The organism is Flavobacteriales bacterium (genome assembly GCA_016124845.1).
Taxonomy (GTDB): Bacteria; Bacteroidota; Bacteroidia; order UBA10329; family UBA10329; genus UBA10329.
This window is the reverse complement of sequence record WGMW01000001.1, coordinates 1-57,671: the sequence shown is the minus strand read 5'-3', so window position 1 is coordinate 57,671 and position 57,671 is coordinate 1. Positions and strand designations below refer to the sequence as shown.

At 47.9% G+C, this 57,671-nt stretch carries 52 protein-coding genes; 40 read left to right on the top strand and 12 right to left on the bottom strand.

Annotated elements, in window-relative coordinates; genetic code table 11:
- Window positions 1-1,159: 1,159 nt before the first annotated feature.
- On the bottom strand, window positions 1,160-2,698 hold the full coding sequence (locus GC178_00260; protein ID MBI1285994.1) for a solute:sodium symporter family transporter: 1,539 nt from the start codon (window positions 2,696-2,698) through the stop codon (window positions 1,160-1,162).
- Between the two features lie 419 nt (window positions 2,699-3,117).
- Here GC178_00260 and GC178_00255 point away from each other — a divergent pair, with 419 nt between their 5' ends.
- Window positions 3,118-3,339 (top strand): hypothetical protein, encoded by a 222-nt coding sequence (locus tag GC178_00255; protein ID MBI1285993.1) that lies wholly within the window; start codon window positions 3,118-3,120, stop codon window positions 3,337-3,339.
- Between the two features lie 18 nt (window positions 3,340-3,357).
- Here the strand turns inward: GC178_00255 and GC178_00250 are convergent, their stop codons facing one another.
- Complete coding sequence (locus tag GC178_00250) at window positions 3,358-4,125, bottom strand: hypothetical protein (protein MBI1285992.1); 768 nt, start codon at window positions 4,123-4,125, stop codon at window positions 3,358-3,360.
- On the opposite strand from GC178_00250, the gene GC178_00245 reads away from it, so the two are divergent.
- The 17 genes from GC178_00245 (at window position 3,966) to GC178_00165 (ending at window position 28,960) form a co-directional block, all read left to right on the top strand.
- Complete coding sequence (locus tag GC178_00245) at window positions 3,966-4,976, top strand: ATP-binding cassette domain-containing protein (GenBank protein MBI1285991.1); 1,011 nt, start codon at window positions 3,966-3,968, stop codon at window positions 4,974-4,976. The two genes, GC178_00250 and GC178_00245, sit on opposite strands and share 160 nt — an antisense overlap.
- Complete coding sequence (locus GC178_00240) at window positions 4,973-5,812, top strand: ABC transporter permease subunit (GenBank protein ID MBI1285990.1); 840 nt, start codon at window positions 4,973-4,975, stop codon at window positions 5,810-5,812. Before GC178_00245 ends, GC178_00240 begins: the two co-directional genes overlap by 4 nt.
- Entirely contained in the window at window positions 5,809-6,498 is a 690-nt protein-coding gene (locus tag GC178_00235; GenBank protein MBI1285989.1) for a hypothetical protein, read from the top strand. The genes GC178_00240 and GC178_00235 overlap by 4 nt, the downstream gene beginning before the upstream one ends.
- A 406-nt stretch (window positions 6,499-6,904) precedes the next feature.
- The gene (locus tag GC178_00230) at window positions 6,905-8,725 is read left to right on the top strand and encodes a T9SS type A sorting domain-containing protein (GenBank protein ID MBI1285988.1); all 1,821 of its coding nucleotides are present in this window, start codon (window positions 6,905-6,907) and stop codon (window positions 8,723-8,725) included.
- 29 nt (window positions 8,726-8,754) lie between these two features.
- Window positions 8,755-9,714 carry a glycosyltransferase gene (locus GC178_00225; GenBank protein MBI1285987.1) on the top strand — a complete coding sequence of 320 codons (960 nt, stop codon included), beginning with the start codon at window positions 8,755-8,757 and terminating at the stop codon, window positions 9,712-9,714.
- 164 nt (window positions 9,715-9,878) lie between these two features.
- On the top strand, window positions 9,879-10,508 hold the full coding sequence (locus GC178_00220; GenBank protein ID MBI1285986.1) for a TetR family transcriptional regulator: 630 nt from the start codon (window positions 9,879-9,881) through the stop codon (window positions 10,506-10,508).
- A 1-nt stretch (window position 10,509) separates the two neighbouring features.
- Window positions 10,510-11,922, top strand: a complete 1,413-nt coding sequence (locus GC178_00215) for a hypothetical protein (protein MBI1285985.1) — start codon at window positions 10,510-10,512, stop codon at window positions 11,920-11,922.
- Between the two features lie 19 nt (window positions 11,923-11,941).
- Entirely contained in the window at window positions 11,942-13,078 is a 1,137-nt protein-coding gene (locus GC178_00210) for an efflux RND transporter periplasmic adaptor subunit (protein ID MBI1285984.1), read from the top strand.
- 134 nt (window positions 13,079-13,212) lie between these two features.
- On the top strand, window positions 13,213-16,683 hold the full coding sequence (locus tag GC178_00205) for an AcrB/AcrD/AcrF family protein (GenBank protein ID MBI1285983.1): 3,471 nt from the start codon (window positions 13,213-13,215) through the stop codon (window positions 16,681-16,683).
- 2 nt (window positions 16,684-16,685) lie between these two features.
- Window positions 16,686-17,135, top strand: a complete 450-nt coding sequence (locus tag GC178_00200) for a hotdog fold thioesterase (protein ID MBI1285982.1) — start codon at window positions 16,686-16,688, stop codon at window positions 17,133-17,135.
- Window positions 17,136-17,187: 52 nt separating this feature from the next.
- Complete coding sequence (locus GC178_00195; GenBank protein ID MBI1285981.1) at window positions 17,188-18,642, top strand: SpoIIE family protein phosphatase; 1,455 nt, start codon at window positions 17,188-17,190, stop codon at window positions 18,640-18,642.
- Window positions 18,643-18,672: 30 nt separating this feature from the next.
- On the top strand, window positions 18,673-19,074 hold the full coding sequence (locus tag GC178_00190; protein MBI1285980.1) for a VOC family protein: 402 nt from the start codon (window positions 18,673-18,675) through the stop codon (window positions 19,072-19,074).
- Between the two features lie 118 nt (window positions 19,075-19,192).
- Entirely contained in the window at window positions 19,193-19,960 is a 768-nt protein-coding gene (locus tag GC178_00185) for a DUF2797 domain-containing protein (GenBank protein ID MBI1285979.1), read from the top strand.
- Window positions 19,961-20,071: 111 nt separating this feature from the next.
- Window positions 20,072-24,904 carry a PKD domain-containing protein gene (locus GC178_00180; protein MBI1285978.1) on the top strand — a complete coding sequence of 1,611 codons (4,833 nt, stop codon included), beginning with the start codon at window positions 20,072-20,074 and terminating at the stop codon, window positions 24,902-24,904.
- A gap of 13 nt (window positions 24,905-24,917) precedes the next feature.
- Window positions 24,918-26,957, top strand: a complete 2,040-nt coding sequence (locus GC178_00175) for a PKD domain-containing protein (GenBank protein ID MBI1285977.1) — start codon at window positions 24,918-24,920, stop codon at window positions 26,955-26,957.
- 27 nt (window positions 26,958-26,984) lie between these two features.
- Window positions 26,985-28,472: a type IX secretion system membrane protein PorP/SprF gene (locus GC178_00170; protein MBI1285976.1), complete on the top strand. Its 1,488-nt coding sequence runs from the start codon at window positions 26,985-26,987 to the stop codon at window positions 28,470-28,472.
- Window positions 28,473-28,477: 5 nt separating this feature from the next.
- Window positions 28,478-28,960 carry a DUF4442 domain-containing protein gene (locus GC178_00165; GenBank protein MBI1285975.1) on the top strand — a complete coding sequence of 161 codons (483 nt, stop codon included), beginning with the start codon at window positions 28,478-28,480 and terminating at the stop codon, window positions 28,958-28,960.
- On the opposite strand, the gene GC178_00160 is transcribed toward GC178_00165, so the two are convergent.
- From GC178_00160 to GC178_00150, 3 genes are read right to left on the bottom strand one after another with little or no spacing between them, the layout of a single operon-like run.
- Window positions 28,961-29,356 (bottom strand): hypothetical protein, encoded by a 396-nt coding sequence (locus tag GC178_00160; protein ID MBI1285974.1) that lies wholly within the window; start codon window positions 29,354-29,356, stop codon window positions 28,961-28,963.
- A gap of 6 nt (window positions 29,357-29,362) precedes the next feature.
- Window positions 29,363-29,866: a tetratricopeptide repeat protein gene (locus GC178_00155; protein ID MBI1285973.1), complete on the bottom strand. Its 504-nt coding sequence runs from the start codon at window positions 29,864-29,866 to the stop codon at window positions 29,363-29,365.
- Between the two features lies 1 nt (window position 29,867).
- A complete protein-coding gene (locus GC178_00150) occupies window positions 29,868-30,290 on the bottom strand; it encodes a hypothetical protein (protein ID MBI1285972.1) in 423 nt (140 codons plus the stop codon).
- Between the two features lie 105 nt (window positions 30,291-30,395).
- Here GC178_00150 and GC178_00145 point away from each other — a divergent pair, with 105 nt between their 5' ends.
- Window positions 30,396-31,901, top strand: coding sequence for a hypothetical protein (locus tag GC178_00145; protein ID MBI1285971.1), 1,506 nt, complete (start codon window positions 30,396-30,398; stop codon window positions 31,899-31,901).
- Window positions 31,898-32,851, top strand: a complete 954-nt coding sequence (locus GC178_00140) for a fatty acid desaturase (protein MBI1285970.1) — start codon at window positions 31,898-31,900, stop codon at window positions 32,849-32,851. The genes GC178_00145 and GC178_00140 overlap by 4 nt, the downstream gene beginning before the upstream one ends.
- A gap of 48 nt (window positions 32,852-32,899) precedes the next feature.
- On the opposite strand, the gene GC178_00135 is transcribed toward GC178_00140, so the two are convergent.
- The 4 genes from GC178_00135 to glmM form a co-directional block, all read right to left on the bottom strand.
- The gene (locus GC178_00135) at window positions 32,900-35,482 is read right to left on the bottom strand and encodes a TonB-dependent receptor (protein ID MBI1285969.1); all 2,583 of its coding nucleotides are present in this window, start codon (window positions 35,480-35,482) and stop codon (window positions 32,900-32,902) included.
- 76 nt (window positions 35,483-35,558) lie between these two features.
- A complete protein-coding gene (locus GC178_00130) occupies window positions 35,559-36,479 on the bottom strand; it encodes a T9SS type A sorting domain-containing protein (protein MBI1285968.1) in 921 nt (306 codons plus the stop codon).
- A 130-nt stretch (window positions 36,480-36,609) separates the two neighbouring features.
- Window positions 36,610-37,752 carry an aminotransferase class V-fold PLP-dependent enzyme gene (locus GC178_00125; GenBank protein ID MBI1285967.1) on the bottom strand — a complete coding sequence of 381 codons (1,143 nt, stop codon included), beginning with the start codon at window positions 37,750-37,752 and terminating at the stop codon, window positions 36,610-36,612.
- A 75-nt stretch (window positions 37,753-37,827) separates the two neighbouring features.
- The gene (glmM, locus tag GC178_00120) at window positions 37,828-39,228 is read right to left on the bottom strand and encodes a phosphoglucosamine mutase (protein ID MBI1285966.1); all 1,401 of its coding nucleotides are present in this window, start codon (window positions 39,226-39,228) and stop codon (window positions 37,828-37,830) included.
- A 173-nt stretch (window positions 39,229-39,401) separates the two neighbouring features.
- Here glmM and GC178_00115 point away from each other — a divergent pair, with 173 nt between their 5' ends.
- The 13 genes from GC178_00115 (at window position 39,402) to GC178_00055 (ending at window position 49,394) form a co-directional block, all read left to right on the top strand.
- The gene (locus GC178_00115) at window positions 39,402-40,808 is read left to right on the top strand and encodes a tetratricopeptide repeat protein (GenBank protein ID MBI1285965.1); all 1,407 of its coding nucleotides are present in this window, start codon (window positions 39,402-39,404) and stop codon (window positions 40,806-40,808) included.
- On the top strand, window positions 40,808-41,617 hold the full coding sequence (locus GC178_00110; GenBank protein MBI1285964.1) for a phosphosulfolactate synthase: 810 nt from the start codon (window positions 40,808-40,810) through the stop codon (window positions 41,615-41,617). The genes GC178_00115 and GC178_00110 overlap by 1 nt, the downstream gene beginning before the upstream one ends.
- Window positions 41,614-41,931, top strand: coding sequence for a rhodanese-like domain-containing protein (locus tag GC178_00105; protein ID MBI1285963.1), 318 nt, complete (start codon window positions 41,614-41,616; stop codon window positions 41,929-41,931). The genes GC178_00110 and GC178_00105 overlap by 4 nt, the downstream gene beginning before the upstream one ends.
- Complete coding sequence (locus tag GC178_00100) at window positions 41,931-42,920, top strand: DUF368 domain-containing protein (protein ID MBI1285962.1); 990 nt, start codon at window positions 41,931-41,933, stop codon at window positions 42,918-42,920. Before GC178_00105 ends, GC178_00100 begins: the two co-directional genes overlap by 1 nt.
- 232 nt (window positions 42,921-43,152) lie before the next feature.
- Entirely contained in the window at window positions 43,153-43,893 is a 741-nt protein-coding gene (gene aroE, locus GC178_00095; protein MBI1285961.1) for a shikimate dehydrogenase, read from the top strand.
- A 131-nt stretch (window positions 43,894-44,024) separates the two neighbouring features.
- A complete protein-coding gene (locus GC178_00090; protein ID MBI1285960.1) occupies window positions 44,025-44,843 on the top strand; it encodes an AAA family ATPase in 819 nt (272 codons plus the stop codon).
- A gap of 38 nt (window positions 44,844-44,881) precedes the next feature.
- Window positions 44,882-45,367, top strand: coding sequence for a DUF695 domain-containing protein (locus tag GC178_00085; protein MBI1285959.1), 486 nt, complete (start codon window positions 44,882-44,884; stop codon window positions 45,365-45,367).
- A gap of 144 nt (window positions 45,368-45,511) precedes the next feature.
- Window positions 45,512-45,961, top strand: coding sequence for a PIN domain protein (locus GC178_00080; GenBank protein MBI1285958.1), 450 nt, complete (start codon window positions 45,512-45,514; stop codon window positions 45,959-45,961).
- Window positions 45,962-46,230: 269 nt separating this feature from the next.
- On the top strand, window positions 46,231-46,581 hold the full coding sequence (locus tag GC178_00075; protein MBI1285957.1) for a hypothetical protein: 351 nt from the start codon (window positions 46,231-46,233) through the stop codon (window positions 46,579-46,581).
- A 70-nt stretch (window positions 46,582-46,651) separates the two neighbouring features.
- Window positions 46,652-46,945, top strand: a complete 294-nt coding sequence (locus GC178_00070) for a nucleotidyltransferase (GenBank protein ID MBI1285956.1) — start codon at window positions 46,652-46,654, stop codon at window positions 46,943-46,945.
- A 38-nt stretch (window positions 46,946-46,983) separates the two neighbouring features.
- Complete coding sequence (locus GC178_00065) at window positions 46,984-47,292, top strand: DUF86 domain-containing protein (GenBank protein MBI1285955.1); 309 nt, start codon at window positions 46,984-46,986, stop codon at window positions 47,290-47,292.
- A gap of 12 nt (window positions 47,293-47,304) precedes the next feature.
- Complete coding sequence (locus tag GC178_00060) at window positions 47,305-48,528, top strand: VWA domain-containing protein (GenBank protein MBI1285954.1); 1,224 nt, start codon at window positions 47,305-47,307, stop codon at window positions 48,526-48,528.
- Window positions 48,529-48,617: 89 nt separating this feature from the next.
- A complete protein-coding gene (locus GC178_00055) occupies window positions 48,618-49,394 on the top strand; it encodes a hypothetical protein (protein ID MBI1285953.1) in 777 nt (258 codons plus the stop codon).
- Here GC178_00055 and GC178_00050 read toward each other — a convergent pair.
- On the bottom strand, window positions 49,391-51,106 hold the full coding sequence (locus GC178_00050) for a DUF349 domain-containing protein (GenBank protein ID MBI1285952.1): 1,716 nt from the start codon (window positions 51,104-51,106) through the stop codon (window positions 49,391-49,393). The two genes, GC178_00055 and GC178_00050, sit on opposite strands and share 4 nt — an antisense overlap.
- A gap of 64 nt (window positions 51,107-51,170) precedes the next feature.
- Between GC178_00050 and GC178_00045 the strand changes: the two genes are divergently transcribed.
- The 3 genes from GC178_00045 to GC178_00035 all read left to right on the top strand — a co-directional run bounded on the left by GC178_00045 (window position 51,171) and on the right by GC178_00035 (window position 52,977).
- Window positions 51,171-51,764 (top strand): hypothetical protein, encoded by a 594-nt coding sequence (locus tag GC178_00045; GenBank protein ID MBI1285951.1) that lies wholly within the window; start codon window positions 51,171-51,173, stop codon window positions 51,762-51,764.
- Between the two features lie 47 nt (window positions 51,765-51,811).
- Complete coding sequence (locus tag GC178_00040) at window positions 51,812-52,318, top strand: hypothetical protein (GenBank protein ID MBI1285950.1); 507 nt, start codon at window positions 51,812-51,814, stop codon at window positions 52,316-52,318.
- A 116-nt stretch (window positions 52,319-52,434) separates the two neighbouring features.
- On the top strand, window positions 52,435-52,977 hold the full coding sequence (locus GC178_00035) for a metal-dependent hydrolase (GenBank protein MBI1285949.1): 543 nt from the start codon (window positions 52,435-52,437) through the stop codon (window positions 52,975-52,977).
- Here GC178_00035 and GC178_00030 read toward each other — a convergent pair whose 3' ends face one another.
- Window positions 52,978-53,628 carry a helix-turn-helix domain-containing protein gene (locus GC178_00030; GenBank protein ID MBI1285948.1) on the bottom strand — a complete coding sequence of 217 codons (651 nt, stop codon included), beginning with the start codon at window positions 53,626-53,628 and terminating at the stop codon, window positions 52,978-52,980.
- A gap of 53 nt (window positions 53,629-53,681) precedes the next feature.
- Here GC178_00030 and GC178_00025 point away from each other — a divergent pair, with 53 nt between their 5' ends.
- From GC178_00025 to GC178_00010, 4 genes are all read left to right on the top strand, one after another.
- A complete protein-coding gene (locus tag GC178_00025; GenBank protein MBI1285947.1) occupies window positions 53,682-54,173 on the top strand; it encodes a peptidylprolyl isomerase in 492 nt (163 codons plus the stop codon).
- A gap of 125 nt (window positions 54,174-54,298) precedes the next feature.
- Window positions 54,299-55,429 (top strand): Re/Si-specific NAD(P)(+) transhydrogenase subunit alpha, encoded by a 1,131-nt coding sequence (locus tag GC178_00020; GenBank protein ID MBI1285946.1) that lies wholly within the window; start codon window positions 54,299-54,301, stop codon window positions 55,427-55,429.
- Window positions 55,430-55,576: 147 nt separating this feature from the next.
- Window positions 55,577-55,897 (top strand): NAD(P) transhydrogenase subunit alpha, encoded by a 321-nt coding sequence (locus GC178_00015; GenBank protein MBI1285945.1) that lies wholly within the window; start codon window positions 55,577-55,579, stop codon window positions 55,895-55,897.
- A gap of 2 nt (window positions 55,898-55,899) precedes the next feature.
- The gene (locus GC178_00010; GenBank protein MBI1285944.1) at window positions 55,900-57,303 is read left to right on the top strand and encodes an NAD(P)(+) transhydrogenase (Re/Si-specific) subunit beta; all 1,404 of its coding nucleotides are present in this window, start codon (window positions 55,900-55,902) and stop codon (window positions 57,301-57,303) included.
- A 286-nt stretch (window positions 57,304-57,589) separates the two neighbouring features.
- Here GC178_00010 and GC178_00005 read toward each other — a convergent pair.
- Window positions 57,590-57,671: IS200/IS605 family transposase (locus GC178_00005; GenBank protein MBI1285943.1), on the bottom strand; the 82-nt coding region annotated here is incomplete at its 5' end.

The following is a 57,671-nucleotide window of genomic DNA, read 5'->3' as shown; positions in this document are numbered from 1 at the left end:
TACGGTAGAGCTACCGGGCTATTTTGAAGCGGCAAACAAAGACTTCAGGTATCAACTGACGGTTATTGGAACATTTGCCCAAGCAATTGTGAAGCAAAAAATCAGCAACAACAGATTTGTAATTCAGACCAATGAACCGAATGTTGAAGTGAGCTGGTCTGTAACGGGTGTGCGGGCAGACAAGTATGCCAATGCAAACAGAGTTGTGCCCGAATTGGAGAAGGAGTTGAAGGGAACGTACCTGCATCCTGAACTGTATGGTGCATCCAAGGATGATCAGGAATTTGTGCGTAAGGCTCAGATCGCTGAACAGGAAGCTGAAAAGCATCCGGTCGGTGCCGATGGTCAGAGATAATATCTGCCATGAATGACAACGGAAGAGGCTGCCTTATCGGGCAGCCTCTTTTTTTATCCGATTCCGTTAACAGTGGTCTGGGCGAGCAGCTTTGTTTCTACGGTGAGAACGCTACGCTTAGTTCCCGATCGTCCTGCTTGGGGGACACTAGAACCGACCGAAGGAAGCTCATGGCCAAAGGACATAATTTACTGACCGGTGGGTTGCTTTGCGCCTTTGCGCCTTTACCGCCTCTGGCAATGAGACCGCTGCGCTTAGTTGCGAGAAATGACCGTGAGCGGAGCGAACACTCTCTGCGGCTCTGTGGCTCTGTGTGAAAAACCGTGAGCGAAGCGAAACTCTGCTCCTCTGCGCCTCTGCGTGAAAATCCTTCGATACAATTTTCCCGAAAAAGGAAAATCACTCAGGATGACCCGCGCACTCCTTTGCGTCTTTGCGGCTTTGCGAGAACCATCCGTGAGCGGAGCGAACCTCTGCTCCTCTGCGCCTCTGCGTGAAAGCAGCTTTTGGCTTATAGCTATTGGCCATTGGCAAAAAAAACACACCCCCTGCCCCCTCTCGAAGAGGGGAAAGCGCTCGATCCGGCCTTTTCTCTTTATCTCTGCGGCTCTGTGTGAAAATAGCTTTTGGCTTTCGGCCATTGGCAGTTGGCGAGAAATGACAGTGAGCGGAGCGAACACTCTCTGCGGCTCTGTGGCTCTGTGTGAAACCAAACTGAGCGAAGCGAACACGCTCTGTGGCTCTCTCCTTCTCTATTCTCCTCTGTGTAATAAAACCCTTTGCGGCTTATCGAGAGACAGACACTTATCTGAAGAACCAATAAAGCGCCACGGTGCTTAGGAAGATCAACGCGCTCCAAACAAGTACGGTACGGCTGGGTTTCATGTCGTAGCCTTCGTTTACGGGATAGGTGATCTCGCGGGTATCCGGTTTGAAAGCGGAAATGACCATCATGATCAAGGAAACGTAGCAGAAGCTGTAAGCCATATGATGTAGGAAGGATGTCTCGGGGAAATAAGTTCGCATGAGAAGATAGATCGGAATGTTGGCGAGCATTCCAACGGTCACGGCCACAGGCGAAATTTTATTGGAAAAAAGTCCGAGGAAAAAAGCCGCAACGATTCCCGGTTGGATACTTCCCCACCACATCTGGATGTACTTGTAAAGACCTTCATCTTGAAAATTGGCTACAAATGGAGCACAAAGACAAGAGATGATCACAAAGACAATGGTCACCACCTGACCGACTCTAATGTAATGCTTGGAATCGCCATCGGACTTGATCAGCGGCTTGTAAAAATCGATGGTGAAGATGGTGGCTGCGGAATTGAGCAGCGAATCCAGCGTGCTCATGGTGGCACCGAACAGGGCCGCGAACATGATTCCGATCAACCCCGTGGGCAACAGGTTCTTGAGCAGTGTTGGGTAGGCAAGGTCTGCGTTCGGGATCTGGTCGGCATAGAGTTCGAAGGCAATGATGCCCGGAAACACCACGATCATAGGCATGATGAGCTTGAGGCTGGCCCCGAAAAGCACGCCCTTCTGCCCTTCTGCCAAACTCTTGGCCGCCAAGGTGCGTTGCGTAATGAACTGATTCAGCCCCCAATAGAAGATGTTGGGCAACCACATGCCACCGACAAACACGGCTGTCCAAGGTAGTTCGGGGTGATCGGCAGGAAGCACGGTATGCAAACGCCCTGACGACATCTGTACGAAGCTGTCCCATCCGCCCACAGCATCCATGGCCAAAAAGGTGACAATGACACCCCCGATGAGCAGAGCCGTTCCCTGCAAAACATCGGACCACACTACGGCCTTCAGTCCGCCATACACGGTATATAACCCCGCAATGGCCCCGATGACCCACACGCCTACGGTCATGTCTATATCGAAGATGGTATTCATGGCCAGCGCACCTGCATACAGCACCGTGGCCATGGTAACGCCCGCGTACATGAACAGCAGTCCGAAGCCCATGATCATGCGCGGCCACTTGTTGTAACGGTACTCCAAAAACTCAGGAATGGTGTAGATGCCCGACCGCAGGAAGCGCGGCAAGAGGAACAGTGCCACAATGATGAGCGACAGGGCCGCGATCCATTCGTAACTGGCGATGGCCAGCCCGATATCGGCCATGTAGCCCTGCCCTGCCATCCCTACAAAATGCTCGGTGGAAATGTTGGAAGCAATGAGCGAAAGCCCGATCATCCACCACGTAAGTCCTCTTCCCGCAAGGAAGTAATCTTCGGAGGTCTCCTCTTTTCGTCCCGCCCAGAGCGAAACACCGATGACCAATAAGATGAAGCCGACAAAGGTGGCGAGGTCGATAATGCTGAAATCCATGGTTCAAAATTGGTTACGCGCTAAACTACGACAAGTTGGGTTAGTTGAGTCAGTTGATACAGTTGATGGAGTTTACAGAGTTTACAGAGTTTATAAAGTTGATAGAGTTGATAGAGTTGACAAGAGATAGAGAGATAAGGAATTAGCGAATGAATCTCGGTGTAGTTTGGCGAAACAACCCACATGAGCGAAGCGAATACTCTGTGCAACTCAGTCTCTCCGTTCTTCTCTGTGTGATCACCTTGATGAGCGGAGCGAATCTCTTTGCGCCTTTGCGCCTTTGCGAGATGTAGACCATGAGCGAAGCGAATAAAACTCTACGCGCTCTTTGCGCAACCTTGGCGTCTTTGCGGTTAAACACCATGAGCGGAGCGAATGATCCGTATTGGAATTCTGCCAGTAAATGCTAACTTAAGGGTATGCCAAACAAACGCAAATACAGTTGGTTGCCCGTGCTTTTCGGGTGCTTGAACGCTTTTTCCGCCTATGCGCAACAGCCATGCAACATCGGTAAACCCAATGGTGACCCGGTGCGGCTGGACAATTGGACCAACATCATCATTTATGTCATTGTTCCGATCGTGGTGATGGTGCTCTATGTCATCTGGAGACGCAGAAAACAGCAAGGCAAAGATCAGTAACAGCGGTTCAGCTGGTTTTCAACATCGGAAGTTGTTCTTTGGGAATCTCCACGGCCACTTCATTCCTTCGGTTGAACAGCTGAAATGGTGGATTGTAACCCATGTACCAAGGGGACGAGATAGGTTCGATGCCCATCTGACTGAGCTTGGCCATGAGTTGGTCGGTATGCTTTCGGATGCTGCGGTCATTGGCCAACCACCGAACCGGAGGGCCATCACATACTTCTCCCCGCTTTCGCGGAATCGGATGCCACGGTCGTTGGGCCTGGGCAGCGTTTCCATCTCCATTCCTTTGGGCATCACAAAACTCATTTCGGAACCTGAGCCATCAAAGGTCATGTGTACGGGCGAGGTCATGGCAATGGACTGCTTCTTCTCATTCCCACCGAAAATGTAGCCTGCAAGCACACGGAAATGCTGATTGGCGCTGCTGCGATATTCGTTGGATGAACCATGCACGGTGGCCATGATGGCCGATGGGTAGTAGCGGGCTTCCACCTGCTGTTGCTTCCAAAGTACTTCGTAGGGTTGTGTCTCTGTCTTTGCCATGTTTGAACTTATATATGCCTGCACAGCTGCCAAGATCAGAAGCAGTACACCAAGCGCGATGAATACTTTTTTCATTGATGCGTCATCATGTGCATCTAACAGATCCATGGTGCGTTGGTTCACACAGGCGGGGGCCGAAACGAAAACCTTTTGGAGCAAGCGTTGTTTCCCTGCAAACGGAACAGATGTCGGACACCATCCTGCAAATAGCCGCCCTGCAGAAGTACTACGGAACATTCCATGCCCTGAAAGGCGTGGACATGGAAGTGCGCAAGGGAGAGATCTTTGGCCTTCTTGGGCCGAACGGTGCAGGCAAGACCACCATGATGCGAATGCTGGTGGGACTGATACGCCCAAGCGCTGGGAAGGTGCGCTACTTCGGCAAGATGGAGCTGAAAGACCTGAATGAGGTGCTTCCGCGCATCGGCTGCATCATCGAAGAACCCAAGTTTTACCCGTACCTGAGCGGCAGATGGAATTTGAAGGTGGCGGCCCAATACTTCCCGAATGTGATCGGTGAGGAACGCTTGGATGAGATGATCGAACTGGTGGGACTGAAAGGTCGGGAGAACGACCGCGTTTCCACCTACTCGCAAGGCATGCGCCAACGGCTGGGAATTGCTCAGGCCATGCTGAATGACCCTGAACTGATCTTTTTGGACGAACCTACCAACGGATTGGACCCGAAGGGCATCATTGAACTTCGCCAGCTCATCATCCGACTGAAGGAGGAGTTCGGGAAAACCGTGATCATCTCTTCGCACATTCTCTCTGAAATTGAGGAAATGGCAGACAGCATGGCCATCATCAACCACGGGAAATGTGTGGCACAGGGTAAGGTCTCTGAACTGCTTGCCAAGAACACGGTGACCGTAAGCGTGGAAACGGACGACCAAGTGGCGGCCAACGTAGCATTGAAGAGTCTCGGTTACGAACCGACCTTGGATGGGAAGACGTTGATCTTTCAGGCAGATGTGGAACAGATACCGCATGTGGTGGAAAAACTGATCCATGCCGAGAGGAAGATCTACCGACTGGATCACCGAAGGAAACTGGAAGACTACTTTCTCAAACTCACGGCAGCATGATCCGCATCTTACAGGCAGAGATCATCAAAGCATTTGCCCGCCCGAGAAGTTATATCGGCATGGCTTCCATTGTGGCGTTGGTGGTGCTTATCGACACTTCGTTCTACTTTACGGGCAGCGAATACATCGACCTGCTTTTCCAGAGTTTCGATCAGGTGTTCTCGCTGGAGGGAACCATCATCAACGGAAATCTTATCTGTTTCATCATTCTGCAAACGCTCATCATCCAACTGCCGCTGCTGGTGGCATTGGTCACAGGCGACCTCATTTCGGGCGAATCGGCCATGGGAACCTTGCGTTATGCGCTTACCAAACCCATCAGCCGCTTCAAATTCATCACCTACAAATGGATAACGGCCATGCTCTACGTGCTGGGAATTCTCCTCCTGTTGGGAATCTTCGCTTACGGGGTTTCGTTGGTCGTATTCGGCCCTGGCGACCTGTTGGTATTGAATGCGGACGGATTGGTGGTACTGCGCAATGCCGATCTGTTCTGGCGGTTCATCGCAGCGTTTCTCTTTGCGTTCATCAGTCTTACCACGGTGGCTTCGCTTTCGCTGATGTTCTCGGCCTTTTCGGAAAACAGCGTGGGTCCCATTGTTCTTACCATGGTGGTGATCATCGCATTTACCGTCATCAGCAGTTTCGAGATGAGTTTTTTCGACCCGATACTGCCATTTCTCTTTACCAATCACATGCACCTATGGCGCAGATTGTTCTCCGACCCCGTGCCCATGGCCGAGATCATGCGGTCGGCAGGAGTTCTACTCTTTCACTCCGCCCTGTTTTTTGGCATTACCCAATATCACTTCAATCATAAAGACATCATTCAATGAGAACGATCATCACCCTATCGCTGCTTGTCCTGTGGCACGCAGGTTTTGCGCAGGATGCCAATGCCATTTTGGAAAAGGTCCGTAGCAGGTTCGATGCCATCCATGACCTGAAATGCGATGTGGAAATGAAATTCGACATCCCCGGAGTGGCCATCGACCGCATATCGGGCAAGATGATCTACAAGAAGCCCGATAAGTTCCGTGTTCGTACCAAAGGACTCATCTTCCTGCCCAAACAGAACCCGTTCTCTCAGTTGGAGATTCTGAGTGATGAATCGGCCTACATGGCCATTTTCGCGGGTACGGCAACTGTGAACGGGATCGATTGCAACGTCATCAATATCATTCCCAACAACAGCGAGGACCTGGTGCTGATGAAACTGCTGATCGGGAAAGACGACAACCGCATTCACCTTTCAGAATTGACGCTGAAGCGGGAAGGAACGGTGAAATACACCAACAGCTATGCTTCTGCCGACCAGTTCATTCCTACTTCCATGGAGTTTGAGGCCGATTTCAAACGGTTCAAAATGCCCAAGGCCATCAGTGGCGATTTCAGCAGTAAGCCCGTTCGGGAAGAAGAAGGTCAGAGCAAGTACGAGACAGGCCATGTGCTCATGACCATCTCAAACTTGGAGCTGAACAAGAAGATCGATGATGCTGAATTTGAGGATAAGGATTCTTAAAAAGGTCATCAACATTTTCATTTTGAATTAGATTGGTCAATCCTCCTGTACAAGAGCCAAGCATTTGCCAAGACAGAATAACTTTCGGTCAAAGACGGAAGGGGTTTGCAGGTTATTCCCTCAACAGAAATCGACAAACGGTATAACCAAATTGCGTGTATTTGGTAACTAAAGTGACATTCGTTTTTAAACCAGATGCGAACTTTAGAGCATCAAAACGCAAATAATTCAATGACTTCCACATTCGTACTCGCCCTCCTCAAAAAAGGCACAGTAGCACTTTTTATTACCGCTTCTTCTGCTGGAACTTTATGGTGGGCAGCGAACATGGTCAGTTTCTGAGAGCTGCATCTCAGCTGTTAGGCCGTCAACCTCAGGCCGTGCTTTACGTTCTATCTTTGCATAAATGAGGTTTTGCCTGTTCATACTGCTTTTTGTCCCTCAATTGGTCATCGCTCAGAAATGGGTGGCCATTGATGATGATATTGCGCCCATTGACCGCAAGGACGCGCTCATGCGCCAGCCTGCCGGCACACTTGGCACAGACACCACGGAGATCAAGCAGTTTCTGATGGATGAGGTCGATAACCTCAAAGCACCGAATGTCGGGTTGGCCCTTGAGAATTTCGCTCAAAGCCCAAAGGCCAAACATTATCGGTTTGTGCAGACCCTGAATGGCCGAAAGGTGTTCCGTGGTTCCGTAAAACTGAATGTGGGCAATGACGGAAAGATCCTGAGTCTGTTCGATCACACCTTCGGCATACAGAATGATGTGGATGCCACTTTCCCCGACCATGGTCCATATCATGAAGGGTTGGCCGTACACTACCGCGAACCGCACAACGGTATTTTGGATCATTATAATTTGGAGGAAGTTTATTTTGAGGAGAATGGGCTGTTGATACCGGCCATCCGTTTGGAAGTGGCAGAAAAAACCGATCGTTACTATGAGTTGGTTCTGAACAAGGACGTGAAAGTTGTTTACCAGAACGACCTTCTCTGCTATGCTGCACCACAGGACACTACCGTTACCGTTTGGGTTTTCAATCCGGATCCACTCACCACTGCCCATCAAAACTATGGTGCGCCCTATGCAGATGCGGGCGATCAAGACATTCTGCAATTGAATGCCGAGCGGATCGCTGTTGAAGTGCCCGCCACGTTTGAAAACGACACCTTCTTTCTGCGCAACGATTTCGTGCAGATACGTGACTTCTCGTTCCCTGACGTTGCACCCGTTACAAGCATAACTCCTGAATTCAATTACACGCGTGCCGAATCAGGTTTTGAGGACGGAAACGCTTTTTACCACCTCACCACATTCCAGCAATACATCCAATCGTTGGGTTTTACGGATCTTGCCAATTACCGAATAGATGTGGATCCGCATGCGCTCAATGGTGCCGACAATTCCAATTTCAACGGAGCTTTCAATCCACCTCAACTCAAATTCGGGGAAGGCGGTGTGGATGATGCGGAGGATGCCGATGTCATTATTCACGAATATGGTCACGCCATCAGTAATTCAGCAGCTCCCAACACGAACGTTGGCGGTTCTGAACGGTCTGCGCTGGATGAGGCGCTGGGAGATTACTTTGCGTCCTCGTATTCGCGCTACCTGAGTACCTTTCGTTGGGCGGATGTATTTACGTGGGATGGGCATAATGAGTATTGGGGCGGACGCAGTTCGGTAAGCAACGACCATTACCCGGAAGACCTTACCAACAATCTTTATGGAGATGCCGACATCTGGTCGGCCACGTTGATGCAGATCTGGGGCGACATCGGCCGTGAGGCCACCGATGCCATCATGCTTCAGACCACGTACAGTTTTGCAACCGGAATGACCATGCCGCAGGCTGCCCTGGCATTCATTCAGGCCGATACGCTGCTTTTCGGAGGCGCGCACCACGACCCGATCTACCAGCGCATGTTCGATCGAGGACTGCTGCCCGCTTCCATCGGTATTGATGAAGTGAATCCGCAGGAAGAAACTTTCCGCGTATTCAACACCAAAGGGTTCGCCTCCGGAACACAACCTTTGCGTATTGTTTCCGACAAGGGCATCAGCGCCAATCTTTACAATGCGCTGGGACAACGGCTACAGTCCTACTCCGCTCCCAATGGCGTGCTGCATGTGCCGTCCAATGGTTTGCAAAGCGGAGTTTACATCTTGGAGCTCTCCAACGACAAAGACCGCAAGGCCATCAAACTGGTAAAGAATTGAGTTCGGAAAGAACCAAGATCTCCATTCTGATGCCAGTTAAGAATGCTGGCCCGTTTCTGGAAGAGTGCCTGAATTCCATCATCGAGCAAACAGAAACCGACTGGGAACTGATTGCCGTGAATGACGGCTCCATAGACGATAGTCCAACCATACTTAATCGGTTCGCGGAGCGGGACAAGCGCATCAACGTTCTTGATCGTAATGGTTCGGGGATCATTGATGCGCTGCGAACGGCTTACGCCAACAGTTCTGGTGAACTGATTACACGAATGGATGCGGACGACCGCATGGTTCCGCAGAAACTGCAAACGCTGAAGCAGAATCTACTGGATGTAGGAAAGGGAAATCTTGCCACGGGACTCGTAGAATACTTCTCCAAAAATGAACTGGGAGACGGCTATCGTAAGTATGAACAATGGCTGAACGGCCTCACTGCGGAAGGCAACAACTACACGGAGATCTACAAGGAATGTGTGATCCCATCGCCCTGCTGGATGGTGTATCGCGAAGACCTTGACCGTTGCGGAGCCTTCGAACTGGACACTTACCCAGAGGATTACGACCTCTGCTTCCGTTTCTACGCGCAAGGATTGAAGGTGATTCCAACCACGAAGGTGCTGCACCATTGGCGCGACCATTCCTCGCGCACGTCACGCAATCATCCGCATTATGCCGACAACCGCTTCTTGGAACTGAAGCTCAACTGGTTCTTAAAACTCGACCACGACCCGCAACGGCCTTTGGTGCTTTGGGGCGCGGGAAGCAAAGGCAAATCCTTGGCCAAGTTGCTGACGGAAAACCACGTTCCATTCCATTGGGTGTGCAACAACCCCAAGAAGATCGGGCATCTCATTTATGGAGTGGAAATACGCTCTGAGCAATTCCTCTCTGAACTGGAAAACCCGCAGGTCATTGTGTCGGTGGCCAATCCGCAAGAACAGGCGGAGCTTAAAGATCTGCTTGGAGAACGGGCGTATTTCTTTTGCTGAAGCTATCTTAATCTCACCTCGAACCAACGGTATCCTTGCTAATGTTTTTTCGCTCCGCCTGAACCTTATCCTACTATTAATGTCTCATCATCGAAAACTTTGGAAACTTTTAACATTAAAATCGTTTCCGTGGTTTTTTAAGCTATACATTTGCACCGCCAAAAATGGAAGCGAAAGCAAAAAATATCATCGAGCAGGTCATTGCACTCTTTATGCAGTACGGTGTAAAAAGCCTGACCATGGATGACATTGCGCGCCATTTGGGCATTTCAAAGAAGACGCTATACCAAGTGGTGCCTGATAAATCGGAACTGGTTGCAAGGGGTATTCAGTTTTACATCGACCAGGACATTTGCGAATTGGAGGCGATGCACGGGGAGAGTGAGAATGCGATCGAGGAGATGTTCCTTATCTCGCAGAGAGTAAGCGAACACTTACAGAAGATGCATCCCTCCATCCTTTTCGATCTGGAGAAATATTACCCGAAGGCATTCATCATCTATCAGGAATACAAACTGAAAACCATATTGGGTTCGCTTACCCGAAATATGGAAGATGGCATTGCGCAAGGACTATACCGCGACAACATCAATATTCCAATTGTAGCAGCGCTTTACGTTGGCCGTATGGATCTGATATTTGACCAAAAGTTCTTCCCGGCCAACAAGTACAGTCCCACCGATGTGTATTTCGAGGCCATCCGCTACCACATCCGCGGCATTGCCAGCGATAAGGGCATCGAATACCTGAAAGACAAATTCAAAACGTTAGACACGCAGCATCCTATATTCTGATATGAGACAGACCATCCTCATTGTTCTAAGCAGCATTCTATTTGTTCACCAGGCGTTGGCCCAAGATGGCAGCGTGATGGACCTGAGTGTGGAAGAAGCCGTAAAATATGCTTGGGAGAACAGCCAGAAGGCAAAGACAGCAGACATTAATATTGAGCAGGCCGATAAGGATGTTTGGATCCAGGCAGCCCGCGGACTACCGCAAATCAATGGAGCGTTGAACTTCAACAACTTCATTCAACTGCCAACCACGGTAACTTCTGGAAACTCGTTCTTCCCAGATTACCTCACTACCTTCTTGGGCGGGGTTTCGCAGGCAACGGGTGTTCCTATCAATGCACCACAGACCGACCCGAACCAGCCTACCACGTTCAAATTCGGGCAGAAGTACAACATGGACATTGGTGCAACGGCCACGTTGCAACTGTTCGATGGTTCTTACATCATTGGGGTGAAAGGCGCCAAAGGCTATCAGAAGATGACCCGCGACATGGCCAAAATGACCAAGAACGAGATCAAGACCACCGTGGCGCAGTCGTATTACACATCGCAGATCGCCAAGGAGAATGTCCGTCTTCTGAAAGAGAACATTGCCAATACGGAGAAAACGGTTTCAGACACAAAAGCCCTCTACGAGAACGGCTTTGCGGAAGAGATGGATCTGGAACAATTGAATCTGTTGATCAACGGGTTGAAGAACAGATTGAACATGGCCGAGCGACAGCACACGGCCACGCTCAACATGCTCAAATACCAGATGGGAATGCCTGTGAAAACGGAGATCGCCCTATCAACCGACCTTGAGACGCTCTGGACCATGCAAACACCTGACGAACTGTTGACCATGGACCTGGACCTGAACAACAATATTGCTTATGATCTGGTGAAGCAGGATGTGGTAATGCACGGCTACCTCGTCAAACTGGAAGAGGCCAAATATTACCCACGACTGAATGCGTTTTTCGATTACAAGCGACAGGCGTACCGTCAGAAGTTCGACTTCTTCGATTTCAGCAAATCGTGGTACCCACAAACGCTTTGGGGCGTGAAACTGACAGTTCCTATCTGGGATAACCTCGGTGCTGCGGCCAGTATGAAAAAGGCCAAGTTGGAACAGCAGAAGATCAAGAACAAACTGGCAGACATGGAACAGGCTTTGACGCTTCAGGCCATTACCGCCAAGGACAACTTCCGTTCTGCATTGGAACAATTGGAGGTAAGTCAGGAGAACATCGAGCTTGCCTCTCGCATCCAACAAAAGACCTTGGTAAAATACCAGGAAGGATTGGCCACCAGCATGGAGCTGACCACGGCCGAAAACCAACTCATTCAGGCCCAGGCAGAATACGTGAACACGCTTTTCTCTGCCATGGATGCCAAACTCGAACTGAAAAAAGTACTTGAAAACAACTGATAGAAACGCCATCAACACTATGAGAACACACATTTTTATACTTGCTGCCCTATTGGGATTGAGCGCCTGCGGAGGCGAAAAGACGCTTGAAGAAAAAAAGGCGGCCCTTGATGCCAAAAAGGTAGAACTGGCCAAACTCCAGAACGAGATCAATAAAATGGAGGAAGAACTGATGAAGGGCGATTCTTCGTTACTGAAACAAGAGGATGAAGGTATCCTTGTGGCCGTCAAGGAGTTAGTGCCGCAGCACTTCGAGCATTTCTTCAATGTGAACGGAAGCATCGAGGCCATGGAGATGGCGCGCGTAAGCCCAGAACAGGGAGGTCAGATCAAGGAGATCCTTGTAAACGATGGCGACCACGTAACTGCTGGTCAGGTGCTGGTGAAACTGAATACCAGCGTGCTTCAAAGAAGCTTGGATGAAGTGAACAATGGCATTGAGCTGGCGCAGACCGTTTACAACCGTCAGGCCAACCTTTGGGAGCAGAAGATCGGTTCGGAAATGCAGTATCTGCAGGCCAAAAACAACTTGGAAAGCCTCATTAAGAAAAAGGAAACGCTGCTGGCGCAAATGGGCATGAGCATCATTAAAGCGCCATTTGACGGTATTGTGGACGTAGTGAACCAGAAGGTGGGAGAACTGGCCGCACCTGGAATGCCTGTGCTGACCATGGTGAACATGAAGCAGATGAAAGTGAAGGTGGATGTTTCGGAGAACTACGTTCAGTCGGTGCGACCAAGAGCCATGGTAGATGTGGAATTCCCTTCTTTCGGTTATTCCACCAAGGCTCCGATCGCCACTGTTGGAAACATCATCAATCCAGCCAACCGCTCATTTGAGGTGGAAGTTCGAATCCCGAACTCAGAAGGTATTCTGAAACCAAATGGCGTGGCGGTGCTGCGCATCAAAGATTTTGAAGCTGATAGTGCGTTGGTCGTGCCAGCGATCACCATTGGTAAGGATGCCAAAGGCGACTTCGTATTTGTGGTGAAGGAAGAAGAAGGAAGGCCGAAAGCGGTGAAAACCTACGTGAAGACGGGTCGCACCAGCGAAGGCCACACCATGATCGTGGAAGGACTTTCAAAAGGCACCCGAGTGGTTGTGGAAGGTTTCAATGAAATTGCCAATGGCGATTTTGTAAAAGTTCAAGGGTAGATATGAAATTGATCAAATCCTCCGCCTCGTACCTCGGCATCCGCCTTAGGCGGAAGGATCAGCGCAGTTCCCCCTTCCAAGGGGGTGTCACGAAGAGAAACGAAGTGACGGGGGATTAAAGAATCGAAACGAATATGAGCAACGAAACAACAGAAAAGAAAGGTATGCTGAAGGAGTTCGGGCTATCGACCCTCTCTCTCAACAACAGCACCAGCATCCTCATCCTCACGATCCTTATTGTTGTGGGAGGTCTTCTCGCCTACTCCACCATGCCGAAGGAGCTTTTCCCCGAGGTGGTGATGCCGCAGATCTACGTTCGTACTGTCTATCCAGGGAACTCGCCTGTGGATATCGAGAACCTGATCACACGACCGATCGAGAATGAGATCAAACCGCTGAAAGGCATCAACGAACTCACTTCTACTTCCGTTCAGGACAATTCCATCATCATTGTGGAATTTACCACGGATGTGGATGTGGATGACGCGCTCCAAGATGTAAAGGATGCGGTTGACAAGGCCAAAAATGAGCTTCCGACCGACCTCGACATGGATCCGATGGTCATGGATGTGAACATGTCGGAAATGCCCGTTATGAACATCAACCTTTCGGGAGATTACAGCTTGGATGACCTGAAAGATTACGCAGAACTGTTGCAGGACCGCATGGAAACCATCTCGGAGCTTTCATCGGTGGACATCCGAGGAGCGCTGGAACGCGAGATCAACATCAATGTCGATGTCAATAAAATGGAGCAGGTTGAGGTCAGCTTCAACGACATTGAAAGCGCCATCGGCTACGAGAACATGACCATTTCTGGCGGTGACATCCTGATGGACGGTACGCGAAGAACCATCCGTGTTTCTGGGGAATACCGAGATATGGACCAGATCATGAACACCATTGTGAAGGCCGAATTCGGGAACATCATCTACCTGCGCGACATCGCCATGGTTGAGGACGGCTACAAGGACCGTAACAGTTACGCGCGTTTGGGTGGCGATCCTGTTGTTTCACTTGATATTGTGAAGAAATCAGGTGAAAACCTGCTGAATGCCACCGATCAGGTGTTTGCCATTCTGGCCGATGCCAAGAAGCACAACTTCCCTTCGGACCTCAAGATCACCATTACCAACGATCAAAGCGATCAGGTACGTGGACAGCTGCTGAACTTGGAAAACAACATCTATTCAGGTGTGATCCTGGTTGTGCTTGTATTGCTGTTCTTCCTCGGTCTTCGCAACGCACTCTTCGTGGGTATTGCCATTCCATTATCGATGCTGCTCAGCTTCACCATTCTTGCGGCCATGGGCGTTACCATCAACATGATGGTGCTTTTCGCCATGATATTGGCGCTTGGTATGTTGGTGGATAACGGTATTGTGACCATCGAGAACATTTACCGACTGTACTCGCAGGGCATGTCAAAAATGGATGCCGCCAAATATGGTGTAGGCGAAATTGCCGTGCCGATCATCTCCTCTACCGCCACCACATTGGCCGCCTTCTTCCCACTGCTCTTCTGGAACAGCATTATGGGCGAATTCATGAAGTACCTGCCGATGACGTTGATCGCAGTATTGGGTGCTTCGTTGATCGTGGGCTTGGTCATCAACCCAGTATTTGCGGCTCTGTTTATGAAGAAGGAAGAAGACCGCAAGATCAATTTGAAATCACTTTTGATCACGGTTGGTATTGAAGTACTGTTTAGTGCGATATGTTACTTGGTCGATGCCGAAGGCGGACTGAAAATTGGCGATAACACCTACAGCACATTTTCGTTGGGAACAATACTCGCCACCCTTGCCATTCTGACGGTGGTCAATGCGTTCATTCTCCGCCCTGTTTCTTTCTGGTTCCAAGACAGTTTCTTGGTGGTGCTGGAAGACTGGTATCTGAAAACCTTGCGTTTCTCACTCACCTCTTGGAGGCCATTCGCTTTCTTCGGTGGAACGGTGGTTCTGCTTCTTGCGTCATTTGTGATTGTTGGAATTGTCGGTCCAAAGGTGGAGTTCTTCCCTGCCAACGATCCGAAATACATCAACGTTTTCATCGAATCGGCTACGGGAACAGACATTGAAAAGACCAACGAAGCGGTACTTGATATTGAAGCCGAGGTGAATGAGATCATCGAGCCGTACATGGCTTCTGTCAATTCGGTGATGACCAACATCGGGTCGGGTTCTACCGACCCACGCGATGGTCCTCCAGCAGGCGAAACGCCAAACAAGGCCAAGATCACCATCTCGTTCAAACCATTTGAGCAGCGGGAAGGTATTTCCAGTTCTACCGTGATGCGCGACTTGAGCGAGAAGCTGAGCAAACGTCCTGGAATCATCGTCAACGTTCAGAAAAACCGTGAAGGACCTCCCGCAGGGAAACCGATCAACATTGAAGTGAGCGGTGAGAATTTCGATAAACTGATTGCGCTTACGGAAGAACTAAAAGGCAAGATCGAAGAACAGAAGATCCCAGGTGTGGAAGGATTGAAACTCGATCTTGAAACTGGCAAACCAGAACTGTTGGTGAACATCGATAGAGCACGTGCCAGAACCTTCGGACTGAGCACCGCACAGATCGGTGGAACATTGCGAACCGCTCTGTTCGGAAAAGAGATCAGTAAGTTCAAAGAAGGCGAGGATGAATACCCGATCATCTTGAAATTGCAGAACGAGTATCGTTATGATGTGGCCTCGCTTCTCAACCAAAAGATCACCTTCCGCGATATGACCACAGGCAAGATCAAGCAGGTTCCCATCTCGTCTGTGGCAGATATTTCGTTCTCCAGTTCGTTCGGTTCGGTCAAACGAAGAGACCAGAATCGCACCATCACCATTTGGTCGAATGTGATCGAAGGCTACAATGCCACCGACATCAATGCGCAGATCCAGGAGCAATTTGGAGACTACCAACTTCCAGAAGGATATACACTTCGTTTTACTGGAGAAAACGAAGAACAGCAGAAAGCGGCAGCCTTCTTGGGCAAAGCTTTCATGATCGCCATTGGCCTGATCGTGTTGATCCTTGTGTCACAGTTCAACTCGGCCATCAAACCATTGATCATCATCGGTTCTGTGGCGTTCAGCACCATCGGTGTGTTCTTGGGCATCATCATCTTCGGAGACACTATTTCCGTGATCATGACAGGAATCGGTATCGTTTCGCTGGCTGGCATTGTGGTGAACAACGCGATTGTTCTCATCGACTACATTGACCTGACCCGTGCTCGTAAGCGTGAGGAATTGGGCATGCCTGAAGGAAGTACGCTTCCGCTGAACGAGGCCATCGAATGTATTGTGGAAGGTGGCAAAACGCGTCTGCGTCCTGTATTGCTTACGGCCATTACAACCGTACTCGGACTGCTGCCTTTGGCGACAGGTATGAACATCAACTTCTATACACTGATGAGCGACCTTGACCCGCAGATCTACTTCGGAGGTGACAACGTTGCTTTCTGGGGACCGATGTCGTGGACGGTTGTTTACGGACTTTCGTTCGCCACGTTCCTCACATTGATCATTGTCCCTGTCATGTATCTTCTGGTTGAACGTGTCATCATAGCCTTCACAAATCCTGAGGTTCCCACACCTTCGGTTGCAGAATAATTTTGGCGGGACTTACCTACGATAGCGACCAACAGAAGTGGGATATAATCCGAATGGCGATTGAGCAGCACATGCCTGCCAATCGCATTTTCGGATTCAGGATCCTTGAACTGAAGGAAGGCTTCGCCAAGATACATGTGCCGTTCAAGGAAGAGTTTATTGGCGATTTTTTGCAAGGACTATGGCATGGCGGCATCATTGCCAGCGTTGCCGATTCGGCAGCGGGGATTGCGGCTTCCACGGTTCTTACGGACGCGAGAGACAAACTCAACACCATCGATCTGCGCATTGATTATCTGAGCGGAGCCATCAAGGAAGACATCTACGCGGAAGCGGAATTGCTGAAAGTGGGCAAGCGGATCATCAAAGCCGATGTGAAACTGTATCAGGAATCGAAAGGAACGGTGGCCATTGCGCGCGGGGCGTTCAGTCTGCTGAAGTTTGAGGAATAGGTCTTTTCGCCCAACGACCGAACCATTCAAGCTCTCATCCGTTCCATTAGTCGTGGATACCATCCAGACCACATCCGAACGTCCCACAAATGCCGTGGCATCATGGTTCAGCGAAGCGTGGAAACTCGTTTCGGAGTTGGGCGTGAGCCAAAATGACACACCTTACTTCTCCCGTAAGATCATCCTTACCAATCAGGTTTCGGTCATCATTTTTATTATCGCGCTTCTGCTTACGGGTGGCTTCCTTGCCATCGGTTCGCCACAGGCCACCATCAACTGGTTTCTGTTGTTACTCGGGGTCACCTGGCTGGTGCCGTTCTTGAACTATCTGGACAACCGCGTGCTTTCGCGCCATATTCTGAGCACGGCCCTGCCGCTGTTCTCCGTCATTTTTGTGGGTCATATTCGCGCCATGCATCCCGAATCGGTGCATCCTGCAAGTTTTTATGTCGCCCGCTATTTTCAGATCGCGTTGAGTTTCATGCCCGTTATCTTATTCGGATTTGAAGAACGGAAACACCTGTTCATCTCATTCACGATCAACGTGTTGGTGCTGCTGTTCTACAATCAGATCATGGATCTGATGGGAGCAGGATTGGGCGTGGCCGAACCCATCATCAAAGACCCGTTCTTCGTAAGCATCTCGTCTGTTCTGGGGCTTGCGTTGGTCAGTACAGGATATTTCTTCCTGAATAAAATGAACAGCGAATACGAGGTTCAGATCGAAGGGCTTCTGGACAAGACAGAACAGCAGAACCGCAATATGCAGGACGCGATCAATTACGCCAAGAACATTCAGCAGGTGGTTCTGCCGAAGGATAATGTGCTTGCAAAGCTCAAAGACCGATTGTTCGTAATGTACCGTCCGCTGCATACGGTTTCGGGCGACTTCTACATGGTAGAGGAATCAGACCAGCACATCATCTTCTCCGTTATCGATTGCACGGGACATGGCGTTCCAGGCGCGTTCATGAGCATCTTGGCCAGTTCGGCCTTGCAGCGCTCCATCGACCTTGTCGGCTACCGCGATCCAGAAGTGATCTTGAACAACGCCAACCGCATGTTCCATGAAGACCTGAGCCGTAGTGGAAATCCTGACATCAAAGATGGAATGGACATGGTGATGTGCAGTTTCGATAAGAAAACGAATACGTTGAAAGCCGCTGGCGCCAACCTATGCGTGTATGTGGTGACCGAAGGCGCGGTGGCGGATTACCGAACGGATAAAGGCGGCATCAGCATCGGAAAACCGAACAGAAACTTCAACCCTATTTCCATCAAATTGGAAGAAGGAGACCACGTTTACATTACGTCCGATGGCTACTACGACCAGTTTGGTGGCGAGCGCGATAAGCGTTTGGGCAAGCGCAGTTTCCGCGAAAAGCTCCAAGAATTCTCATGCCTGAGCATGCCTGAGCAGCACGAGAGGTTTGTTTCCTTTTTTGATGAATGGAAGAACGGCAGTTTTCAAGTAGATGATATTTGCCTGATCGGTTTCAGGGTTTAAATGCTACTTTGGGGAGCTAATTCTCACGTTATGTCATCATCCAAAAAAGGCCGCGTTACAGGTATTGGCGGCATCTTCTTCAAAAGCGAAAACCCAGCAGAACAACGGAAATGGTATGCCGAAAATCTCGGTCTTGCCACCAACGATTATGGTTGCACTTTCGAGTTCAGATTACTGGAAGAAAAGGACAAGAAAGGCTCACTTCAATGGAGTCCGTTTGCGGCAGACACGAAGTATTTCGAACCGTCAAAGCGTGAGTTCATGATCAACTACCGCGTGGAAAACATGGTAGAACTGGTTGAGGAATTGAAAGCCGCTGGCGTAACCATCTGCGATGAGATTGCCGAATACGAGTATGGCAAGTTCGTACACATTCTCGATCCCGAAGGAAACAAGATAGAGCTTTGGGAGCCTGTTTATGAGGAGGCGTGAGGTGTACGGATAACTGTGAGTTCTGAATTGATTCGCAAAAACTCATCTAAGATTCCCCAAATATTTATCTTTTCCAGATAGAACCAATCAATATAAGTTGCAAGGAAACCTGCATAAGATGCATACTGAGTACGGTGAGCCTATTCAGTACAGCCTAAGGTTGGAAGATGGGGAACTGAACATCAATGAACTGCTTGGTAAAAAGGTGGTTATCGAGTTCGATGGTCGCATCAACTGTGTGGCCTGTGGTCGAGCAACCAAGAAGGCTTTCGGTCAGGGATTCTGCTACCCGTGCTTTGCCAATGCTCCGCAAAATGCCGAATGTATTGTGCGACCCGAACTGTGCGAAGGCCACTTGGGCAAGGGCCGCGACCCTGAATGGGAGATGCAGCATCATGTGCAACCACATTTCGTTTATCTGGCGCTCAGTAGCGGATTGAAAGTCGGAATTACACGCTCTACGCAGATACCGACACGTTGGATAGATCAAGGTGCCAGCCAAGCTATCATCTTGGCAGAGGTTCCGTACCGCCAATTATCAGGATTGATAGAGGTGGCATTGAAGGACCATTACAACGACAAGACCAATTGGCAACGTATGCTGAAGAACGAGGTGCTGCAAGAAGACCTCCTTCAGAAAAAGCAAGAGGCCAAGAGCTTTCTACCTACCGAACTGAAGCAGTATGTGAATGATGATGCTCAGGTCTGGGATCTCCACTACCCTACACTCGACACGCCTGCGAAGGTGAAAAGCATCCAACTCGCCAAACAACCAACAATGGAAGGGGTACTTACCGGAGTGAAAGGCCAGTATCTCATCTTCGATAATCAGTACGTTCTCAACATCCGTAACCATTCAGGTTACTACGTGGCAGTTAGTTACTGAGCCGTTAATCGAGGTTATTGGTAACTTGATCTATCAACTTTCAAGTTTCGTCTTCCTTTTTACTATTTTGCGACCCTCTTTTAAAGTTGTGCATGTTCTGAAATTGAATTCATGAAAAGACTTTTACCTACCCTCATATTACTTGGTGTGTTTACGGACGGATTTTCGTTGAATCCAGCGGTTCCTCCAATACCCAATGGCCCAACGGCCACTTGCCAAGACCTTACTGTTCAGCTTGATGGAACAGGAAACTACAGTTTTGCCATCGGGAGTACCACACCACAGGTGGATGTAAGCCAATCGGTTCAGGCCGGATCGTTCACTGGCAACATGGCGTGGCAGTCATTTACCGCTGGTACCGATGGTGTTCTGCACAGCGTAGGACTCACTTTCAGTTCAGCCTATGCCCCTACCACCACAGCAACTGTCAGTATTTATTCGGGTGAGGGACTCGGTGGTACACTTCTCACTCAAATGACATATTCCAATCCGATCTCCTTCAATGCAGGAACTTCAACAGAATTCGTGCTGAAAGAAACGGTCGATGTGGTTTCTGGAAGCCAGTATACCGTGGTTATTGCAGATGGCAGTGCGGCTCCTTTCTCTCTTCAGAAAAATGACGGAGACCCATACGCTGGAGGACGGAACAATACAAGTGCAACTTCTGACTTTGTGTTCAACTCTAAAGTGCTGCAACGTCCGGATGTTGATAACGGCTCGTTTGATAATGCATACGGTGTGGCATCATTTGGTCTGGATGTAAGTTCATTTGATTGTTCGAACTTAGGTGCCAATACAGTTACTCTGACCATTACTGACAATAATGGGGGATCTTCCACCTGTACATCTACCGTTACAGTTGAGGACAATGAAGCCCCTGTTGCTGTCTGTAAGAATATTTCAATAGATCTGGATGGTCTGGGGGACGTTTCGATCTTCACCTACTATATTGATAATGGAAGTTCTGACAACTGCTCCGTGACCCTTTCACTTGACATTACACAATTTGATTGTGGAGATGTTGGCCCCAATACGGTAACCCTTACGGCAGAAGACCCAGCCGGAAATACAGACAATTGTACTTCCACGGTAACGGTTGTTGATGCCACGGCTGCCAATGCCGTGTGTCAAGACAAGACCTTGGTGTTGGACGGTTCAGGTAGTGCCACACTTTTGGTGAGTGACATCAACAATGGTTCTACCGACAACTGTGCGATTGCTACCAAGGTGCTGGACCAGACATCTTTCAACTGTTCGGACATCGGTACAAACACGGTCACTTTGACAATAACGGACGTGAACAGCAATGTTTCGAGCTGTACGGCAACGGTAACGGTTGAAGATAATCAAACTCCGAGCATCACCTGTCCTTCAGACATTACCGTGTGTTCGCTTGATGCAAGTGGTGCAACTGTGACCTATGCAGCAGTAACAGGTTCAGACAATTGTGGCTATACCATTTCGCAAACCGATGCAACAGGACTTACTTCTGGCAGTACGTTCCCAATTGGAACGACCACGCAAGACTGGGGAATTGAGGATGTGGCCGGCAACACCAACTCATGCTCGTTTACGGTAACGGTTGATGCAACACCTGTTGCAGATTACAGCTTTTCTCCTGCCTGCGCAGGCGAATCTGTTTTCTTTACAGACGAATCTACCATCACTTCAGGTTATTCCATCAGCAGTTGGACCTGGAACATGGATGATGGCAGCGGTCAGATAACACTCGTGGACCCGATACATGTATTTGCCGATACGGGCATGTATGATGTGGCGTTGACGGTTGTTTCTGCCAACGGATGTTCAAGCACTTCCACACAAACGGTGCATGTAACTCCTGTTCCTACGGCCTCATTCACCTATGTTGGAGCTTGCGAAGGCAATGCAACCGCATTCACCAACACCTCGACCATTGATGCTGGAACGTTGACCTACGCTTGGGATTTCGGTGACGGAAACACTTCCACAGACCAAGACCCAAGTAATACGTATGCAGTAAGCGGTACGTACACCGTAACACTTACGGTTACTTCGGACAATGGCTGTGAGGATGTGACCACAACCTCTGTCAATGTGGCTGACTCACCTACTGCCCTATTCTCTGCTACCACTGCATGTGAAGGCGATGCAACGGTCTTCACCAACCTGAGCACAGGTGCTGGGACATTGACCTATGCTTGGGATTTTGGCGATGGAAATACCTCAACGGATGCCAACCCGTCAAACACTTACGCAACTGGTGGAACCTATACGGTTGTTCTCACCACAACCAACAATAACGGATGTATTGACACGCATACGGCCGATGTCACAGTGAACAGTCTTCCAAATGTGGACTTCACATTCTCAAACGTATGCGAAGGCACGCAAGCCAATTTCGTCAACACATCTTCATCAGGAACTTACAATTGGGATCTTGGTGATGGAAACAGCAGCACGCTTTCCAATGTGAATCATGCCTACAGCACTTTCGGAACGTATGATGTGACATTGACCGTTACAAGCTCTCAGTTCTGTGTGAATTCGTTGACGCAACAGATTGAGATCTACGACCTGCCCGATTTCACTTTGACACCTACAGATGTTGCCTGCTATGGCGAGATGACGGGTTCAATAACAGCAGTAATTCTTGGCAGTCCTACGCCTCCTTTGGCGTTGAGCCTGAACAACGGCACGCCACAATCGGGATTGACCTTCACGGGGCTATCTGCTGGGAATTATGATGTGACCACCGTAGATGCCAACGGTTGTTCCTTCACGGTTTCGACCACGGTCGATCAACCTGCCGACACGCTGGGAATCAACCTTTTGGGAATGCAGAACAACCTTTGCAACGGTGACAACTCAGGAGAGATCTCAGTAGTTGGAACTGGTGGAACTGCTCCGTACACGTACGCGGTCGATGCTGGAACACCGCAATCGAGCGGTCTTTTCAGTGGGTTGGCTGCAGGGTCTCATGATATTGAGATCGTGGATGCGCACAGCTGTGTTTTCGACACGACCATCATTCTATCCGAACCACCCATACTTCAACTTGGTCTGGTTGCGTCTTCCGACCTTCTGTGTAACGGAGACAACTCAGGAAGCATCAGCGTAGCTTCAACTGGTGGCGTTTCGCCATACGGCTACAACTTGGATGGCGGCACGTATGATGTAGCCGATATGTTCGAAAACCTTGCGGCTGGCAATTACATTGTAGGGACAATGGACGCGAACGGTTGTACCGATACCATTCACGTTACGTTGACAGAGCCAGGCATTTTGATGCTTTCGCTCATCAATAGTGAAAATGCGCTGTGTAACGGACAGGCAAGTGGCTCGATTGAAGTAGCTGCTGCATCTGGAACATCTCCATACCAGTACAGCATGGATGGCGTGAGTTTCCAAGGTTCTGGTGTGTTTGATGGCCTTGGTGCTGGTTCTTACACCTTGACTGTTAGAGATGCCAACGGTTGTACAGATAACCTTAGTGAAACGCTGACAGAGCCGACAGAACTGACGGTTGAGACCAATTCAAGCCCTGTGGCGTGCTTTGGTGAGATGACAGGGGAAATCGAGATCATTGCCGATGGCGGCACTGCAAGTTATGAGTACTCGGTTGATGGCGGTAGCAACTTCTTCGCAAATGGAGGAACTTTTACAGACCTCTCAAGTGGAATCTACCTTGCCGTTGTTCGTGACGCCAATGGTTGCACAGCCTCTGAAGGAGTTATCGTTTCGCAACCAAATGCTGCATTCGTTCTTACGGCAAATATTACCAATGCAGCCTGTTTGGGCGAATCATCTGGTGAAGTGATGCTTGTGGGAAATGGCGGTACGCCAACATATCTGTATTCGGACGACAACGCGAGTTTCGTGACGGGCAATACGTTTGGCGGTTATGCCGCAGGTTTCTACACGCTGTATGCACAAGACCAGAATGGATGTGTTGACAGCGTTGCCGTGAATGTTACTGAGCCTACTACTGCCGTAAACATTACGGGAACGCTGAACAACAACCCAGCTTGTCCGAACCAATCGAGCGGAACGGTTACGGTAATGGTAACGGGAGGAACTCCAGGCTACACCTACTCGTCCAACGGAGGAGCAACCTTCCAATCAAATCAAATCCTGAGCGGGCTGAATGGAGGAAACCACTTGATCGTAGCGATGGACTCTAACGGTTGCACCGATACGGACACGGTTACGTTGGTGAGTCCTGAACTCATCAGCATTACAGTAGATACAGTAGTTGGTGTGGCATGTGAAGGGCAATATGCTGGCGAGATCCATGTGACAGCGCAGGGAGGAACTCCTTCTTACAACTACTTCCTCAATGGTGGTAGCCTTCAGACGAATGGCGATTATGTGAACCTTACCAACGGCACTTATACGGTTTCTGTCACCGATGTGAATGGTTGTCCGCAATCTACCACGGTTGATGTTGAAGCCTCAACGTTGCTCCCAGTTGCCAATTTCGATTACACAGTAAGTGGCACTGCGATTCTGTTCAGCAACACTTCTGCAAATGGAAGTTCTTACATGTGGACGTTCGGAGACGATTCCACATCAACAGCCGAATCTCCAGTACACGTTTACGACCATCATGGTACTTACACGGTTACTCTGACCGTGACCAATGACTGTGGCGAGGATGTTTACACGGTCAGCATCAATACGCTTCAGACTGGAATTGCCGATGCCGAAGCGTTCAATTTCGCCATCTACCCGAACCCAGCAAATTCAGAACTGTTTGTTCAGCCAAGTTCAAGCATCACAGCCAAACTGTATGTGGATGTGATCTCAACTACGGGTCAGATTTTGAAAAGCACAACCGTAAATGGATTGGATAAGACGGGCCGAATATCAATCGATGTGAACGGTCTTTCAAATGGTATCTACTACCTGCGCTTGGTCAGCGAGAACGAACAGACCGTGCTAAGATTTGATGTAATCAGATAAGAAATACAGAAGGATGAAAAAGATGAGAATCCTGTTTGCAATACTGACGCTGATCGCGTTCAATGCCAACGCCACCGTTGATGTGGTCGACTATTCGACCACACTGGTATGTGAAGGTTCACAAACAACCTTTACCAGTACTGCCGTGGTTTCGGGCGGTGCCACCATCACCAACTGGAACTGGGACCTCGATGCAGATGGACAATTTGACGATGCATTCGGTCCAACCATCAACTACACGTTCAACAGCCCTGGCGTGTTCAACGTAGGTCTTCAAATTGTGACCGACATGGATGCACCACAAGGAGTTTACAAGTTGATCACGGTTAACCCTGTTCCAACCGCAAGTTTTTCAGCTGCTGATGTCTGTGAAGGAACCGCCACTCAGTTTGTAGATCAGTCCACCATTGTTTCTGGATCAATTGTCAGTTGGGAATGGGACCTTGACAACAACGGTGTTTACGATAACGCGAGCGGAAGTTCTACAACCCATGATTTCGTTACTGCTGGTTCTTATGTGGTTGGCCTTCAAGTGACCTCTGACCAAGGTTGTCAATCAACCACCAATAAGAATGTCTCTGTTGACCCAATGCCTACCGTGGAATTCTCAACCGCAAATGTTTGTTTGGGTGATGAGACCGAATTGACGGCCATCAGCACCGTTTCCTCAGGTCAAATAACGAGTTACGGTTGGGAACTGAATGGAAATGGACTCTTTGATGATGCTTCGGGAGCTTCCATCACCAATCAGTTCATTTCGGATGGAAACTACCAGATCGGTCTGCGTGTAACTTCCGATCAGGGATGTGTGAACGACACCTTCCAACTGGTTACCATCGCCCCCTACCCGATTGCACTGTTCACATTTGACAACGCTTGTCAGAACACATTGGTTGAGTTCACCAACCTTTCTCAGAACGTGGTCGGCACCATTTCATACAACTGGACATTCGGACAGGAAGGAACTTCAACAGACGAAAATCCAGCATTTGCCTTTAGCAGTGCAGGAGCAGCTTCAGTTCGTCTCATCGGAACAACGTCATTCGGCTGTGCCGATACGTTGACCCAAACGGTAACGGTTCATCCTACACCAACAGCTGACTTCACGTTTACCGAAGTATGCATTGGAAACACGACCAATTTCACAAACATCACCGATCCAAAAGGTTCAACCATTCAGAACTACTATTGGGATCTGGGCGACCAGAACACGGATGGTGGTATCAACCCGTTCCACAACTACATTCAGCCAGACAGCTTCTTAGTGACCATGGTTGCTTATACAACTGATGGATGTAGAGATACTGTTCAGCATTACGTGAACGTATGGGCGCTGCCTGAACCAGCTATAACAGCGGATGGCGACCTCTACTTCTGTTATGGCGGTTCGGTGAACCTGACAGTTGATCCCGTTGGAACTCCAACACTTTGGAGTACAGGCGAAACCACCCAGAGCATCAAGGCAGATACAACAGACACCTATGAAGTGCTGATAACAGACGAGCATGGATGTAAAGGACAGACATCCATCGATGTGACGAGTTGGCTGCTTCCTGTGCTTTCATCGAGCAATGACACCACCATTAGTTTGGGAGAGGATGTTCCGCTTTGGGTATCGGGTGCTAACAGCTATGTATGGTCTCCAGAAACCTATCTGGACAATTCAACCACAGATATGCCAACGAGCATCAATCCTTCAGAAGATATCACCTACATCGTGGTTGGAACTGACTTTCATGGTTGCGAATCTCAGGATACTGTGAATGTGAAAGTGCTGATGGATTACAACTTGAAGCCAGTGAACCTCTTCACACCAAATGGTGACGGTACAAACGACCGTTTCTATGTCGGAAACATCGACAGCTATTCGGATTGTCTTCTGAAAGTGTACAACAGATGGGGTGTTGAGGTTTACAATTCCAACGCTTACAAGAACGATTGGAAAGGAACCGACTTTGCGGGAGACAAGCTTCCTGACGGCACTTACTACTACATTATTGAATGTGACGGACGCGATGATCGCTTTGATGGCGCAGTCAGTATTTTGAAATAAAAGACCTAAACACGAAATCCTACTCGAATGAGAAAGATATACGTTACGTTATTGATGATCGGGCTTCTTGGCCAAGTTTGGGATGCAACCGCCCAACAGACCCGTCTGTCCAGCCTGTACCTACAGAACAGGTTCCTGTTGAACCCTGCCAATGCTGGTTACAGCGAAGGTCTGGTAGGCTACATCAACTATCGAAACCAATGGACCAACGTGCAAGGCGCACCTACAACTGGCCTGGTGAGTTTGCACACGCCTTTGGGCAAGAACACGAACATCGGTACCAATATCGTTTACGACAAAACGAATTTCATGTCAACGGTGAACGCCAAATTGGCTTACGCCCACGACATCAAATTGGCCACCGACCATCAATTGTCTCTCGGTTTGGGTGTGGGTATTAATCATACTCAGTTCAATTTCGATAAAGCGGTGGTCGAGAATCCGAACGATCCTATTCTTGCGAATGGCAATACTGGAAGCACATCCTTCGATATGGATGCAGGTATCCGATATAACTGGAAGAACCGATTGGAGATCAGCGTTGCTTCTCCACATGTAATTGAAACCGTTGGTCAGATTCGTGCGAAGGACAATACCTACAACTATGATCTTTCCCGTCACTTCCGATTCTATGCAGGTTACGATTTCTGGATCAAGGACAAGTGGTTGATCGCCCCATCAGGATTGGTGCGTTGGCTTCCTTACAAGACCAACATTTCGTATGATGCGAACCTGAAATTCGGGTACAAGGACATCGTTTGGGCCACCTTTACATGGCGAGCCGAAACTGGTCCCGTTGCCTCCATTGGCTTCAAGATCGCTGACAAGTTCACATTCGGATATGCTTATGACTTCACGTTGAATGGCATTGATGGAAATCCTGGTGCTCCTTGGTCAAACGAGATCATGCTCGGTTTCAAATTGGATGGTTTCAAGAAGAAGTTCAAGAAACTTGAAGATGACATGGAGCGCATGAATCAAGACAACGAACTCCTCAACAACAAGATGGATTCACTTGAAACCGTTCTCGGTTCTAAGATGGATTCGCTTGAAGTGGAAGTGGATGGCGTGAAGAAGCGTGTTGATCAGCATGATGACGACCTTGATAGATTGAAGCGTGAGATCGATCAATTGAACAAAGAGATCGAAGATGTGAACAGTCGAATGATTGACACCAACAAGTTGAAAGGCATGCTTCAGCAGATCACTCCTTACCGCGAAGATGACGGTAGCGTGGGCATGAAGAAGACCGAGCTTGAAAGCGGTTACTACGTAGTGATCGAATCCTTCAGAAAAGTGGAAAACGCTTGGAAGGCCATCGACATCTGGAAGTCGAAAGGACGTGATGCGATCATCGTTTACAATGACGAGCGCAAGTGGTTCTACGTGTATTCCAGCAAATTCGACAGTCTGAAACCAGCGCTGAAAGAGATGAAGAAACTTCGTAAGAAGGAAGTTCCTGATGCATGGGTACACAAGTACCGAATTGACGCTGAAGACCTGAAGAAGAAATAGCGCTGATGCTGAATGAAATTCAAAAGGCCAACCTGAGATTCAAACTGGTTGGCCTTTTTAAAATCCGTCTTATCGGTTTTGTGCAAGCAAAACTGGTGGAATACACAGAAGACAAAACGGTGGTACGTATTCCGCTGAATCGCAGAACACGCAACCACCTGAACAGCATGTATTTCGGTGCGCTTGCCACAGGTGCAGATGTTACGGGGGCTTGGATCGCATTCGATTACTTGGCCAAAACCAAGAAGAATGTTTCTGTTGTGTTCAAGAATCTGAATGCGGAATTCCTCACGCGTGCCGATGGTGATGTTTATTTCACCTGTTTAGATGGCAAGAAAGTGCTGTCAGCATTTAACGAGACCATCCAAGATGGCGAACGGAAGAACGTTTCCATTCAAGTGGTGGCAACGGTTCCTTCAAAACACGGGGCTGAACCTGTGGCCAAATTCGATCTGACCATCAGTATGCGGTATAAACCGCGTAAATGATCAATCCGAATACATCTTATTCACTTCCTCAATGGTTGGGAATGTGACACTCTCGTCCCCTGCTCTTCTGCCCCACGCCATGTATTTTCCCGTTCCTTCGCATGCGTAAGCGCGAAGAGAATCGCCAGAAGCCATTCCTGAATGCTGAAAACGTCTCCATTCTTTATTGGACTCTTGCACACACACCATCACATCTATGGCTTCCGTGCAGGTATTCTTGAGATAGACCACATAACTATCGTTCCACTTTACGCATTGAGAGCAATCTTCGCCCCAGTTGGACCGATACTTGACCACACAGTCGGTGTAGCTCTGCTGATCATTTGCGGTGGGTTCATTCCTCACGTCTGAAACAAACAGACTCAGGGCAAATAGTATAGTTGCGGTCAGTTTCATGATAGGTTATTTACAATGATTGTTCTTTAGGATGATCTTGGCTTCTTCATTGCCAAGCTGCTTCGATTTTTTCCAGTCGGCACAGGCTTCTTTATAAAGTCCCATCCCATTTTTTGCCCAACCACGGTTATTGTACGCTTCCTGATTTTCGGGATCAAGCGCTAATGCCTTATCAAAATCGATGAGTGCCGATTTGAAATCCTCCGTCTTGTTGTAGGCACTTCCACGACTTATATAAGCAAATGGATGATCAGAATGCTTATCGATCACTACCGAGAAATCGGCAATGGCCTCGTCATATTTTTTGAGCACGGAATTGCAAAATCCTCGTCTCAAATAGGCGTTCATATTCTCTGGGTCCCCAGCGAGAACCTTCGTATAGAGGTTGGCTGCGTTCTGATAGTCGCCATTTGCAAACAGATTCTCGGCTTTGCCGAACAGTACATCCGCATCCTGCGCCCATGTGGTGCTGGCAATCACCATCATTAAAAGAAAAACCAATCGTTTCATGTCAATACGTTTTACTCATATCCGTTAAAAGTGCCTTCAGCTTTTCTAAAATCTCATCCGAAGCGGCATCTTCATTCAATCCGAAAACCAACCGCTTTCGATAGCTTTTACGTTTATCAAGGAGAAGTTTCTGTTCAACACAACCATCTATATCATCGTAGCAATTGACAGAAACAGTCCGATCGGCCTCAGAATACTTCAACGTTTCCAGGTCGAGGTCAAACACGTTCACCCTATCGAGTTTTACCTGTTTCCCTTCTCGGAAACCTTCCACCAACAGCATCTTTCCCTTATTGGTTACGTTATACTCTTTACCGATCGCCTCATTGAAAGCCATCAACTTAGCTGGCACATCTTGTGCTATTGCATTGGTTGCCAGCAGAAATGTGGACAGACAGAGGAAAAAGATCAGCTTTGAACTCAAGTGGAAGGAATTTCTTCTTTTAAATTTAACGCTTTGACAATAATCTGGCCAATACAAACGGTGTTCAGAAAATTTTTACTGATTCTATTCCTTTTTGTTTCACAGATGGGATTGGCACAAAACCTTGCCATTCTCATCAAGTTCAAAGTGGACAATGGTGGATTCGATGGTTCGAAAGTGACGATCACAGAGGACGGTAAGTCCAAAGAGGTTTTTGAACCAGGTAAGGCGAAGATGATTCCTGAACTGGCGTTCGGCAAGAACTACATGATCACGTTCGAAAAGCCTGGTTACATCACCAAACGGATTGAGATCAGCACCAAGAATGTGCCTGAAGACATCAAAGGCGAAGACCTCGATTTCGATTTTGAGGTGGAGATATTCGAGCAGTATGAAGGCGTGAATACGGTCATATTCAACCAGCCTGTGGCCAAGTGGTTCTATAATCCGCAGGAAGATGCTTTCACCTACGATACGGATTACACCAAGAGCATACGTTCGGCACTCATCAACTTCGACAAGGAATATGAAACTGCCAAAAAGGAAGGTGTAAAAAAGACCGATGACGAAGCCAAGGCCAAAGCAGCTGAAGAAGCACGCTTGGCGGCTGAGGCCAAAGCAAAAGCGGAGGAAGAAGCACGATCAGCAGCAGAAGCCAAGGCAGCCGAAGAACAGCGCAAGCGCGAAGAGGAAGAGCGGAAAAAGGCCGAAGAAGCCGAGAAAAAACGTCAGGAAGAGCTTGCCCGACAGAATGAACTGGAGGAAGAACGACAACGGGAAGCGCAGGCAAAATTGGAAGAAGAGAAACGCCTTGCCCAACTGAAAGCCGAAGAAGATGAACGCAAAGCTCTGGAAGCGAAACAGGAAGAGGAAAAGCGACTGGCAAAGGCCAAAGCCGAAGAAGAATCCCGTGCTGCTGCCATGAAAGCTGAAGAAGAGGCTCGACAAGCTGCTGAGCAAAAAGCGGAACAGGAAGCAAAAGCCGCAGAAGCTGCAAAAGCTGATGCGGAAGAGCGTGCCCGCAAGAAGGCCGAATTGGAAGAAGAAATGCGCTTGGCCGCAGAAAAATCTGCGCAGGAAGAAAAACGTAGAGCGGAACTGGAACGCCTGGAAATTGAAAGGCGCCAACGCGAGGCAGATGCGCGTAGAGCTGAGGAGGAACGGTTAGCTGCTCAGCAACAGGCCGAAGAAGAAAAAAAGCGACAGGAAGAAGCACTCAAAGCAGAGGAAGAGCGAAAGAAGCGCGAAGCATCGGAAGCTGCGTTTGAGGAGGAGCGGAAACGAAAAGCCAAAGAGGCTTATGAAGCCGAGCAACGGGCACAGGCACAGGCCAAATCTGTTGCGGAGGCGCAAAACCGCGAGCGTAGTGAAGCCGTGGCCAAAATGGAGGAAGAACGGAAAAGCCTTGCCATCAAGGATGCTGGTAATGTCGTTTCACGAACCGAAGAAGTGATTGAGGAAGTGAACAGAACCATCACCCAGATAACCATGAAGCGCGAGCGCATGACATACGTGTACAAGAAGGTTGTGTATAATTGGGGGGGCGTGTATTATTTCCGTGATGATGATGACATCACTAAAGCCGTGTTTGAACTGGAGACATCGAAATGAACGTTAATGCAAACGATTTTCTGACCAAAGAAGAGATCCGAGAGCTCTTGCAGAAATCGGATTGGAAGGCTGCGCTGGAAATAGCCGACACTTGGTTTTGGATCGTTGTGGCTTTCGCAATTGCTGGAATCTGGCCAAATCCGTTCACTATTATCCTTTCGCTGTTCATGTTTGGAGGAAAGCAGTTGGCGTGCGCCATCATCATGCACGACACTTCGCATTACGCACAGTTCAAAACGAAACGCGCCAACGAGATCGCTGGAAACCTTTTCGGTGGCTTTCCCATTTTCCTGGACGTGCAGCGTTACCGCCCCTATCACCTATCGCACCATTCTCATACGGGCGAGGACATCGACCCGGACATTGATCTGACCAAGGGTTATCCAGCTGGAAGCAGAAGCCTTGTACGAAAGATTTTTCGTGATCTGATCGGACTTACTGGGGTCAAGATCCTTTTTGCGTTGATCATGATTCAATCTGGTCTGTGGCGATTCAACTTGGGCGGAAGAGTTGAACGCATTCCGAAAGAGGAACGAAAAGGAATTGGACATGTGTTCATCTTTTTCAGAAATATGTCAGGCCCGATAGTGGTCAATTTTGCAATGTGGGCAGCACTTTGGGCAACAGGAAACGGTTGGCTTTATCTGCTTTGGGTCGGAGCTTATTTCACTACCTATCAGTTCTGTTTGCGCATCCGCTCCATTGCGGAGCACAGCGTTGTTCCAGACAGGAATGATAATATGAAGAACACGCGCACCACGTATGCCAATTTCGTGGAGCGAATGCTGTTTGCTCCGCACCATGTCAACTATCATGCGGAGCATCACCTGCTTATGACCGTACCCAGCTACAATCTGCCAAAGATGCATCGACTGTTGAAAGAACGCGGCTACTTCGACAATGGCCTGCTGGAACCGAATTACCTGAGAATCATAAAGCTTGCAGCATAAAAAAAGCCCGAAATTCGATTTCGGGCTTTCCGTATCAAGTTCATTCCCTTAAACTTTAACCGTAAACTGAATACTTGCAGTTCTCGGCTGTTCCATCTTCAATGGGCGAAGCGAGTAAGAACGGTTGAGCATATTATTGACAATGAATGCTGCCTTCAGCCACTCATTCACTTGGAAGCTCAAACGCGCATCCATTACGTAATTGCCATGGTGTTTATCGGCAATGGTGTACTTCGGGTCAGTCTGATTCTGCCAATCCGTGGCCTCGTGATCCCCACGATAATTGATGATCCCTGTGTCGAATTGATCAGGGCCATACGCTTCCTTGATACTTGAGTCAAGCGCGTAAAGGATCTTGTCCACATTCTTCATGTAGCTGTAGTAACGGAAGGTATATCCAAGCGCCCACTTCCTGTATTTGAACTCGATATCCAAATTGACCAAATGCTGAAAACGGTACTTGAGGATTTTCGTTGAATCGATGGAAGTGCTGTAATGCGTGAACTGTTGCAACGTCCCTCCAGTTGTGTCCGTGTAAAACACTTGCTCTGGGTTTACCGCTTCTGGAAGTGTATAAACGTATCCAACGATCAGGTTCATACCGAATGATTTGGTGAACTGTCCTCCGCCCATCACAGAGGTCTCAATTCCTCTGACGCGTGTTCTTCCTGTGTTCAGGAATTTGAATCCTGGAAGAATCACATTCGGGTCATAACGTCCCATCACGAACTGAACCGTGTTCTGGTATTCCTGCCAGAATCCCACAAAATCGAAATAGCCGAAGAACTTACCCAATTTGAACCCCTGTTTGAATCCAAGCTCCATGTTCCAACTGGTCTCGGGTTTTAGATCCGGATTTGGGAATACACCCAATCCACCAGAAGTAGTGAGAATGTACTTTTCGGCAATGGTCGGGAAACGATAGCCTTGACCATACGAGTAACGGACGTAACTCTCGCGACCAGCTTTCCAACTCAGTCCCATTCGGAAAACAGGTTTTACCACAAACTCGGTGGAATTTATCTGGAAGTACTCGCCACGAACACCACCAGACAGGTTCAGGACTTTAAAGAACTTCTTGTCCAATTGCATATACATGCTGAAGTTCTTGGCATTATTGATTCCTGAAGGATTTCCGCCAACAAAGATCTGCGACTTGGAATGTGTATAGCTTCCCGCAACACCTGCGATCATATTCAGGTCGCGCATCTTGCTGAATGTGCGTTGAATCTGATACTCTCCGAAATAAACCGTACTCTGTACGGATTGATTATTGGAATTATTGCTGTTGTTGTAAAGAATGCGCGAACGCAGCGTATGCCTAACACCTCTGGATGTAAGGTAATTGATGAATGGATCTATATAGAATGTGAAGATCTCCGTCAGCGTCATCGTTCCAGGATAGGAACGATATCTGCCATCACTGTTGCGCTCAGTTGCCTGCCACACCAATGAGAAGTTCTTGCTGCTACGCATGAAGTTACCGTTCAATCCATAGTTCAATCCACTCACCTTTTTGTTACGGTATCGCAAGTTGAAATTGAATCTTCCCCTTAGTTCTCGGACATCCTTATTTGAAATATCCTTTATCGTATCGGTCGGATCCTGTTGATTCACATAACCGGAAAGCGTGAGCGGATATGAAGCTCTGAACGAATCCAGTTGCGCCAACGGCATCTGTGGTCCGAGGTATCCGTAATCGTAGAGGAAGTTTCCACCGATCACAAGATCGAGCTGTTTGATCTTTCTTGAGTGAAGGAAGTTCATACCCGAGAAATTTGCCACACCGTCCCACCATTTCATACCGTTGGCTTTCGATGCATCCAGTCCAAAGAAATTGGCAAAGCGCGTACCGAATGACGCATCATCGCTCAAGATGGCGCTTCTGAATCCCGTATACAAGTTCACTTTCGTAAGCGGCTTATCTTTCGGGTAAGCTGTTCGCACATTAATGGTGCCACTGAGCGCAGAAGATCCGTAAAGCACAGATGAAGCACCTTTTATCACTTCGATCTGTTCCACATTCTCTATCGGAATGAAACTCCATTCTGCCTTTCCGATGTCTCCGTTCAATATTGGCAGGTCATCTACCAGAATGGCCACACGGCTACCAACACCGAAACTGTAGCCACTACCACTGCGGATCTGTGGTTCTTCATCCATGATCGTGAGCCCGGGAGTTTGTTCAAGTGCTGATGTGATGTTGGTGGAGTTCCGATTCTCGATGATCTCAGGCTTCATCACATTCATGGTCACGGTCAACTCCTCCAGTTTCTGCTCAAACTTTCCGGCAGAGACAACCACGGTACCCAACTGCTCCGAATGCATGCCGAGTGTGAAATTCTGGACGGTCTTTCTCCCTTTCTCAATAGTTACCTCTATTGTATCCGGCTCCATTCCTGTGTAGGAACAGATCACCTTGTGTCTGCCCACAGGCATCGTAAAGAAATAGTTCCCTTCAATATCTGAAGATGCACCTATTGTATGATCTTCCAACGATACGATATGTGCCCCGATGACCGTCTCTTCCGTTTCCTCATCGTAAACGGTGCCTGAGAGTGTTCCTGTGTCTTGCGCCACAGCGTTTCCAATTGAAAATCCTGCAAGTAATATGGATAAGACTTTCCGCATGCTCAATCTTTTAAAGGAAAAGGGAAACGCATCGTGCTGATGTTCGTCTCCCTTTTAAAAACCATTGACCGGATCCCTAAGGATTTACCATCAATTTACCGGTTCGGATCGGTCGATCATTCAGATCTTTGAATTGATACAGGTAAATTCCAGTTGCCAATTGACTTACATCGATCTTTCTGGTAGCTTCTGAAACTTTCACAAGTCTCACACGCTTACCCGTCACATCCAGAATCTCCAATTTGCCTTTTTGCCCTGGTGCCACACTCACGTTCAATTCATTGATCACCGGATTCGGGTAAACATTCCACTTGGAATTGTTGTAATCATCATTTATCCCTGCCGGATTGTAAATGAGCTCCACGTCATCCACAAAAAGTACCGACCCCACAACGGCCTGACCCTGAGAACCATCTCCGTAGCTTGAACTGAAGAACAGACTCAATTTCTCAGGAGTTCCAGTTGTCGGGTTCAAAGGAGCGGAAAGTCTTGTCCACTCTGATGCGTTTCCTACAATATTCACTCGCGTGTACGAAACGGTGTCCTGATCGTTATTGGCCAAGAACATGATCTGCGAGTAGGCTGAATCTCCGGTTGCTGGAGCATACTTGTACCAGACAACGATACTATCCGGTGTCATTTCCTGCGTGTAAGCAATACCACCTTCCTGCCCACCGCCCTGAGCCAAACAGATCATATCTGCCGTAGTAAGAACTCCATTGATAATAACACCAGGAAACGAACTGCTTTTAGTTTCCAACTTTGCGGAGAAACTGCCAGTATGAGCATCGCTCGATTTACTTACCGAAAACTGGTTGATGATGGCCGTGCACTCGTTGGAAGTGTTCCAGTTCTCAGGCTCAACGTAGGTATTGGAAATTGGACCAGGAAGTGTTTCCCACGTTTCAAAGCTTGGATTAGGTGGCTGTTGGTTCTGGCCGATGACCGAAAAGGTTGTGCCAGCAAGCCCCAATATAAAGAGTAATGATTTTTTCATGTCGATGTAACGTTAGTTAACAGGCCAAAGGTAGACATCCGATCCGTTGAGCACTTTGATATTTATCCACACGATTTTGGGGAAAACTCATACATTACCCACCGACCTGAGCACAAATGGCCGCGCCATTTTAAGAGCCTACCGACTGCTTGGAGAATAGCTCTGCAAGTTTCTCCACCGTAATGTCAATCTCTTCTTTTGTATTGAATTTGCTGAATGAGAAACGGATGGCTGGGCGCTTGTGGTCTATTTCGAGTGCCGCAAGCACATGCGAACCCACATTGCTTCCTGATGAACAGGCACTTCCGCCTGAGGCTGAAATTCCTAAAATATCAAGGTTGAAAAGCAACATCTCCGAAATAGGAGTATCGGGAAAGCTGACATTTAGAACTGTGTAAAGCGAGTTTCCCTCTGCATCACCGTTGAACTCTATTGCTGGAATGGCGTCTTTCAGTCGTTCCAACATATAAGTCTTCAGACTCTGTACATATCGCTTATGCTCTTCCAGATTCTCGAATGACACTTCCATGGCTTTGGCCAAACCAACAATACCGTAAATGTTTTCGGTTCCACCGCGCATGTTACGCTCTTGCGCTCCACCATGGATCATTGGTTTGATACGAACATTTGAATTGATGTACAGAAAGCCGATGCCTTTCGGGCCATGGAACTTATGCGCTGATGCGGTGATAAAGTCAATATCCAATTCTGATAGATCAAACGCGTAATGACACATGGTTTGAACTGTATCTGAATGGAAATATGCACCATGCTTTCTACAGAGTTCAGACACTTTTTTAAGATCGATGAGGTTTCCGATCTCGTTATTGGCATGCATCAACGAGACCAAGGTCTTTTCACCGCTTTGAAGCAATTCCTCCAAATGGTTCAGGTCGATATGCCCTTTCTCCGAGAGTTTGACATACGCTACTTCCACATGGTCTTTCGCTTCGGCAGCTTCCACCGAATGAAGTACCGCATGATGCTCCAACTTAGAAGTGACGATACGTTTCACACCCAGATCACGGATGCTGCACAGAATGGCCATGTTGTCGGCCTCCGTGCCACCAGAAGTGAAGAAGATCTCAGCAGGCGAAACCTTAAGAAACGAAGCGACCTTCCTCCTCGCCTTCTCTATTTCGGCACGCGCCTGACGACCAAATCCGTGAACAGAGGATGGGTTTCCGTAAATGTTCTTCATCACTTCGGTCATCGCATCAATGACCTCAGAGTCCATTTGTGTGGTGGCCGCGTTATCGAGATAGATGCTCATTCCGTTGTTGAAATTTGCTGCATAATTAGACAGAAAGCGAGTTCAATATCGCATTTCCTTGGACAAAAACGCGAATTACTCCGCCTTGGCACGCATCAATTCCTTGATGTCTGCAATAATCTTGTTTGCCAAATTATTGGCCGTGCTTTCGTTTTCACTTTCGCTGTAAATACGGATGATCGGTTCCGTATTCGACTTGCGCAAATGCACCCATTCCTTGTCGAACTCGATCTTCACGCCATCGATCGTATTGACTGGCCGCGAGCTGTAATTCTTCTCCATTTCTTTCAGGATTCCATCCACATCCGTTTCAGGCGTCAGCTCGATCTTATTCTTAGAAATGTGATAGTTAGGATACGAAGCGCGCAATTGACTTGCTGTTTTACCCGTCTTTGCCAAATGCGTGAGGAATAGTGCGATACCGACAAGCGCATCACGTCCATAATGCAATTCAGGATAGATGATACCACCGTTTCCTTCGCCACCAATGATAGCGTTCGTGTCTTTCATCATGGTCACCACGTTCACCTCGCCAACTGCAGCCGCAGCGTAAGAGCCGCCCGCCTTTTCGGTCACATCACGAAGCGCTCTGGTGCTTGAAAGATTGGAAACCGTATTTCCCTTGGCTTGGCTAAGTACATAATCTGCCACCGCAACGAGTGTGTATTCTTCACCGAACATGTCGCCATCCTCGCAGACCATCGCCAAACGGTCAACATCAGGATCGACCACAAAACCCACATCAGCTTTGCTTTTCTTGATGGTTGAGGAAAGCTCTGTCAAATGCTCGGGCAGCGGTTCGGGGTTATGTGGAAACTGACCTGTCGGTTCCACATATAATGCTGTCACTTTTTCAACTCCCAAGGCCTTCAACAGCTTTGGAAGCGCAATTCCACCTGTTGAATTCACGCAGTCGATGGCCACATGGAAACTCCGTTTGCGAATTACATCGACATCAACCAATGGCAGATCAAGAATCATTTGAATGTGACGCTCGATGTAATCATCCACTTTTCGAACCTCGCCAAGCTTATCAACCTGAGCATAATCAAACGCCTCACTTTCAGCAATAGCAAGAAGCTCCGCACCATCTTCACCCGAAATGAACTCACCTTTCTCATTCAAAAGCTTCAGCGCGTTCCATTGTTTCGGGTTGTGACTTGCTGTAAGGATGATTCCGCCATCGGCTTTCTCGGCTGGAACGGCTACTTCCACCGTTGGTGTGGTGGAAAGTCCAAGGTCAACCACATCAATGCCGCAACCAGTAAGCGTTCCAATTACCAAGCTGCTCACCATTTCTCCTGAGATACGCGCATCCCGTCCGACAACTACACTTAAATCGGACTTGCCCGCACGTTTCTTGAGAAATTCAGCATAAGCTGAAGTGAATTTCACCACGTCAAGCGGAGTGAGGCCATCGCCCACTTTTCCTCCAATAGTTCCCCGAATTCCTGAAATGGATTTGATCAATGTCATGCGTTCGTCAATTTCTTGGGCAAAAGTAGGATTGCCCTATGACCGCATCCGTTTCAATCATCTATTTTTGCCGCCCTTTTATAATTTTTTTGAACATCCGATGTTGAAAATAACAGGCATCGATGTTCGGCTCTACGCACAAATAATGCTTACTCTTGACAAAACCGTAGCCCATGCATTCTGATTCGGAACAAGAAAGGGAGGACGAGCGATTGAACGAGTGTGTTGTGCGTTTCGAGCACATGCTCGCAAATGACGACCAGTATTATTTTGACGTTGAGGACATGGAAAACCTCATTGAGCACTACATGGAAAGTCTCGAACTCGAAAAGGCGTGGAAAGTACTTGAGCTTGCATCGAACCAACACCCGCACAGCAGCGAATTTGAACTGAAACGTGCCGACATTCTTGCCTTGAAAGGCGATTATGAAGAAGCGATGAAATCCATCCAATTGTTGGAGGCCATCATGCCGAACAATCCTGATATGCTGATTACCAAAGGCGGCATCTTCAGCAAGTTGGGAAAGCATGAACAAGCGGTTGAGATTTTCAATCGTGCATTGGAATCTGCGGAACACACCGTTGATATTCGGTTGATGCTTTCGTACGAATATCAGTCCTTGGGAAATCAGGCGGAAGCCTTGAGCCAACTGAAACTCGGATTGCTCGAAAGTCCTGAGGACAACGGGTTGATCTATGAAATCAGCTTCCTTTTCGATAGCATGAACGAGACCGAAGCGGCCATCGAGTTCTTCACCAAGTATTTGGATGACCATCCGTACCAGTACAACGCATGGTACAACTTGGCCACCTTCTACATGAAAAAGAAGGATTTCGAGAATGCCATTTGGGCTCTCGACCTGTGCTTAGCAGTGAACGAGAAGCACATGATGGCGCAGCAGGAGATCGGTGATTGCTATTTGGAGGTCGAAAATTGGGACAAGGCCGAAGAGCACTTCAATGAAGTGCTTCTCATCGATGAGGATAATGCTGATGCGTTGATCGGTATCGCTGAGTGTTCGGAAGGACGTGAAGATTACGACCTCGCGTTTGAACGCTACAAGGAAATTGCAGAATCAGATGCATTTCATGCGGAAGCGTGGTATGGAATGGCGGTTGTACGCGAAAAGCAGGAGCGTTATGAAGAGTGTCTGCCTTACATTGAAAAGGCGCTTGAAGTTGATGCTACCGACCCCGAATACTGGAATTTCTATGCGGATCTGAAGGAACATACGGGCGATTATGAAGATGCCATTGATGCCCTGGAAAAGGCGACCTCATTGAATCCAGAAGACCTCCGTTATTGGATTTCCAAAGCTGAATTGACCTTTAACCACGTTGATCGCGAATTGGGAGCTGAAACGCTGATGGAAGCGCTGAAAGTGAATCCTGAAAATGCTGAATTGCACTATCACGAAGCAGCATTTTTGCTGGCAATGGGGCAGGTTTCTGAGGGTTTGAACTTCCTCCAGAACGGGTTGGAATTGGATTTCAGCAAACATCTACTTTTGTTCGAGCAATATCCCGAGGCGGTGAACATGCCAAGGGTTATGGATCTCATTCAGATCTACGGACAGTAATGAATTTCGAATTAAAGCACATTCCCGAACGGACTGCCAAACCACGCGAGGCTGGCGTGACCATGGTCATGGACAAAGGCTTGAGCCTGCGCGAAGCAGAAGACCTTCTGAGTGCCAGCGGTCATCTCATCGACCTGATCAAACTCGGTTTCGGAACTTCGCTCATCTCCACGAACATTCCTGAGAAGATCAAATTGTATCAGGAAGCTGGTGCGAAAGTCTATCTCGGAGGAACACTTTTCGAGGCATTTCTTATTCGTGGTCAGTATGACGATTACAAACGGCTTCTTGACAAATGGAAGTTGGATACCGTTGAAGTTTCTGATGGTTCTATCGAACTGAAACACACTTCAAAGTGCGACCTGATCAGTGACTTGGCGAAGAATTTCCGAGTGCTCTCTGAAGTGGGTTCCAAAGAAGCCGGCATCATCATTCATCCAAACAAATGGAAGAACATGATGAAAGCTGAACTGGAAGCAGGTTCATGGAAAGTGATCGCGGAAGCCCGCGAAAGCGGCAATGTTGGCATTTACCGCCCGAACGGCTCTGCACACGTTTCGCTTATCAGCAAGATTCTGGATGTGATCCCTGCTGACAACATTCTTTGGGAAGCTCCGCAGAAGGCGCAACAAGTTTGGTTCATCAACCAGTTAGGCCATAACGTGAACTTGGGAAACATTGCTCCGAATGAAGTGATTCCGTTGGAAACACTGCGTTTGGGTGTTCGTGGCGATACGTTCTTCAATTTCCTACCTCAAGGAATTGAGGTGAACAAGGTTTTGGCAAAGGCAAAGAAGAAACAGAAATGAAAGAAGTTACGGTTCAGCAATTGAAGGAGATGCAAGATGCTGGAGAGACTTTCCAGCTGATCGATGTGCGCGAGCCATGGGAAGTTGAGATTTGCAGCATTGGGGCAGATCACATTCCGATGGGCGAAATTCTGAACCGAATGGATGAAATAAAGACCGATATTCCTGTCATTGTGCACTGCCGAAGCGGTGCGCGGTCGGCCAATGTGATCAGCGCGCTGGAAATGCAGAAAGGATTCACCAATCTGTACAATCTGAAAGGCGGCATTCTGGCCTGGGCCAACGAGATCGATGACAGTTTGGAACAATACTGATGGCATCTGAAAACAATTCGCGGAGCACCAAAGACTTCGTTTTTCTCTACTTGAAAGGCATGACCATGGGTGCTGCCGATGTCGTTCCAGGCGTTTCTGGCGGAACCATCGCCTTTATCACAGGTATTTACGAAGAGCTACTCGAAACCATCAAAGGCTTCAATCTTTCTGTGCTCAAAACCCTGAAAGACGAAGGCATAAAAGCCACTTGGCAGAAGACAAACGCCACGTTTCTTGTGGTTTTACTTGCAGGGATTTTCACCAGCGTGGTGACCTTGGCAAAAGGCATCACGTATCTGCTTGACGCTTATCCTGTTCTTCTTTGGGCTTTCTTCTTCGGATTGATCGTGGCCTCGAGCCTGATCATTGGTCGCTACATTAAAACTTGGGGCGTGAAGGAGATTGCAGCTTTGCTTGCTGGAAGCGCCATTGCCTTTTACATCACGGTTGCTGCACCATCGCAAATGCCCGATGGATTGATCTACATCTTTTTGGCCGGAATGATTGCTATTTGCGCGATGATCCTACCTGGAATTTCAGGCAGTTTCATTCTATTGTTGATGGGTGCCTACGGCATCGTTCTTGGGTCGATAAGTGGTTTAGTTGATGGATTAAAATCGGTTGATATTGAATCTATTATAAAATTCGGAACTAACATTATCGTATTCATTCTGGGTTGTGTGGTCGGTATCATTTCCTTTTCGAATTTCTTGTCATGGATGTTCAAGAAAGCATATAGCATGACCATGGCTTTGCTTACAGGTTTTATGATCGGGTCGTTGAACAAAGTTTGGCCTTGGAAGGAAACCACTGAGTTCCGGATCAATAGCCATGGTGAGGAAGTTCCGTTCTTACAATCGAACGTTTCGCCCATGCATTTCGAAGAACTGTATGGCGTGTCATCGCAGCTGTGGCTGGCCATTGCGCTGTGCATTTCAGGCTTCGCGCTTGTGTTCATCATGGAAAAAATGGCCTCTGAGAAAGGATGACCTTCCTTATGCACAAGCAACATGAAATAGCCACAGAAGCACAGAGGTTGTCGCTGAAGATTTCTGTGAGATCTGTGAAAATCTGTGCCTCTGTGGCCAAAAAAATGTTTTTCCAAAAGTCAGACTCACAGATGAATCAGTTCACTTTTTCAAACAACTGCAGTCTTTCGCAGGCAAAATCATCTCTTTCGATGGATTATTCTCTGCGTCTCTGCGTCTCTGCGTGAAATACATGAGGAAATTCGGACTTATCGGCTACCCTCTCTCCCACTCGTTCTCCAAGCAATACTTCACCGAGAAATTCCAAAAGGAGGGAATCGATGCGGAGTACTGCAACTTCCCAATTGAATCGCTTGACGAACTCGATGACATCATCCGAAGCGAACCCGATCTGGTCGGTTTGAATGTGACCATTCCGTACAAAACGGCCATTATTCCCCGATTGAATATCGTTGGAAATTGCGGAAAGTTCATACAGTCGGTGAACACGGTCTGTATTCAGCGCGTTGGGAGCGATTACACGCTTACAGGCGCCAACACGGACATCATCGGATTCAAGGAGAGCATCGAATCATACACCAAAGGCCACGACATGGCATTGATCCTTGGGACTGGCGGTGCTGCCAAAGCCGCTTTCCACGTGCTTGAAGACCTTGGAATTGAATGCCAGAGTGTTTCTCGAACTCATGATGAAGGCGACTTCACTTATGAGGAACTCACTCCCGAAGACATTTGGGAACATTCCATCATTGTGAACTGCACGCCTTTGGGCATGTACCCGAACGTGAATGCCGCACCCGACATCCCCTACGAATCCATCACGCCCGAACACGTGCTGTTCGACATGATCTACAATCCCGCAGAGACCGTATTTTTAAAGCACGGCCGAAAACGGGGTGCCACAACCATTAACGGACTTCGGATGTTGGAAAGACAGGCTGAGGAAAGTTGGAAGATCTGGAATAATAGCTGATTAAACCTGATACGAATTACGAATAAAACGCGAATATCCGAATGCGCTCTGAGTACTACTCAGCTTGATTCGTCATATTCGTACACGATTCGTAATTCGTATCAGCCTTTAAAGCATTGAATTGAAATGAAATGAACTTCACAGGAACAAAAACATACATCGCATCCAACGAGCTGCAAGTGGCAGTGAACGCTTCCATTCACTTGCAGAAACCACTTTTGGTAAAAGGCGAACCAGGAACAGGGAAAACCCTTCTGGCACATGAAATTGCCAATGCCCTGGGTAAGAAACTCATCACGTGGCATATCAAATCAACCACCAAGGCACAGCAAGGTTTGTACGAATACGATGCTGTTTCGCGCTTGCGCGATAGCCAATTGGGCAACGAAAAGGTGCATGACATTTCCAATTACATTGTGAAGGGAAAACTTTGGGAAGCCTTTGATTCGGATGAATCGGTTGTGCTGCTAATTGATGAGATTGACAAAGCTGATATTGAATTCCCGAACGATTTGCTGTTGGAGTTGGACAAAATGGAGTTCTTCTGCTACGAGACCAACGAAACCATCAAAGCCAAGAAACGCCCGATCGTTATCATCACGTCCAATAACGAGAAGGAATTGCCAGATGCATTTTTGAGAAGATGTCTATTTCACTTTATCCGTTTCCCAGAGGAAGAACAGATGAAGCAAATTGTGGACGTGCATCATCCAGGATTGAAGGAAGACCTTTTGAACCGTGCGTTGGGTGAATTCTACAAACTCCGTAAAGTGAACGGCATCAAAAAACGCCCAAGCACCAGCGAGTTGGTGGATTGGATCTCACTCCTACTCCGCGATGACCTCCTGAAAGATGAACCGAAAGAAGGCGAACGAAGACTTCCGCCACATTTGGGTTCACTCATCAAGAATGAGCAGGATCTGATGTTGCTTGAGAGGATGTTTGGGTAAAGACTGGCGATTAGTGAATAGAACTTAAAGATTAGCCAATGTTTGGAAAGTTGTTCAGTGGCAAGAAAGAACCACAGAAGACCTATGGTCCAACAGATCCGATATTTCCTGGTGAAGAGTTCGTAGGCTCTGAAATCAATGATGAAAATGGATTTTACGGGATATCAATTGTAAATCAAGCCTACAACAATTACTACAATAAGAAATATTATGGGTGGTGTGCGCAAATCACGATTGAGTTCCAAGATAAAAACGAGAACGACCTTCCAACGGATTCAGAAGCCAAGATTTTAAACGATATGGAGGATGAAATCGAGGCTTTTCTAAATCGGAAACACACAGTACATTTCATCGGAAGAGTTACAAAAAAAGATTATCGTGACATTATTTTCTACCTGAGTGACCCAAAATTCAACAAGGAAGAATTCAATTCATTTTTTGACGAGCTCAATGCCATTCGAAGACTGAACTTTAGTTTAGAGAAAGACCTTGAATGGGAATTGGTTTCTGGTTTAATCGAGTAGATTCCCAAGTCTCAATACTAAAACCTGACATCTAACTTATGTTCCTCCAACTCTTTTTCAAACTCAAACAAGAAGGCATTCCTGTCAGTCTGCGGGAGTATCTGACCTTGTTGGAGGCATTGAAAAACATTTGAACAGAAATCAATGAAACTGTACCTCGACACTTCCGTTTTTGGCGGCTACTTCGACAAGGAGTTCGAAAAATGGACAATTCCACTGATTGAAGACCTTCGGGCAGGAATCCATCAGGCAGTAATTTCAGACCTCACCATTTTGGAAATGGAACCTGCACCGCAACGGGTGTCTGACCTGATGTTCAAGATGATTGATGACGGAGCCATGCTCATTCAAGGCAATAAGGAGTCTGAAAACCTTGCCAACATGTATGTTTCGGAAGGTGGGCTAACCGATAAATCCATTGAAGATGCCAACCATATTGCCATGGCCACGCTGCATCACGTGGATGTACTGATAAGTTGGAACTTCAAGCATATTGTGAACTTGAATCGTATTCGGATCTTCAATTCCGTAAATTTGAGACACGGTCATCAGAACATTGAAATTCGTTCGCCATTGGAAATCTCAAGACCATGACAAAAAAAGAATCTTTTAAGGCGGTTGAATTCATGCGGAAGCGGAGAGATGAACTGTCCGAGCTCCATGAAAAAGACCAAGCAGAATACCAGCGACAATTGGAACAGGTACGGAAGAAATTCGATGCCCTGTTCAAGCGGTCAGGAAAGAAGGCTGCATGATTCATTTCTCATCAAAAATGGGCTGGATCTGATGCTGCTGGAAAGTAATGTTCGCGTAAGAAAGCGAATAATGCCAGCGATTAACGTATAGATTGTTGAGACTGAAAATTGAAGTACCATATCACAGCTTATAAATCGCCATTTGGAGTCCAGGAAGTCATTGATCTTCCAGACCAATCTTATGGCGAATGGATTGTTTATGAGAACCATGTTCCAAAGTATCATGTTGCATGCTTTAGAGAAAATTCGGATTCGGATAAGTTGATTTATGATTTGTTAGAATCTGGTAAATGGTCTATGGAGAAAATCATTTCCAGAATAAACTCATTAGAAAAACAAAACCTAAAACTATTTAGCAGACCAATATTTGCTAAGAAATTGTCTTCTGTAATTGTGAATAGAGATGAATTTCCAACCCTACCAGCTGAGTGGGTTAAACGACTAAAATCTCATACTTAACTCATGTTCCTCCAACTCTTTAAAACCCGAACAAGAAGGCAGAAACTGATTTCGGGTTACCTTTGATACAATGGCAGTTTCAACCGAAATATTTGATCAACTCAAACAACTCAAGCCAATTCTAAAAAAGGAGTATGGCGTGAAAGAGATCGGTGTGTTCGGTTCGTTCTCAGATGGAACGCAAACGGAAGAAAGCGATATTGACCTGCTTGTTGAACTGGAACGACCGATCGGTTGGAAGTTCTTCGGTTTGGAGATATTCTTGGAAAAAGCACTTGGAAGAAAGATCGACCTTGTGACCAAGAATGCGCTGAAAGAACAATTGCGCACTGAAATCCTTTCATCCGTTGTCCCGATCGATTGAAGAAAGAAAATCGTTCATATCAGCTGTATTTGGAAGACATGAAGCTATCCATGCTTCGCATTGCAGAATACATTGATGGATTCGACTTCGAAACCTTCAAACGTGATTACAAAACAGTTGATGCCGTGGTCAGAAATTTTGAGATCATCGGAGAAGCCGCGAAAAAACTACCAGCAGAATTGCGCGAAAAATATCCGTCCGTTCCATGGCTTGAAATGTACTATCTGCGGAATCGTATTTCGCACGAATATTTCGGCATCGATTACGAAATTCTTTGGGATGTTGCGAAGAATCATCTTTCAGGAAACCTCAAAGACATCGAGGAAATCATCAATCAACAATCGTAACTCGCCAATCCGTTGTTCCTCCAACTCTTTTTCAAACTCAAACAAGAAGGCATTCCAGTCAGCCTGCGGGAGTATCTGACCTTGTTGGAGGCGCTGAAAGGCGGATTCGGAGATAACGTGGAGGATTTCTACTCGTTGGCGCGCAGCGTGCTCATCAAACATGAAGAGCATTTAGACCGTTTCGATGCCATTTACAGTCAGTACGTGGCTGGTAGCATGAAACTTTCCGTTCCAGATCTGGCCAAAATCCAGGAGGATTGGCTGAAGTACATGGCTGAGAACAACCTCACAGATGAGGAAAAAGCCATGATCGAAGCGATGGGCGGCTTGGAAGAACTCGCCAAGCGCTTTCAGGAACTGTTGGAAGAACAGAAAGAGCGCCACCAAGGCGGAAATAAATGGATCGGAACCGCTGGAACTTCGCCTTTCGGAGCCTATGGTTACAATCCTGCGGGTTATAGAGTTGGGCAAGCGGGAAGCCGAAACCGAAGTGCGGTGAAGGTTTGGGACAAACGCGAGTTCCGTGACCTGAGCGACAAGGAAGAACTGAACACGCGCAACCTTAAAATGGCGTTGCGCAGGTTGCGTGTTTTCACGCGGCAAGGCCACGAAGAGGAATTAGACCTTGACACCACAATAAAGAAGACCTCCAAGAACGCAGGTTTCCTTCAGATCGAGATGCGGCCAGAGCGCAAGAATAATGTGAAGGTGCTGATGCTGTTCGACATTGGCGGAACGATGGATGACCACATCGAGCTTTGCTCAAAACTCTTCAGCGCAGCGAAATACGAGTTCAAACACTTGGAATTCTACTACTTCCACAATTGCCTCTATGAACGACTTTGGAAGGAGAACCGCAGACGTTTCAACAATATCACGCCCACATTTGACGTGATGCACAAGTTCAATGACGATTATCGGTTGATCATCGTTGGTGATGCGACCATGTCGCCTTGGGAGATTCTGCAACCTGGCGGAAGTGTGGAACACAACAATCCCGAAGCAGGAATGGTGTGGATGGAACGCATCACGCAGAAATTCAAACACCACGTTTGGATCAATCCGAATCCAGAGGAAGGTTGGCGCTATTCCGAATCGACCCAGATTCTGAAGCGTGCTGTGAATGATCGCATGTTTCCGCTTACCATGGAAGGCCTGACCAAGGCCATGAACATGTTGAAAACTTCCAACAAACGATCGACCATCGACCCGAACCTTGAGGAGAATTTCAGGTAATTGATTTAAATCAATTTTCGAATAATATTTCGATATTGAGAACCGTTTGTAATGCATGCATTGCAACCAATTTCTTCAACCATTATTAAATGAAAACCACGGCTCTCCTACTCTCTTCGCTGCTCATGTTCACCGCAACATTTGCGCAAGAAAATTTTGAGGAAGGACTACGATGGTACAACAGCCGTACTTCCGGTGCCAACGGCATCAAGGCCAATCCAGCGCATATCAATAAAGCAATTACCAGCTTTCAGCTTGCTTTGAACAATCATGAAAATGAACGGGAAACAGTTATCTACCTGATGCGCTGCTACATTTTCAAGGCGCGTTTTACGCAGGATAGTGACAGCGACAAGCGGAAAACGTTTCAGTTGGCCAAAGAATTGGGCGACAAGTACGTACCGAAATACCCGATTGACAAAGAACTGCGCTTCGAATATTTGAGCGCACTTGGACAATGGGGCGAAGTGATGGGTGTTTTCCGTGCTGCAAAAGAAGGTGTGGTCGATAAGGTCAAAACGCAGATGGAAGCGTTGATCAAACTCGATCCAGAGTTCAGAAAAGGGGTTCCAGAAAGAGCGTTGGCCGTGCTGAACCTCAGAGTTCCGAAAATCCCTTTCATTCTCAGTTGGCCCGATAAGAAGAAGTCGTTGGTGATGACCACCAAAGTGGTTGACAAATACCCCGATGACATTGGCAACAACTTTTACCACGCAGAAGCACTGGTTGAAAACGGCAAAGAAGAAGAAGCCAAAAGCTACCTGATGCGAGCGCTATCCATGCAACCTGAGCAGGAATACTTGCTCGAAGATCGCTCATTGCATATTCAGGCCAAGAAGATGTTGCAGAAACTGAAGGAGAACTAAGCCTGAAGCTTTCGCATCGAAACCCGAAGCACTTTTACCTGCTCGGTCAATGAATCGACCTCTTTCTGTAGGTTTTCGATGTTCTTCTTGGCGCTGATCAGCAGCGGATTGTCTGCCTTGGCATTGGCAAAAAAGGCCATGTTGTTCTCGTACTGCAGCAACTCATCCTTCTTCTCTCGTAGCTTTTTCTGAAGGAACTGCTCTTCCCTCCTGAGTTGATCGGCACCTTTGTCGCTATCTGAAAGTCGTTCCACCTTATTCTGGAAACGCACCTTGGCCACTTCGTCTTTCTTCAGGTCAACTTGCTTGTAAAGCACCTGAATGGCCTTTTCGTAAGCCGTATTGATGCGGTTGATGTCTTTCTTGGGAACATGGTCGATGGCCGCGAATTCATCACCCAAGGCTTTTATCATGGCCAATTTCTCCTCATCCGAACCTTCCAATTTCACCTCGGCCATGTTTTTCAGAACGGCTTCTTTGGCTTTCAGATTGGCTTCCTGACGCTCGTCCATGCCATCGTACCACGCCTTTTTGGATGCGAAGAATTCATCACAAATACCTCGGAACTTCGTCCAAAGCTTGTTCTCATCCCGCGGACCGGCAGAACCGATCTTCTTCCAACGGTTCTGCAACTTTTTGAACTTCTCGGTGGTGTCTTTCCACTCGGTGCTATCCTTCAGTTGAAGTGCTTCTTCGATCAGTTTTTCCTTGGCAGTCTTGTGGTCTTTGAATTCTTCACGGGCTTCGCCCAGAAATTCCTTTTTGGCACCGAAGAATGCGTCCTGCGCCTTCTTGAATTCATCCCAAACCTGCTTGTTGAACTTGCGCTCCACCATTCCAATGGATTTCCAGTCCTCGCGAAGTTTGTTCACTTCATCCGTGGCCTTGTTCCATTTACCGATCGAACCATGATCCTGTGATGCCAATTCGAGAACCCGCGCCACCATTGCCTGCTTCGCTTCCAAATTGGTTTCCATCTCAGATTTGCGCTCTGAGTAGAAATCCTGAATCTTCTTATGAAGCGTTTTGAGCGCTTCGTAATAACGGTCGTTGAGACCTTCCCAAACCTCTTGTTTTACCGGTCCGGCCTCATCCCATTCTTCTTTGGCTGCCGCCAAGATGAATTCCACATCTTTGATTACCTCAGCGGTCTGCAACTCCTCCAACTTGGAAACAATGGCATCACGGATCTCCAAATTCTTGGCAAGATCATATTCCTTCAGTTCCTTGTTGATGCCGATGTTGTAATAGAAACGATCCACCTCCGATTTGTAGGCCGCGTTCAGATCGGCTGCTTTTTCGCTCGGAATCGGGCCAATGGCCTTCCATTTGTCTTGAAAATCTTTGAAGCGATCGAAGCTCTTTCCAATGTTCTCCTCATTGTCGATGAGATGCTTCAACCCTTCGAGAATCTCCTTCTTCTCCGCCAGATTCTTCTTTTCCGCCTCTTCTTTCTGATGCACAAATTTGGCCTTCATATCGCGGTAGCGACTGAAAACCTCCTTGAACGTGTCTTCCAGCGGATTGGGCACAGGAATGAAATCCTCCATGCGGGCACCCAATTCTCGGTGCTCCAATTTCTGCTGAGCAAGTTTATCTGAGTTCAATTTGTAGAACGCAGACTTTAGCTCGTTCGCTTCGCGCATGGTCTCATCTACTGGAAGTTCCAGCAGCTCTTCCATCCGCGCAATAATTTCTTCCTGTGTGTTCATTTGTTCGTAAAGGGAATGCAAAGTAACGTGGCCTCATTTAATATTGCAAAGCCGATATTTGGGCATGCATTATCATCAACTGCCCGAAATACCCAAGGAGTTTTACAACTCGGAAACAGGCGCACCATTTACCAATTGCCTTATGTGCGAATGCAATCTGCAGGAAGAGGCACGTCCATATTCCATCGAACGCGCCATTCGTCATTATCCTGAGATGGAATTGAAGTCGGTTGTATTCGAGTACGCGCTTTGCGCAGGCTGCATGAGCTCGCTGGAAAAGGAGCTTTCTGACTCCACAAAAGCTGCGATCGCCAAGTATTTCGGTGAGAAATTCAACTATCATTCACGGCCTGTTTGGCAGCCATCAGAGGATGAAGAAGAATCGACACCGTTCAATATTTCCGAATGGACGGATTCATGTTCAATTAAAAGTCTACCAAAGGAAGAACTCTACGAATACACGCTTTGCGCCCGCTGCATCGGAGATCGGATCATACCGGAAGTGGCTCCATACATGATCAGCGGTCAAGCCCAGGATGACCTTATCGAATTGTTCTCGAATGAGTCTTTGGGATTCATGGACGGCTTTACTGACAAGTATTTCAGCGGCCCACCCGAACTGAAAGAGCTGTTCAAAGGACGCCCCATTCTTGTCTGACGTACGTCATTTATTTTTCGGATTGGATGAATTAGCATTGATATGCTATGAGCAGCCTCCACATCCGACCCCGATTCAAGGAGACCTACAACCTCAAGCCTGAGGAAGTTGGAGAACTGGTCCGCAAGCATATCGCTGAGATGGACTGTGGTTGTTCTGCCAAGATCCTACCAGGTTTTATCGTACTCCGCATCCGTCCGCAGGATCAGCATTTCTGGTCGCCACAGTTGAGCCTTTCCTTTGAGGTGGATGAAGACGATTCTGAGAAAACCGTCATCCGCGGTCTGTACGGCCCGAACCCTACTGTTTGGGCGTTCTTCACCTATGGCTATGCTGCTCTTGCCATCGTTGCCACGTTCATTGGCATGTATGGGTTCTCAAAGTATTCCCTCGATCAGGATGCAAGTATCCTTTGGGTTCTTCCCTTTTTGGCTGTGGCAGCAGTTGTTCTGTACGTCATTGCGCAGTTCGGACAGAAGATCGGTGCCGAGCAGATGTTTACACTCCATCATTTCTTTGAAGATTCGGTCGGTCATCGCATCCATGTGAAGTGATCTTCTTGAGATATTATGGGTGCTATTTCGTTCCTTTGATGCAATGCAAGCATAGCTCTTATTACCTCGAGCATTGCATTTTTGATTACTTTTCTGTCAAATAGAAGACAACCCCTATGGCTTCCATTTTTTCCCATGCAATAGCGGCTGGCGCTTTAGGCACGGTGCGCTATCCTAAAAAGGAAGTGTTCAAGTACTTCGCCTTGGGAATCTTCTGTGCCACGTTCCCTGACATCGATGTCATCATGTTCAAACTCGGAATTCCGTACGAACATCCGTTCGGACACCGAGGGTTCTTCCATTCATTGCTGTTCGCCTATTTGCAGGGACTTTTCATTGTTCGGGTCTTCTACTCCAATCTGGCATTTGCCACACGCGCAAGCCTCAGTATCGGTTTCTACTTCTTCTGCTGCGGTGTTTCGCACAGTATTCTTGATGCTATGACCAATGGAGGATTGGGCGTGGCCTTCTTCGCTCCGTTCGATAACACTCGATATTTCCTGCCTTGGCGACCGATCGAAGTGTCACCTATTGGTAGTGACTTCTTTACCGAACGTGGTCTGCAAGTATTGCAGACAGAATTCTACTACGTGATGATTCCCTCGTTTGTTTTGGTTGTGGGAATGTATCTTATTCGAAAATTCTCGAAGACGGATTGATCAATACTCAGCCTCGGTCAGCAACCATATCTTGTTGCGCCCCAGTTTAACCAACCCTTTGCGTTCCATCTGCTTCAGAATACGTGAAATCACTTCGCGCGAAGAGTTCAGATCAACCGCAATTTCCTGATGCGACATAAGTATCTCATCCGTATTCATGGCGTTTGATTTCTCGTGAAGATACTTCAGCAACCGCTCATCCATTTTCAGGAACGCAATGCTGTCCAATGCTTCCAGCAACTCCTCAAAGCGTAAACGGTAGGTGTTCATTACAAAACTGCGCCAGTCACGGAATCGCATCCACTCATCCATATACTCCACCGGAATGGCAAGCATGGTCACCTTTTCCTGTGCTACCGCACGAATCTCGCTTCGTTTGAACGCCATGCAGCAAGTGAGCGACATGGCACAGGTTTCGCCAGAGCGGAGATAATAAAGCAAGAGCTCACGCCCCTCCTCATCTTCGCGCATCACCTTTACCGAACCCGAAATGATCATCGGTACATTATGAATAACCCCTCCGATATCCATCAGCAGGTCGCCTTCGTCAACTTCACGGTAGATGGCATGCTCCTTAATACCCTCAATAAGGTCGGTATCTAAAAGCGTTGGGAAATGTTTTGAGAGAATCTGTTCTATAGCTGGTGTCATTTGCTTAACGTGATGGTAGTATGCTTTTCCTAATTTGCGGCAAAATAACTGTTATGAGCATTACGAAGAACAAAGTAGCACTTATCCATTACACATTAAAAGATGATTCAGGAGAAATTCTCGATTCATCGGAAGGACATGACCCATTGGCATACATCCATGGCATCGGAAATCTGGTAGAAGGTCTGGAAGAAGCATTGGAAGGGAAAATGATCGGTGATAAGATTATCACATCTGTTAGCCCAGAAAAAGGTTACGGACACCGAAGTGAGGATAACGTTCATGTTGTACCGTTGGCAAGTTTTCAGCCAGATGGTGATGAGAAGCTTGAAGTAGGCATGCAGGTGCGTGTGGAGACCAACGAAGGCATCGGCATAGCCGAAGTGACCAAAATAGATGGCGAGCATGTAACGCTCGACCTTAATCATCCATTGTCTGGCGAAACGCTTCATTTTGAAGTGGAAGTGGTGGATGTGCGCGATGCGACCAATGAGGAATTGGATCACGGACATGCACATGGTCCGGGAGGGCATCACCATCATTAAATGTTGATTTAGACCAAAATCAATTGTAAAGGCATCTTTTAGATGCCTTTTTTATTGGTCATTTGCTTGATGTCGTAACTGTCTAATTTCTAATACATTTGATGTGAATCAAAAATCCTGACATCTTGAAAATAGGAGTACCGAAGGAAACACAGGGACGCGAAACGCGGGTGGCCGTTACGCCAACCATCGCGAAGCAACTGAAAGCAAAAGGATTTGAAGTAGTAGTGGAAAGTGGGGCTGGTGACGGTTCCTTTTTCTCGGATGCCAACTACACCGATGCCGATGCCAACGTTGGCTCGAAAGCAGATGCATACCAATGCGATGTGGTTGCGAAAGTGAATCCGCCTACCGTAGATGAGGCCAAGCAACTGAAAGCTGGTTCCACGCTCATTTCCTTGCTGTTTGCAGCTACAAATCCTGATGTGGTGAAAGCCTTAGAAGCACAAGGTGTGAATGCCTATTCATTGGATGCCATTCCAAGAACATCACTGGCGCAGAGTATGGACGTTTTGAGTTCGCAGGCGAACCTTGCCGGTTATAAGGCAGTGTTGCTTGGTGGTGGTGAAATGGGCAAGATATTCCCGATGCTGATGACCTCTGCTGGAACCATCAAACCTTCCACGGTTGTCATTTTCGGTGCTGGTGTTGCGGGGCTTCAGGCCATTGCTACCGCTAAACGATTGGGTGCAAACGTTTGGGTTTCGGATATCCGTCCAGAAACCAAGGAGCAAGTACAGTCCCTTGGCGGTAAGTTCATTGAGGTGGCGGGAGACGACAGCGTGAATATGGCTGGCGGTTACGTAACCAACGTTTCGGAAGAGTTCTTGAAGAAGCAACAAGAAGTTGTAACTGCTAAAGTTGCTGAAGCTGATCTTGTCATTACCACGGCTCTCATCCCAGGAAAAAAAGCCCCATTGCTTATTACCGATGAAATGCTTAGAAAGATGAAACCGGGAGCGGTTATCGTGGATATGGCGGTTTCGCAGGGTGGAAACGTATCGGCAAGCAAACTGAATGAAACGGTTCGTGTTGGTGGTGTCACCATCATCGGAGAAGGAAACCTCCCTGCTACCCTACCGATGAACGCCAGCGAACTCTTCGCCAAGAACGTTTCGAACTTCCTACTCCATTTGACAACCGACAACCAGTTCAACTGGAACATGGAAGATGAGATTACCGCTGGTTCGCTCATCATCCGCGATGGAAAACCTGTTCATCCATCCGTACAACCGAAAGAAACTACCAACGCTTGATGATTACCCACCTCACACCCTTCGATAAGTTGCTTTCAGCAACACTCAGGGTGACCCACCGCAAGGGTCATTCCGAGTGTTCCGATTTTTCATCGGAACGTATCGAGGAACGCTATTCACTAAAACCTAACAGCTAAAAGCTATTAAATGGAAGCACTCCTCGCATTTGCCTACGAGCACATGGACATGATCTACATCGTCATTCTGTCCATCATTCTCGGAATTGAAGTCATAGAAAGTGTGCCGGCCGTGCTGCACACCCCGCTGATGAGTGGCGCCAATGCCATTCACGGAGTGGTGATAGTCGGTGCCATCATTGTGATGGGAACCGCATCGCCCGACAACATCATAGCCCTGATACTCGGCTTTTTGGCCGTGATACTCGGTACGCTGAACGTAGTAGGCGGCTTTGTGGTCACCGACCGCATGTTGGACATGTTCAAGAAGAAACCAGCTAAGAAAGACTGATGATGGGAGATTACATATTGGAGATCGCGTACCTCATTGCATCGGTATTGTACATTCTGGGATTGAAAATGATGAGCGGTCCGAAGACCGCCCGAAGCGGAAACCTGTGGGCGGCCGCGGGTATGACCATTGCCATCATTGCCACCATTTTTCTCTACACGGACGATAGCGGACAGCACCTGCACAACCTGCCTTGGATAGGCGCGGGTATCGTCATCGGTTCGGTGCTTGGTTGGATCATTGCCAAACGTGTGGAAATGACCGCCATGCCACAGATGGTTTCGCTGTTCAACGGAATGGGCGGTGCGTGTGCGGCCATCATCGGACTCATCGAATTCCCGCATTACATCCATACGGGCGATTGGCTCATCCTCACCACCATTTTTGCCGGACTTGTGATCGGTAGCACTTCGTTTGCAGGTAGTATGATCGCTTTCCTGAAGCTGAACGGTAACCTGAACAAGGATATCCGACTGCCCTTCTACAATATTCTCAATACACTACTCATCATTGCGGCAGTTGGCCTCACCATCTGCTTGGCCGGTGGTCACATTCACACCAACCCTGAAATGTGGGTATACATTCTTCTTGGTTTGAGTTTGACCTATGGCGTGATGTTCGTACTGCCAATTGGTGGTGCAGATATGCCTGTGGTCATCTCGCTGCTGAACTCCTTTACGGGAATGGCAGCCGCCTTCGGTGGCTTCCTTTACGGCAATATGGCCATGCTAACGGGTGGTATCCTTGTCGGTTCGGCAGGTACCATTCTTACAGTAGTAATGACACGGGCCATGAACCGCTCATTGTCTGCCGTCATCTTTGGCGCATTCGGTACAGGCGGAGCAACAGCAGCCGCAGCGAGTGGTGAGCAGAAATCATACAAGCAGACCAACCCGAGCGACCTTGCCGTTTTGCTGAATTATTCAAGCAAGGTGATTATTGTTCCTGGTTATGGTTTGGCAGTGGCGCAGGCACAGCACGTGGTGCATGAGATGGAGCAATTGCTTGAAAGCCGCGGTGTGGAAGTGAAATACGCCATTCACCCGGTGGCGGGCCGAATGCCCGGACACATGAACGTGTTGCTGGCAGAAAGCAACGTGGAGTACGACAAGCTGGTGGAAATGGAAGACATCAACCCAGAGTTTGCCACCACCGATGTAGTGCTTGTTCTTGGCGCAAACGATGTAGTGAACCCTGCCGCCAAGGAAGACCCCTCCTCGCCTATCTACGGCATGCCTATTCTGAACGTGGAAGATGCCAAACACACCGTAGTGAACAAGCGCAGCATGAGCGTGGGCTATGCTGGCATTGACAACGACCTCTTTTACCGCGACAAGACCAGCATGCTCTTTGGCGATGCCAAGAAGGTGCTTACGGAGTTGGTGAGTGAGTTGAAGGGGTTGTGATATTCTGAAGGCTTGAGCCCTAAAAGAATCATTTTAGTACATCTTGGAGTCTGGATTGTCTTTTCTGTAGGTTTATTATTAGGACTGGAATCCGTCCTTCAGCTTACGATACCAGAGATACACAACGTAGAGATTTGGCTTCTTTCTTTGGGTTTGGGGGAAATCACCATCCTAATTCTGTCTATATTGTCCTGCTTATTTTTTATTCTTCGAAACAGAAAGGCCAAGAACTAAACCACTATGTACTGGAAGTCCATAGGTTTGATTGACGACTGAAAGTCGTCTTTCACTCAATGATGAAATTGCTTCCGCCATTGTCATCACTCCTTCTGTGATGCTCCAGATATTCATTCACCATTTCATCTGTT

Bases quoted from the DNA above. Each gene is read 5' to 3' on its own strand.
- GC178_00090 (MBI1285960.1), top strand. From the start codon at position 44,025: ATGAACTTCACAGGAACAAAAACATACATCGCATCCAACGAGCTGCAA.
- GC178_00015 (MBI1285945.1), top strand. From the start codon at position 55,577: ATGGAAGCACTCCTCGCATTTGCCTACGAGCACATGGACATGATCTAC.
- GC178_00025 (MBI1285947.1), top strand. From the start codon at position 53,682: ATGAGCATTACGAAGAACAAAGTAGCACTTATCCATTACACATTAAAA.
- GC178_00260 (MBI1285994.1), bottom strand. From the start codon at position 2,698: ATGGATTTCAGCATTATCGACCTCGCCACCTTTGTCGGCTTCATCTTA.
- GC178_00245 (MBI1285991.1), top strand. From the start codon at position 3,966: ATGCGTCATCATGTGCATCTAACAGATCCATGGTGCGTTGGTTCACAC.
- GC178_00125 (MBI1285967.1), bottom strand. From the start codon at position 37,752: ATGAGCATCTATCTCGATAACGCGGCCACCACACAAATGGACTCTGAG.
- GC178_00175 (MBI1285977.1), top strand. From the start codon at position 24,918: ATGAAAAAGATGAGAATCCTGTTTGCAATACTGACGCTGATCGCGTTC.
- GC178_00105 (MBI1285963.1), top strand. From the start codon at position 41,614: ATGAAAGAAGTTACGGTTCAGCAATTGAAGGAGATGCAAGATGCTGGA.
- GC178_00185 (MBI1285979.1), top strand. From the start codon at position 19,193: ATGCATACTGAGTACGGTGAGCCTATTCAGTACAGCCTAAGGTTGGAA.
- GC178_00035 (MBI1285949.1), top strand. From the start codon at position 52,435: ATGGCTTCCATTTTTTCCCATGCAATAGCGGCTGGCGCTTTAGGCACG.
- GC178_00225 (MBI1285987.1), top strand. From the start codon at position 8,755: ATGCCAGTTAAGAATGCTGGCCCGTTTCTGGAAGAGTGCCTGAATTCC.
- GC178_00165 (MBI1285975.1), top strand. From the start codon at position 28,478: ATGCTGAATGAAATTCAAAAGGCCAACCTGAGATTCAAACTGGTTGGC.
- GC178_00100 (MBI1285962.1), top strand. From the start codon at position 41,931: ATGGCATCTGAAAACAATTCGCGGAGCACCAAAGACTTCGTTTTTCTC.
- GC178_00220 (MBI1285986.1), top strand. From the start codon at position 9,879: ATGGAAGCGAAAGCAAAAAATATCATCGAGCAGGTCATTGCACTCTTT.
- GC178_00115 (MBI1285965.1), top strand. From the start codon at position 39,402: ATGCATTCTGATTCGGAACAAGAAAGGGAGGACGAGCGATTGAACGAG.
- GC178_00240 (MBI1285990.1), top strand. From the start codon at position 4,973: ATGATCCGCATCTTACAGGCAGAGATCATCAAAGCATTTGCCCGCCCG.
- aroE (MBI1285961.1), top strand. From the start codon at position 43,153: ATGAGGAAATTCGGACTTATCGGCTACCCTCTCTCCCACTCGTTCTCC.
- GC178_00055 (MBI1285953.1), top strand. From the start codon at position 48,618: ATGAAAACCACGGCTCTCCTACTCTCTTCGCTGCTCATGTTCACCGCA.
- GC178_00205 (MBI1285983.1), top strand. From the start codon at position 13,213: ATGAGCAACGAAACAACAGAAAAGAAAGGTATGCTGAAGGAGTTCGGG.
- GC178_00210 (MBI1285984.1), top strand. From the start codon at position 11,942: ATGAGAACACACATTTTTATACTTGCTGCCCTATTGGGATTGAGCGCC.
- GC178_00235 (MBI1285989.1), top strand. From the start codon at position 5,809: ATGAGAACGATCATCACCCTATCGCTGCTTGTCCTGTGGCACGCAGGT.
- GC178_00135 (MBI1285969.1), bottom strand. From the start codon at position 35,482: ATGCGGAAAGTCTTATCCATATTACTTGCAGGATTTTCAATTGGAAAC.
- GC178_00160 (MBI1285974.1), bottom strand. From the start codon at position 29,356: ATGAAACTGACCGCAACTATACTATTTGCCCTGAGTCTGTTTGTTTCA.
- glmM (MBI1285966.1), bottom strand. From the start codon at position 39,228: ATGACATTGATCAAATCCATTTCAGGAATTCGGGGAACTATTGGAGGA.
- GC178_00255 (MBI1285993.1), top strand. From the start codon at position 3,118: ATGCCAAACAAACGCAAATACAGTTGGTTGCCCGTGCTTTTCGGGTGC.
- GC178_00190 (MBI1285980.1), top strand. From the start codon at position 18,673: ATGTCATCATCCAAAAAAGGCCGCGTTACAGGTATTGGCGGCATCTTC.
- GC178_00110 (MBI1285964.1), top strand. From the start codon at position 40,808: ATGAATTTCGAATTAAAGCACATTCCCGAACGGACTGCCAAACCACGC.
- GC178_00215 (MBI1285985.1), top strand. From the start codon at position 10,510: ATGAGACAGACCATCCTCATTGTTCTAAGCAGCATTCTATTTGTTCAC.
- GC178_00085 (MBI1285959.1), top strand. From the start codon at position 44,882: ATGTTTGGAAAGTTGTTCAGTGGCAAGAAAGAACCACAGAAGACCTAT.
- GC178_00250 (MBI1285992.1), bottom strand. From the start codon at position 4,125: ATGTTCCGTAGTACTTCTGCAGGGCGGCTATTTGCAGGATGGTGTCCG.
- GC178_00010 (MBI1285944.1), top strand. From the start codon at position 55,900: ATGGGAGATTACATATTGGAGATCGCGTACCTCATTGCATCGGTATTG.
- GC178_00130 (MBI1285968.1), bottom strand. From the start codon at position 36,479: ATGAAAAAATCATTACTCTTTATATTGGGGCTTGCTGGCACAACCTTT.
- GC178_00155 (MBI1285973.1), bottom strand. From the start codon at position 29,866: ATGAAACGATTGGTTTTTCTTTTAATGATGGTGATTGCCAGCACCACA.
- GC178_00030 (MBI1285948.1), bottom strand. From the start codon at position 53,628: ATGACACCAGCTATAGAACAGATTCTCTCAAAACATTTCCCAACGCTT.
- GC178_00180 (MBI1285978.1), top strand. From the start codon at position 20,072: ATGAAAAGACTTTTACCTACCCTCATATTACTTGGTGTGTTTACGGAC.
- GC178_00170 (MBI1285976.1), top strand. From the start codon at position 26,985: ATGAGAAAGATATACGTTACGTTATTGATGATCGGGCTTCTTGGCCAA.
- GC178_00065 (MBI1285955.1), top strand. From the start codon at position 46,984: ATGAAGCTATCCATGCTTCGCATTGCAGAATACATTGATGGATTCGAC.
- GC178_00050 (MBI1285952.1), bottom strand. From the start codon at position 51,106: ATGAACACACAGGAAGAAATTATTGCGCGGATGGAAGAGCTGCTGGAA.
- GC178_00230 (MBI1285988.1), top strand. From the start codon at position 6,905: ATGAGGTTTTGCCTGTTCATACTGCTTTTTGTCCCTCAATTGGTCATC.
- GC178_00070 (MBI1285956.1), top strand. From the start codon at position 46,652: ATGGCAGTTTCAACCGAAATATTTGATCAACTCAAACAACTCAAGCCA.
- GC178_00045 (MBI1285951.1), top strand. From the start codon at position 51,171: ATGCATTATCATCAACTGCCCGAAATACCCAAGGAGTTTTACAACTCG.
- GC178_00140 (MBI1285970.1), top strand. From the start codon at position 31,898: ATGAACGTTAATGCAAACGATTTTCTGACCAAAGAAGAGATCCGAGAG.
- GC178_00040 (MBI1285950.1), top strand. From the start codon at position 51,812: ATGAGCAGCCTCCACATCCGACCCCGATTCAAGGAGACCTACAACCTC.
- GC178_00080 (MBI1285958.1), top strand. From the start codon at position 45,512: ATGAAACTGTACCTCGACACTTCCGTTTTTGGCGGCTACTTCGACAAG.
- GC178_00145 (MBI1285971.1), top strand. From the start codon at position 30,396: ATGGGATTGGCACAAAACCTTGCCATTCTCATCAAGTTCAAAGTGGAC.